The sequence below is a fragment of the Streptomyces atratus genome (genome assembly GCF_014648655.1).
GTDB lineage: Bacteria > Actinomycetota > Actinomycetes > Streptomycetales > Streptomycetaceae > Streptomyces > Streptomyces atratus.
On the sequence record NZ_BMRN01000035.1, the window covers coordinates 1 to 55,692 of the forward strand.

General features: G+C 69.3%; 56 protein-coding genes and 5 pseudogenes (1 of these 61 only partly in view). 28 read left to right on the top strand and 33 right to left on the bottom strand.

Annotated elements, in window-relative coordinates:
* The 10 genes from IEZ15_RS45410 to IEZ15_RS33545 all read right to left on the bottom strand — a co-directional run.
* On the bottom strand, positions 1-219 hold a 219-nt coding region (locus tag IEZ15_RS45410), incomplete at its 3' end, for a hypothetical protein (protein WP_229846277.1).
* Between the two features lie 468 nt (positions 220-687).
* Positions 688-1,341: a DUF4232 domain-containing protein gene (locus tag IEZ15_RS46830; RefSeq protein ID WP_189280715.1), complete on the bottom strand. Its 654-nt coding sequence runs from the start codon at positions 1,339-1,341 to the stop codon at positions 688-690.
* A gap of 16 nt (positions 1,342-1,357) precedes the next feature.
* Positions 1,358-1,867, bottom strand: coding sequence for a MaoC family dehydratase (locus tag IEZ15_RS33510; protein WP_189280716.1), 510 nt, complete (start codon positions 1,865-1,867; stop codon positions 1,358-1,360).
* 139 nt (positions 1,868-2,006) lie between these two features.
* Entirely contained in the window at positions 2,007-2,981 is a 975-nt protein-coding gene (locus IEZ15_RS33515; protein WP_189280717.1) for an SMP-30/gluconolactonase/LRE family protein, read from the bottom strand.
* A gap of 124 nt (positions 2,982-3,105) precedes the next feature.
* On the bottom strand, positions 3,106-3,948 hold the full coding sequence (locus tag IEZ15_RS33520; RefSeq protein ID WP_189280718.1) for a fumarylacetoacetate hydrolase family protein: 843 nt from the start codon (positions 3,946-3,948) through the stop codon (positions 3,106-3,108).
* Between the two features lie 76 nt (positions 3,949-4,024).
* The gene (locus IEZ15_RS33525; protein ID WP_189280719.1) at positions 4,025-6,955 is read right to left on the bottom strand and encodes an FAD-binding and (Fe-S)-binding domain-containing protein; all 2,931 of its coding nucleotides are present in this window, start codon (positions 6,953-6,955) and stop codon (positions 4,025-4,027) included.
* 168 nt (positions 6,956-7,123) lie between these two features.
* Positions 7,124-7,978 (bottom strand): alpha/beta fold hydrolase, encoded by an 855-nt coding sequence (locus IEZ15_RS33530; protein ID WP_189280720.1) that lies wholly within the window; start codon positions 7,976-7,978, stop codon positions 7,124-7,126.
* A 78-nt stretch (positions 7,979-8,056) separates the two neighbouring features.
* Positions 8,057-8,782, bottom strand: a complete 726-nt coding sequence (locus IEZ15_RS33535) for an alpha/beta fold hydrolase (protein ID WP_189280721.1) — start codon at positions 8,780-8,782, stop codon at positions 8,057-8,059.
* A 403-nt stretch (positions 8,783-9,185) separates the two neighbouring features.
* Entirely contained in the window at positions 9,186-10,043 is an 858-nt protein-coding gene (locus IEZ15_RS33540; RefSeq protein ID WP_229846278.1) for an alpha/beta fold hydrolase, read from the bottom strand.
* Between the two features lie 724 nt (positions 10,044-10,767).
* Positions 10,768-12,510 carry a pyruvate dehydrogenase gene (locus IEZ15_RS33545; RefSeq protein WP_189280723.1) on the bottom strand — a complete coding sequence of 581 codons (1,743 nt, stop codon included), beginning with the start codon at positions 12,508-12,510 and terminating at the stop codon, positions 10,768-10,770.
* A 492-nt stretch (positions 12,511-13,002) separates the two neighbouring features.
* Here IEZ15_RS33545 and IEZ15_RS33550 point away from each other — a divergent pair, with 492 nt between their 5' ends.
* The 7 genes from IEZ15_RS33550 (at position 13,003) to IEZ15_RS33580 (ending at position 18,019) form a co-directional block, all read left to right on the top strand.
* Positions 13,003-13,353: an SsgA family sporulation/cell division regulator gene (locus IEZ15_RS33550; protein WP_229846279.1), complete on the top strand. Its 351-nt coding sequence runs from the start codon at positions 13,003-13,005 to the stop codon at positions 13,351-13,353.
* A 93-nt stretch (positions 13,354-13,446) separates the two neighbouring features.
* Positions 13,447-14,562, top strand: coding sequence for an LLM class flavin-dependent oxidoreductase (locus IEZ15_RS33555; protein WP_189280724.1), 1,116 nt, complete (start codon positions 13,447-13,449; stop codon positions 14,560-14,562).
* The gene (locus IEZ15_RS33560; RefSeq protein WP_189280725.1) at positions 14,559-15,155 is read left to right on the top strand and encodes a CE1759 family FMN reductase; all 597 of its coding nucleotides are present in this window, start codon (positions 14,559-14,561) and stop codon (positions 15,153-15,155) included. The genes IEZ15_RS33555 and IEZ15_RS33560 overlap by 4 nt, the downstream gene beginning before the upstream one ends.
* A gap of 80 nt (positions 15,156-15,235) precedes the next feature.
* Complete coding sequence (locus IEZ15_RS33565) at positions 15,236-15,616, top strand: WhiB family transcriptional regulator (protein ID WP_189280726.1); 381 nt, start codon at positions 15,236-15,238, stop codon at positions 15,614-15,616.
* Entirely contained in the window at positions 15,613-16,068 is a 456-nt protein-coding gene (locus IEZ15_RS33570) for an SsgA family sporulation/cell division regulator (RefSeq protein WP_189280727.1), read from the top strand. The genes IEZ15_RS33565 and IEZ15_RS33570 overlap by 4 nt, the downstream gene beginning before the upstream one ends.
* A gap of 212 nt (positions 16,069-16,280) precedes the next feature.
* Complete coding sequence (locus IEZ15_RS33575) at positions 16,281-16,622, top strand: GNAT family N-acetyltransferase (protein ID WP_189280728.1); 342 nt, start codon at positions 16,281-16,283, stop codon at positions 16,620-16,622.
* Between the two features lie 149 nt (positions 16,623-16,771).
* Entirely contained in the window at positions 16,772-18,019 is a 1,248-nt protein-coding gene (locus tag IEZ15_RS33580; protein ID WP_189280729.1) for an MFS transporter, read from the top strand.
* Between the two features lie 200 nt (positions 18,020-18,219).
* Here IEZ15_RS33580 and IEZ15_RS33585 read toward each other — a convergent pair.
* Positions 18,220-18,846 (bottom strand): annotated as a pseudogene (locus tag IEZ15_RS33585) (response regulator).
* A 38-nt stretch (positions 18,847-18,884) separates the two neighbouring features.
* Between IEZ15_RS33585 and IEZ15_RS45425 the strand changes: the two are divergent.
* Entirely contained in the window at positions 18,885-19,130 is a 246-nt protein-coding gene (locus IEZ15_RS45425; protein WP_229846280.1) for a hypothetical protein, read from the top strand.
* A gap of 791 nt (positions 19,131-19,921) precedes the next feature.
* Positions 19,922-20,611, top strand: a pseudogene (locus tag IEZ15_RS47800) (alpha/beta hydrolase); the annotation flags it as partial.
* A 113-nt stretch (positions 20,612-20,724) separates the two neighbouring features.
* Here the strand turns inward: IEZ15_RS47800 and IEZ15_RS33600 are convergent.
* Positions 20,725-21,684 (bottom strand): helix-turn-helix domain-containing protein, encoded by a 960-nt coding sequence (locus tag IEZ15_RS33600; RefSeq protein ID WP_189280730.1) that lies wholly within the window; start codon positions 21,682-21,684, stop codon positions 20,725-20,727.
* 209 nt (positions 21,685-21,893) lie between these two features.
* Entirely contained in the window at positions 21,894-22,445 is a 552-nt protein-coding gene (locus IEZ15_RS47700; RefSeq protein WP_444545164.1) for an alpha/beta hydrolase, read from the bottom strand.
* Positions 22,446-23,098: 653 nt separating this feature from the next.
* On the opposite strand from IEZ15_RS47700, the gene IEZ15_RS33610 reads away from it, so the two are divergent.
* A complete protein-coding gene (locus tag IEZ15_RS33610; RefSeq protein WP_229846281.1) occupies positions 23,099-23,419 on the top strand; it encodes a transposase in 321 nt (106 codons plus the stop codon).
* 257 nt (positions 23,420-23,676) lie between these two features.
* Positions 23,677-23,829, top strand: a pseudogene (locus tag IEZ15_RS33615) (IS110 family transposase); the annotation flags it as partial.
* A 55-nt stretch (positions 23,830-23,884) separates the two neighbouring features.
* Here IEZ15_RS33615 and IEZ15_RS33620 read toward each other — a convergent pair.
* The 5 genes from IEZ15_RS33620 to IEZ15_RS33640 form a co-directional block, all read right to left on the bottom strand.
* The gene (locus IEZ15_RS33620; protein WP_189280732.1) at positions 23,885-25,594 is read right to left on the bottom strand and encodes an MFS transporter; all 1,710 of its coding nucleotides are present in this window, start codon (positions 25,592-25,594) and stop codon (positions 23,885-23,887) included.
* A gap of 181 nt (positions 25,595-25,775) precedes the next feature.
* Positions 25,776-26,513, bottom strand: coding sequence for a YoaK family protein (locus IEZ15_RS33625; protein WP_189280733.1), 738 nt, complete (start codon positions 26,511-26,513; stop codon positions 25,776-25,778).
* A complete protein-coding gene (locus IEZ15_RS33630) occupies positions 26,494-27,018 on the bottom strand; it encodes a DoxX family protein (RefSeq protein ID WP_189280734.1) in 525 nt (174 codons plus the stop codon). Before IEZ15_RS33630 ends, IEZ15_RS33625 begins: the two co-directional genes overlap by 20 nt.
* Before the next feature lie 46 nt (positions 27,019-27,064).
* Positions 27,065-27,727 carry a hydrolase gene (locus tag IEZ15_RS33635; RefSeq protein WP_189280735.1) on the bottom strand — a complete coding sequence of 221 codons (663 nt, stop codon included), beginning with the start codon at positions 27,725-27,727 and terminating at the stop codon, positions 27,065-27,067.
* Positions 27,728-27,859: 132 nt separating this feature from the next.
* On the bottom strand, positions 27,860-29,749 hold the full coding sequence (locus IEZ15_RS33640; protein ID WP_189280736.1) for an amidohydrolase: 1,890 nt from the start codon (positions 29,747-29,749) through the stop codon (positions 27,860-27,862).
* A gap of 416 nt (positions 29,750-30,165) precedes the next feature.
* On the opposite strand from IEZ15_RS33640, the gene IEZ15_RS33645 reads away from it, so the two are divergent.
* Both IEZ15_RS33645 and IEZ15_RS33650 read left to right on the top strand, forming a co-directional pair.
* On the top strand, positions 30,166-31,137 hold the full coding sequence (locus tag IEZ15_RS33645; protein ID WP_189280737.1) for an alpha/beta hydrolase: 972 nt from the start codon (positions 30,166-30,168) through the stop codon (positions 31,135-31,137).
* A gap of 57 nt (positions 31,138-31,194) precedes the next feature.
* Positions 31,195-31,917 carry an alpha/beta fold hydrolase gene (locus IEZ15_RS33650; RefSeq protein ID WP_189280738.1) on the top strand — a complete coding sequence of 241 codons (723 nt, stop codon included), beginning with the start codon at positions 31,195-31,197 and terminating at the stop codon, positions 31,915-31,917.
* A 106-nt stretch (positions 31,918-32,023) separates the two neighbouring features.
* Here the strand turns inward: IEZ15_RS33650 and IEZ15_RS33655 are convergent, their stop codons facing one another.
* Positions 32,024-33,151: a low temperature requirement protein A gene (locus IEZ15_RS33655; protein WP_189280739.1), complete on the bottom strand. Its 1,128-nt coding sequence runs from the start codon at positions 33,149-33,151 to the stop codon at positions 32,024-32,026.
* A gap of 50 nt (positions 33,152-33,201) precedes the next feature.
* Positions 33,202-34,569 carry a dihydrolipoyl dehydrogenase family protein gene (locus IEZ15_RS33660; RefSeq protein WP_189280740.1) on the bottom strand — a complete coding sequence of 456 codons (1,368 nt, stop codon included), beginning with the start codon at positions 34,567-34,569 and terminating at the stop codon, positions 33,202-33,204.
* A 243-nt stretch (positions 34,570-34,812) separates the two neighbouring features.
* On the opposite strand from IEZ15_RS33660, the gene IEZ15_RS33665 reads away from it, so the two are divergent.
* Entirely contained in the window at positions 34,813-35,391 is a 579-nt protein-coding gene (locus tag IEZ15_RS33665; protein WP_189280741.1) for a Dps family protein, read from the top strand.
* A 179-nt stretch (positions 35,392-35,570) separates the two neighbouring features.
* A complete protein-coding gene (locus IEZ15_RS33670) occupies positions 35,571-36,440 on the top strand; it encodes a LysR family transcriptional regulator (protein ID WP_189280742.1) in 870 nt (289 codons plus the stop codon).
* A 381-nt stretch (positions 36,441-36,821) separates the two neighbouring features.
* Here IEZ15_RS33670 and IEZ15_RS33675 read toward each other — a convergent pair whose 3' ends face one another.
* The 3 genes from IEZ15_RS33675 to IEZ15_RS33685 are packed head-to-tail and all read right to left on the bottom strand — an operon-like array spanning position 36,822 to position 38,285.
* Positions 36,822-37,499: a VOC family protein gene (locus tag IEZ15_RS33675; protein WP_189280743.1), complete on the bottom strand. Its 678-nt coding sequence runs from the start codon at positions 37,497-37,499 to the stop codon at positions 36,822-36,824.
* 15 nt (positions 37,500-37,514) lie between these two features.
* Positions 37,515-37,868, bottom strand: coding sequence for an MFS transporter (locus tag IEZ15_RS33680; RefSeq protein WP_229846282.1), 354 nt, complete (start codon positions 37,866-37,868; stop codon positions 37,515-37,517).
* A 39-nt stretch (positions 37,869-37,907) separates the two neighbouring features.
* Entirely contained in the window at positions 37,908-38,285 is a 378-nt protein-coding gene (locus IEZ15_RS33685) for a cytosine permease (protein WP_229846283.1), read from the bottom strand.
* Positions 38,286-38,396: 111 nt separating this feature from the next.
* On the opposite strand from IEZ15_RS33685, the gene IEZ15_RS33690 reads away from it, so the two are divergent.
* From IEZ15_RS33690 to IEZ15_RS33700, 3 genes and pseudogenes are all read left to right on the top strand, one after another.
* Positions 38,397-38,804, top strand: a complete 408-nt coding sequence (locus tag IEZ15_RS33690) for a TetR/AcrR family transcriptional regulator (RefSeq protein ID WP_229846284.1) — start codon at positions 38,397-38,399, stop codon at positions 38,802-38,804.
* A 363-nt stretch (positions 38,805-39,167) separates the two neighbouring features.
* Positions 39,168-39,751 (top strand): annotated as a pseudogene (locus IEZ15_RS33695) (amidohydrolase family protein); the annotation flags it as partial.
* A gap of 207 nt (positions 39,752-39,958) precedes the next feature.
* Positions 39,959-41,017 carry an ankyrin repeat domain-containing protein gene (locus IEZ15_RS33700; RefSeq protein WP_189280775.1) on the top strand — a complete coding sequence of 353 codons (1,059 nt, stop codon included), beginning with the start codon at positions 39,959-39,961 and terminating at the stop codon, positions 41,015-41,017.
* 42 nt (positions 41,018-41,059) lie between these two features.
* Here the strand turns inward: IEZ15_RS33700 and IEZ15_RS33705 are convergent, their stop codons facing one another.
* Positions 41,060-41,440 (bottom strand): YunG family protein, encoded by a 381-nt coding sequence (locus IEZ15_RS33705; RefSeq protein ID WP_189280745.1) that lies wholly within the window; start codon positions 41,438-41,440, stop codon positions 41,060-41,062.
* A gap of 477 nt (positions 41,441-41,917) precedes the next feature.
* Here IEZ15_RS33705 and IEZ15_RS46835 point away from each other — a divergent pair.
* Positions 41,918-42,256, top strand: a pseudogene (locus IEZ15_RS46835) (alpha/beta hydrolase family protein); the annotation flags it as partial.
* 148 nt (positions 42,257-42,404) lie between these two features.
* Complete coding sequence (locus IEZ15_RS33715) at positions 42,405-42,887, top strand: Rieske (2Fe-2S) protein (protein WP_114243379.1); 483 nt, start codon at positions 42,405-42,407, stop codon at positions 42,885-42,887.
* A gap of 24 nt (positions 42,888-42,911) precedes the next feature.
* Here IEZ15_RS33715 and IEZ15_RS33720 read toward each other — a convergent pair whose 3' ends face one another.
* Positions 42,912-43,559, bottom strand: coding sequence for a cysteine hydrolase family protein (locus tag IEZ15_RS33720; RefSeq protein WP_189280746.1), 648 nt, complete (start codon positions 43,557-43,559; stop codon positions 42,912-42,914).
* Positions 43,560-43,671: 112 nt separating this feature from the next.
* On the opposite strand from IEZ15_RS33720, the gene IEZ15_RS33725 reads away from it, so the two are divergent.
* A complete protein-coding gene (locus IEZ15_RS33725; protein ID WP_189280747.1) occupies positions 43,672-44,148 on the top strand; it encodes a pyridoxamine 5'-phosphate oxidase family protein in 477 nt (158 codons plus the stop codon).
* Between the two features lie 17 nt (positions 44,149-44,165).
* Here the strand turns inward: IEZ15_RS33725 and IEZ15_RS33730 are convergent, their stop codons facing one another.
* Positions 44,166-45,080, bottom strand: coding sequence for a LysR family transcriptional regulator (locus IEZ15_RS33730; RefSeq protein ID WP_189280748.1), 915 nt, complete (start codon positions 45,078-45,080; stop codon positions 44,166-44,168).
* A gap of 74 nt (positions 45,081-45,154) precedes the next feature.
* On the opposite strand from IEZ15_RS33730, the gene IEZ15_RS33735 reads away from it, so the two are divergent.
* A complete protein-coding gene (locus tag IEZ15_RS33735; protein ID WP_189280749.1) occupies positions 45,155-46,165 on the top strand; it encodes a DMT family transporter in 1,011 nt (336 codons plus the stop codon).
* On the opposite strand, the gene IEZ15_RS33740 is transcribed toward IEZ15_RS33735, so the two are convergent.
* On the bottom strand, positions 46,156-47,487 hold the full coding sequence (locus IEZ15_RS33740) for an aminotransferase class I/II-fold pyridoxal phosphate-dependent enzyme (RefSeq protein WP_189280750.1): 1,332 nt from the start codon (positions 47,485-47,487) through the stop codon (positions 46,156-46,158). The two genes, IEZ15_RS33735 and IEZ15_RS33740, sit on opposite strands and share 10 nt — an antisense overlap.
* A 35-nt stretch (positions 47,488-47,522) precedes the next feature.
* Between IEZ15_RS33740 and IEZ15_RS33745 the strand changes: the two genes are divergently transcribed.
* Positions 47,523-48,218 (top strand): pyridoxamine 5'-phosphate oxidase family protein, encoded by a 696-nt coding sequence (locus IEZ15_RS33745; protein ID WP_189280751.1) that lies wholly within the window; start codon positions 47,523-47,525, stop codon positions 48,216-48,218.
* A gap of 54 nt (positions 48,219-48,272) precedes the next feature.
* On the opposite strand, the gene IEZ15_RS33750 is transcribed toward IEZ15_RS33745, so the two are convergent.
* From IEZ15_RS33750 to IEZ15_RS33760, 3 genes are all read right to left on the bottom strand, one after another.
* Complete coding sequence (locus tag IEZ15_RS33750) at positions 48,273-49,229, bottom strand: DMT family transporter (RefSeq protein WP_189280752.1); 957 nt, start codon at positions 49,227-49,229, stop codon at positions 48,273-48,275.
* A gap of 157 nt (positions 49,230-49,386) precedes the next feature.
* Positions 49,387-50,415: an EamA family transporter gene (locus tag IEZ15_RS33755; protein ID WP_189280753.1), complete on the bottom strand. Its 1,029-nt coding sequence runs from the start codon at positions 50,413-50,415 to the stop codon at positions 49,387-49,389.
* Between the two features lie 63 nt (positions 50,416-50,478).
* Entirely contained in the window at positions 50,479-50,937 is a 459-nt protein-coding gene (locus IEZ15_RS33760) for a nuclear transport factor 2 family protein (protein ID WP_229846285.1), read from the bottom strand.
* Between the two features lie 103 nt (positions 50,938-51,040).
* On the opposite strand from IEZ15_RS33760, the gene IEZ15_RS33765 reads away from it, so the two are divergent.
* Positions 51,041-51,607: a TetR/AcrR family transcriptional regulator gene (locus IEZ15_RS33765; RefSeq protein WP_189280755.1), complete on the top strand. Its 567-nt coding sequence runs from the start codon at positions 51,041-51,043 to the stop codon at positions 51,605-51,607.
* A 23-nt stretch (positions 51,608-51,630) separates the two neighbouring features.
* Here the strand turns inward: IEZ15_RS33765 and IEZ15_RS33770 are convergent, their stop codons facing one another.
* Complete coding sequence (locus IEZ15_RS33770) at positions 51,631-52,200, bottom strand: Clp protease N-terminal domain-containing protein (RefSeq protein WP_189280756.1); 570 nt, start codon at positions 52,198-52,200, stop codon at positions 51,631-51,633.
* A gap of 246 nt (positions 52,201-52,446) precedes the next feature.
* Here IEZ15_RS33770 and IEZ15_RS33775 point away from each other — a divergent pair, with 246 nt between their 5' ends.
* Complete coding sequence (locus IEZ15_RS33775) at positions 52,447-52,668, top strand: hypothetical protein (RefSeq protein WP_114243389.1); 222 nt, start codon at positions 52,447-52,449, stop codon at positions 52,666-52,668.
* Positions 52,669-52,729: 61 nt separating this feature from the next.
* Positions 52,730-53,161 carry a type II toxin-antitoxin system Rv0910 family toxin gene (locus tag IEZ15_RS33780; protein ID WP_189280757.1) on the top strand — a complete coding sequence of 144 codons (432 nt, stop codon included), beginning with the start codon at positions 52,730-52,732 and terminating at the stop codon, positions 53,159-53,161.
* 68 nt (positions 53,162-53,229) lie between these two features.
* On the opposite strand, the gene IEZ15_RS33785 is transcribed toward IEZ15_RS33780, so the two are convergent.
* On the bottom strand, positions 53,230-53,841 hold the full coding sequence (locus tag IEZ15_RS33785; protein WP_189280758.1) for a PadR family transcriptional regulator: 612 nt from the start codon (positions 53,839-53,841) through the stop codon (positions 53,230-53,232).
* Between the two features lie 285 nt (positions 53,842-54,126).
* Between IEZ15_RS33785 and IEZ15_RS33790 the strand changes: the two genes are divergently transcribed.
* A complete protein-coding gene (locus IEZ15_RS33790) occupies positions 54,127-54,501 on the top strand; it encodes a hypothetical protein (RefSeq protein ID WP_229846286.1) in 375 nt (124 codons plus the stop codon).
* A 387-nt stretch (positions 54,502-54,888) separates the two neighbouring features.
* Positions 54,889-55,317, top strand: a complete 429-nt coding sequence (locus tag IEZ15_RS33795; protein WP_189280760.1) for a DUF3995 domain-containing protein — start codon at positions 54,889-54,891, stop codon at positions 55,315-55,317.
* Positions 55,318-55,486: 169 nt separating this feature from the next.
* On the opposite strand, the gene IEZ15_RS33800 is transcribed toward IEZ15_RS33795, so the two are convergent.
* Positions 55,487-55,692, bottom strand: the final stretch of a protein-coding gene (locus IEZ15_RS33800) for a VOC family protein (protein ID WP_189280761.1). It continues 232 nt past the right edge of the window; the window shows 206 of its 438 coding nt (coding positions 233-438); its start codon lies beyond the right edge, outside the window; it ends in the stop codon at positions 55,487-55,489.

The following is a 55,692-nucleotide window of genomic DNA, read 5'->3' on the forward strand; positions in this document are numbered from 1 at the left end:
TTCGTCGCCCGCGAGGTCTACCGAGCCCTGACCACCACACCCACGGAACGAACCACTCAAACCGACCTCGTTCCAGCGGCTTGACAACCATAGGAGCATCCAGCACATCGGGCACGGCACCGACTCCTCCCGGGTTCGCGCCGATAGGCGGATCGCTTCGCCTTCGTCCGTCACATCCTCGACGACCAGTGCCGACAACCCCGAAAATGCGGTGTTCATACGGGAGTTGACGTTTCGCTGGAATGCCAACGACCCTGGTCACGCTTCGTCACCACCGATTTCGGGACAGAGCCGCTCGTTTGAACAGACTCGGGAAGCGCCGTTGGAGCATGGAGAGGGCGGGTGCCGGCACCAGGGATGTCGGTCACCGGGGCCGTTGGTTGGTATCAGCGGTGGCCTGCGCATCCGCGGTGGACCATGCGGCTGACCGCTCGGCGGGGCAGCCGAGAATCGCCGGCCTTCGCCTGCGTCAGCCCCGATGTGGTCGTCGAGTTACTTGGCGGCCCTGCATGACCGACGCCGCAGACGCTATCCGGTACAGCTACAGCGTCTGCGCACCGATCCCGCCCCTCGGGTGTCAGAGATTCAGCCGGAAGTCTCCGGCGCGGCAATCAGGGCCTGGAGTATGTGTGTCAACCTTGGCAGCCAGCGGCAACTGGCCGCATTTCGCTCCCGCGCTCGGCGGAGTCAGGCGCCATTGCCTGGCCTGAGGGGGCTCACCCAGGGCGCCGACGCCTTCCCCGTGTTGGAGACCTTGCCCCCGGTCCAGCGGACTGAGATCGGAGCAGTCTCGTCGGGCGGGGTGACGAGTAGGGCCGTCGGTGTGACAGTGGTGGCGCCAGTTATCGCTGGATTGGTGTATGTCAGCGTCGACCAAGCGCTGTCTCCCGGGCTGAGCGTCACAGCCTGTTCCTGCTGATCGGTGGCTCGTTCGGGGTCCGGGGTGACGGCCTCACCGGCGCCGTTGACGAACGCCACGCCCGGGAAGCCGTACAGCGTGCAGGTGCGGCGGGATCCGTTGGTCAAAACGATAGCGAAGCTTGACTGCCCGGCGCCGGGACGGTTGGGGCCGAGGGACGCCCTCACTTCGGAGGTATGGCAGCGTCTCACCGTCGGTACGGTCGGCGATGGCGCCGCCGTCCCCGTGCCGCCGGACGCGGTCGGTGTCGGCTCGCTGGAGGGATCGGAGGTGCCGCTGTCGACGGACCCCGGGCCGGTTACGGACGACGTTGGGGACGTGGAGCCAACCTCAGGCGGGCCGTCGTCCGGTGTGTGGCTCGTGCACCCGGTCAGCACGGCACAACAGGCGAGCGCGACAAGGAGGGTTCTACGGTGCGTCACGTTGCTTCCTCAGGATTCACTGACGCCGCAGGAGGTACTTGTGCTGGCCGGACAGCACAAGTTCGCCGCGTTGGTTGTGGATGGTGGCCGCGGTGACTACGACACCGTTGTCGCCCTGCGGCTCCAGGCCGGTGATGGTGAGCGCCGGGTACAGGGTGTCGCCGGAGTGCACTTCGGCCAGGAAGGTGCAGGACAGTTCGAGGAAGCTGATGAACACCTCTCCGATGAAGTGGGGGAACAGGGTGGCGCCCGGCGCAGTGAAGGCGAGTACCTGCAGGCCGTGCACCACCGGTGCTGAGTGGCCGTGCCTGCGTGCCCATTCGGCGTCGTAGTGCACCGGGTGGTTGTCCGCGGAGACTGTCTGGAAGGCCGCGGCGTGGGCGTCTGTCAGGGTGCGGCTGGGGGCTCGGAAGACTTCGCCGATGCGTAGGTCCTCGAAGGTTCTGGCCGGGACGACCAGGAATGCGTCGGGGTCGAACGCGGGCGGTGCGGCGGCTGCCGCCTGCTGCGTGTCCTGCTGGTCCATCAACTCTGTCCTTTCGTCCGGTGTGGGGTGCTGCCGCGTGCGGCGGCCGCTCCGCCCGCTCGTCGTGCGACGGATCTGACGGCCTAGGGGCCCGTGCCGCCGCATCGGGCAGGTGCGGCGGCACGGGCGCGGGGCCGGCTTATTGGGCGGGGTTGATCCGGGCGGCCAGGAGGTTGGGGTCGTTGTTGGTGAAGTAGGCGCCGCTGGCGATGTAGGCCGTGTTGCCGCGTACGGCGAGCGAGGTCGGGTTCTCCAGCCCGTCGGCGCCGGTCAGCACGACGGTGTGGCTGCCGCCCGGCCTGACCAGGGCCACCTCGTTGTCCGCGTTGATCGCGGCCAGGAGGGTGTCGCCGCGGCCGGTGAACGCGAAGTCGTCGATGTCGATCAGGCCGGTGGCCCGGGTCTCGACGGGGCCGGCGGTGCCGTACCGGGTGACCGGGATGCGCAGCACGGTGCCCTTGTCCAGGTTGGACACCCAGACCGCCCCGTTGTGGATTTTGATGCCGTTGGCTCCGAGGAATCCGGCGGCGGCCAGTTCGGGGGCGGCGGCCCACCGGGTGGGCGTGCCCCCGGTGACGGGCACCCGCCAGACCGTGCCGAGGACCGAGTCGGCCACGTACAGCCGGCCTTCGTGCCGGTCGAGGGCCAGGCCGTTGGGCAGGCCGTCGGCCGGGAGCGCGGCGATACGCTGCGGGGCGCCGCCGGGGCGCAGGCGCCACAGGCCGGTCAGGTCGCTGCTGCCGGTGGCGTACAGGAAGTACAGGGTCCCGTCGTGGGCACGGACGATTCCGCCGAGGAAGGGCGAGGAGAGGGCAGGGGTGTCGGCGCCGGCCGGAGGCTGGGGCAGGGTGGCGAGGACGTGTACCCGGCCGTCGGGGTGGATGCGGGCCACTTGACGGCTGTAGGCGAAGGTGACGACGGCGCTGCCGCCAGGCTCCAGGGTGATGTTCTCCGGTCGCTGTCCGTCGGCGATGTCCAGGTGTGCCACGAAGCGCACGTCCGGCTTCGGGGCGGCGGTGGCCGCCGTCGTGGGGCCGGCCGCGGTCGTGGCGAGGGCCGCCGCGACGACCGAGGCCAGGAGGCCGGTGCGCGTCCCTGTCAGGAATCTGGGCATGTGGGATCTCTTCTCTTTCTCTCTGATTGCAGGGGGTGGGGGCAGTGGGCCCTTGCCGCTGGGGCTGCCGGTGCGCCGGGCGCTTGAGACGTCAGCTGCCGCGCGTCGCGGGCCTCGTAGAGGGTCAGCCGACGAACCGCTGTCGCAGTTCGCCGATGCCCTGGACGGAGCTGACGAGCTCGTCTCCGGCGACCAGCCAGCGCTGAGGTGTGCGGCCGAGGCCGACACCGGCTGGAGTGCCGGTGAAGATGACGTCTCCCGGCAGCAGCGGGAGCACCCCGGACAGCTTGGCGATGAGGGCCGGCACGGAGAAGATGAGCTGCCGGGTGCGGCCACGCTGCATCTCCTCACCGTTGACGGCGCAGGTCAGCTCCAGGTCGTCAGGGTCCTCGAACTCGTCCGGGGTCACCAGCCAGGGGCCCGTCGGGGCGAAGCCCGGGTAGGACTTGCCGAGGCTGAACTGGGGGGCCGGGCCGTCCATCTGCAGGACGCGCTCGGAGATGTCCTGGCCGACCGTCAGGCCCGCGACGTAGCTCCAGGCATCGGTTTCGGACACCTGGTGCGCTTCCCTGCCGACAACCGCCACCAGTTCCACCTCCCAGTCGGTGTTGCCGCCCCGTGGCAGCGTCACCTCGGTCACCGGGCCGGTGAGAGCGGTCGCGTACTTGGTGAAGACCGGCGGCATGCCCTCGGGCGTGGTGAATCCGGCCTCGACGACGTGCTCCTGGTAGTTGAGGCCGATGGCGAAGAGTTGGCGGGGGGCCGGCGCGGGCGCACCGAGGTCCGCCGGGTCGAAGGGGACCCCGCCGCCGAGGTCGGCCCGGGCGGCCCAGGCGCGGAACTCGTCCCAGCGGGAGTAGACCGCCTGCGGGTCGGAGGAGAACAGTGCGCCACTGGCTGTGTGGACGTCGGCCGCCCGGCCGTGGGTGATCACGACCAGTCGGCCGGCGAGATTGGCGATGCGCAAGGCTGGCTCCCTGTTGGATGGAGGGTCGAGTTGCGGGCGGCGGTTCCGCGCCGAAGCTGGTGGCCCGCGCCGGTGCTCAGCTGGTGGGCCGAGTGGCACGTTCGAGTGCGAGCAGCACAGATTGGTAGGGGCGGTCCGTGGTGTGTTGCATGCCGATCTCACAGGTGCGGTTGGCCGACAGGTAGGCGTCGAACGCGCCCGACGTGACCTCGGCGGCCTCGTGTGCCGTCGCCGCCTCGGTCAGTTCCTTGTGCAGCAGTCCCCGGTCGCCGGCGAAGCCGCAGCACTCCGCGTAGACGGGCACCTGGACGTCCCGCGCGATGAACTCGGCGACGGCCTGAAGCTGGTCGACGTCCTTGAGGTGTCGCATGGAGCAGGTGGGGTGGAGCACCGCGCTGTCGATCGGGTCGGTCACCTCAAGGTGCGGCAGCAGTTCGGTGGCGGCCCAGACGACGGAGTCCACCACGGTGAGAGCGCGGTGCTTCCGCAGGTTCTCGGCCGTCAGATACGGCGTGACTTCCTGCCCGATGCCGAGTGTGCAGGACGACGCGTCGACGATGAGCGGCAGACGTCCGCCGTCGGTCCACTCCCAGGCTCGCTCGACGATGCGGTTCGCCATGACGGTGTTGCCGTCGTCGTAGCCCTTGGAGTGCCAGATGGTCGCGCAGCACGAACCGGCCATGTCCGACGGTATCCAGACCGGCCGCCCGGCCCGGCGGGAGACCTCGACGATCGCCTCGGGCAGGGACGGCCCGTCGACACCGTCGGGTCCCGCGAAGATCCGGTTGACGCAGGCCACGTAGTAGACGGCAACGGCGGTCCGGCGGTCCGTTCCGGGCAGCCGCGAACGTGCAGGGGACGGAATGGCGGAGATCCATTCGGGCACCAGGTCGGCCGATACCACCTTCCGCACGGCGGAGGTGACGCTCCCCAGGACCCGGTCGCCGACATGGTCCGCGAAGCCGAGGGCGGTCCGGACCGACGACTCCACGAGGGAGAACCGCTCCGCGACCCGTGCCGCGTTCCGCTCCTCTCGCTCGGAGTGCCGCTGATGGCGGAATGCCTTCATCATGGCGCCGGTGTCGATACCGACCGGGCAGGCCGTCTTGCAGGTCGAATCGCCGGCGCAGGTGTCGACCGCGTCGTACCCATAGGACTTCAGGAGGCTCCCCATGGCGGCAGAGCCGCCGGGTTGGCGCATCATCTCGCGCCGCAGCACGATCCGCTGACGCGGTGTGGTGGTGAGGTCGCGGCTCGGGCAGACTGGCTCGCAGAAACCGCACTCGATGCACGGATCGGCGACCGCCTCGATGGTGGGTATGGTCTTGAGCCCCTGCAGATGGGCTTCGGGATCACGGTTGAGGACCACCCCGGGGGCGAGTACCCCCGCGGGGTCGAGGGTCTGCTTGACCCGCCACATCAGCTCGGTTGCGCGGGCGCCCCATTCGGCTTCGAGGAACGGCGTCATATTACGACCGGTGGCATGCTCCGCCTTGAGCGAGCCGTCGAACCGGCGCACCACCATGGTGCAGAACTCGTCCATGAAGTCGGCGTAGCGCTCGACCTCCTTCGGACGGGCGGCGTCGAAGGCGAGCAGGAAGTGCAGGTTGCCGTGCGCCGCGTGGCCGGCGACCGCGGCGTCGAAGCCGTGTAGGCGCTGAAGCTCGGCCAGGGCCTCGCACGCCTCGGCCAGGCGGGCGGGCGGTACCGCGAAGTCCTCGGTGATCAGTGTAGATCCGGCCGGCCGTGCCTTGCCGACCGCCGTCATGAACGCCTCGCGGGCGTGCCAGTACGTGCGGATCGTGGCCGGGTCCTCGACGAAGCGGTTGGTGACGGACGCCACCGGGGCCACCAGCGCCAGTTTCGCCAGGACAGCGGCGGCGGCTTGCCTGTGGGCCTGGTGGGCTGCCTCGTCCGGGGCGCGGAACTCCACCAGCAGGGCCGCGGTATCCCGGGGAATCTCGGCCCAGTCGGCGGGGACTCCGTCGACGCTCGCACAGGCGCGGAGAGTGTTGCCGTCCATCACCTCCACCGCGCGGGCTCCGGCGTCGTTGAACAGCGGTACCGCCGCCGCGGCGGCGGTGAGGTCGGGGAAGAACAACAGTGCCGTGTGGGTGAGCCGGTCCAGGGAGACTGTCTTGAACACCGTCTCGGCGATGAAACCGAGGGTGCCCTGGGAGCCGACCATCAGCCCGCGCAGGATCTCCACGGGGGTGGAGTTGTCCAGGAAGGCATCGAGGCGGTAGCCGTTGGTGTTCTTCAACGCGTACTTCGCGCGGATCCGGGCGACTAGCTCGGTGTCGCCCTCGATCTCGCTCTTCAGCGTCAGCAGCCCCGCGCACAACTCGGGCTCGGCCTCCCGGAGGCGCGCGTCGGCGTCCGGAGCCGCGGTGTCGACAATCGTGCCGGACGGGAGGACCAGGGTGAGGGACGAGAGCAGGCGGTAGGAGTTGCGGGTGACTCCGGCGGTCATGCCCGAGGCGTTGTTGGCGACCACCCCGCCGACGGTGCAGGCGCTGGAACTCGCCGGGTCGGGGCCCATCAGCCGACCGTACCGGGACAGTGTGATGTTGGCGCGCCCCACGGTCGTACCGGGCCTGATCCTCGCCTCGTTCCCGCCGTCGAGCACCTCGACGCCGGTCCAGTGGCGGCGCACGTCGACCAGGATGTCCTTGCCCTGGGCCTGACCGTTCAGGGAGGTCCCGGCCGCCCGGAAGACGATCTCACGTCGCTGCTCGTGGGCGTACCGCAGCACCGCGGCCACGTCCTCGACGTTCTCGGCGATCACGACCACTTGGGGCACGAAGCGGTAGGGGCTGGCGTCCGAGGCGTACTTCACCAGGTCCGACAGGGTGTGCAGCACTTTTCGGGAGCCCAGCAGGCGGACCAGGTCCTCCCGCAGGGCATCGGGAGTACCCGACGCCCGTTCGTCGGGCACCCGGTCGATAGCTGGGCCCTGGGTCTGCCGCGGGCGCAGCTTTCCCGGTTCCGGATCGAGCAGTGCCATACGGCTCTCCGTTCCATTGCGAGGTGTTCGGTCGGCAGCGCGTGCGGCGCTTCGCCGGGTGAGGGCGGCCATGAGGAAGCGAGGAGGGGGACCGCGGCCGGACGGCCACGGTCCCGGCACCATGTCCTCTTGCGGAATGTCGCCGACGTGGGCGAGGAATGCGTCTGGTCAGTGGTCGGAGCGGACGGAACGGACCGCCCGCAGGATCAGGCCGGTGACAGGGCCGGGATCGCTCACGGCGGCTGCGTGCGGGGCGCGGACAGTGACCGTGTGGGCGCGGGCGCGCTCGGCCATCCAGCGCTCGGCGGCCGGCGGGATGTTGCGGTCCTCGGTGGCCACGAGGTACCAGCTGGGGATCCTCTTCCACGCGGTCGCGGTGGCCGGCTCCTGGAGAGCTGCCAGGGTGATCGGACGCTGTCCCGCGGCCATGACCTGGGCGGTCGGTCGGGGGACACCAGCCGCGAACTGCTTGCGGAACAGGTCCTTCTTGATGACCAGTTCCTCCCCCTGTCCGCCGTCGGGCAACGGGTAGTACTGGGTGGCGGTGGCCTGTCCCAGGGTGCTGCCGGGGAACTTGTCGGTGAGCTGGAGCGCGCTCTCCCCGATGTCGGGAACGAAGGCGGCTATGTAGACCAGTGCCTTGACCTGCGGGGCGTCGGCCGCGGCATGGCTGATGACCGCTCCGCCGTAGGAGTGCCCCACCAGCACGATCGGTCCGGTGACGCTGTCCAGAACGCTGCGAATGTAGGCGGAGTCGCTTGCCAGTCCGCGCAGTGGCAGGGCCGGTGCCAGTACACGGTGGCCCTGTCGCTGCAGGCGTTCGACGACCGCGCTCCAGCTGGAGGAGTCGGCGAACGCGCCATGGATCAGGACGATGGTGGGTGCGGCAGGGCGCCCGTGCCGTTCGGCCGGACGGTCGGCCGTCGCCGACTGCGCGGCCTGCGCGACACCGGCGGTCCCCAGGGCGGCTGCGCCGGCCAGGAGGGACACGGTGACGGTGCGGCGTGAGATCGGTGGGTTCATCGTTCGCTCTCTGCGAAGGGGTGGAGGCGGTCGTGGTGTGACGGCCGGTCGGACGGGCGCGAGCTGGTGCGCGTGGGGTCAGTCGGAGGTGGCCCGTACGGCTTCCTCGATCAGGTCGACGACGCGCTCGGGGTGGGCGAGCATCACCAGGTGGGAGGAGTCGACCTCGACGGTGGTCATGCCGGCCCGCTGGTAGCCGTAGCGCTCCACGTCCGGGTTGATGGTGTGGTCGGACGAGGCGACCAGGCCCCAGGACGGCTTGGTCTTCCAGGCCGCGGCCGGGGCCGCGTCGGCGAAGGCCTGCGCGGCCAGCGGGCGCTGGGATACGGCGAGGACGGCAGCGAGCCGCGGGTCGACGTCGGCGGCGAAGATGGCCGGGAATTTGTCGGTCCGGACCGACACGTCGGTGCCGGGCGTGGCCGAGCCCTCGATCGGGAAGGGGGTGTAGACGAGTGCGGCGGCGAGGTCGCTGTCCGGGAAGCGGCCCTGCAGTTCGCCGAGGCTCTCGCCCTTCTCCAAGGCGTAACCGGCCAGGTAGACCAGTGCCTTGACGTTGTCCTCGGTGCCGGCAACCGTGATGACCGCGCCACCGTAGGAGTGGCCCACCAGGACGACCGGACCGGGTATCTGCCGGACGATGGAGGCGACGTAGGCGGCGTCCCCTATCAGGCTGCGGTTGGGCACGGCCGGGGCGACCACGTCCAGGCCGCGGGCGATCAGCCGGGGGATGACCTGGGCGTAGCTGGAGGCGTCGGCGAAGGCGCCGTGCACGAGGACGACGGTCGGCTTGTCGGAACTGGGCATGGGGAAACTCCCTCATCAATGGGGTGGTGGCTGTCGCACGGCCTGTCGGCCGAGTCGGGGCTGCCGTAGTGGCCCCTTTGCCGTGAGATGTCGCGGGCCGGCCTCGGGATCGGTTGGTGTGCGGTGTGCACTGACCGGGCGGCCGTGGACTCTGCCGGAGGGTTCCCGTCGGACTCCGCGCGGGGGTCTTGTCGAGCGGGAAATCGCCGACACGTGAGCAACTTTAGGGACTGCCGAGCGGCGTGTTTGTCTGTCCGCGCCCTGGCTGTGGCCTGTGCGTGCCCACGTTGTCGGGCGGCACCGGCGGGGTGGCGTTGCCCTGGCACGGAAGTGGGCCGGGGCCGCAATCGGCCCCGGCCCACGTTCCGCTGGTGTTCCCCGAGTTCGGGATGCGGCGCCCCGTTCAGCCGTTCCAGTCCGCGAGGAAGTCGAGGAGTTCCCGGTTGACGACGTCGGGGCGTTCCTCCTGGCAGAGGTGCCCGCACTGGGCGATGGGCACGCCCCGGACATCGCGGGCGATCCCCTTCCATACGTCCAGGACGTCGTATGCCTGTCCGACGGCGCTGAAGTCCTCGCCCCACAGGGTCAGCACCGGGCAGTCGATGAGCTGGTCGGCGTCCTCCCGGTCCTGGGCGACGTCCTGGGGCGCCGCACGGTAGTCCATACAGGATCCCCGCACCGCCCCCGGCTGTTGGTAGGCGCGTACATAGACGGCGATCTCCTCTGGAGTGAGCATGCCGGGGTTGTACGACCAGCTCCGGTAGAAGTGCGTGAGCCAGATCTCCTCACGGCCGGCGATCAGCGCCTCGGGAAGGTCGGGCACGCCGAGAAAGGTGAAGAACCAGTACCCCTGCCGGGCGAGGTTCACGTCATAGGTATCGGCGATGACCCGGGTGGGGATGTTGTCCATGGCCACGAAACGGTCGATGCGTTCTGGGTGGTCCTTGGCGAACCGGGTGCCGACGCGTGCCCCGCGGTCGTGGCCGACGAGGGCGATCCGCTCGTGCCCGAGATGGTCCATCAGCGCGACGATGTCGTTGGCCATGGTCCGCTTGTCGTAGCCGGAGGCGGGCTTTTCCGTGTCTCCGTAGCCGCGAAGGTCCGGCGCGATCACGGTGAACCGCTCGGCCAGTACGGGTATTTGCTTACGCCAGCCGTACCAGGTCTCGGGAAAGCCGTGCAGCAGGTAGACCGGCGGGCCTTGTCCCGCGGTCACCCAGTGCTGCTTGATCCCGTTGAGTACGGCGGTGTGATGTGTCATGCCTGTCAGGTCTTCCATGAGTGTCCACTCGGGTCGGGGGATGGGTATGCCGGGCGGGGCCCGGCCTCTCACTCGGTGGGCCGCAACGTGGCGAGGTGGTGGCCCAGAGAGGCGTTTTGAGGTGGCCCTTGGCGCAGCCGGGAAGGCGGTTCGGCCGTCGACGGTTCACTCATGCGGGCCGGTTTTCCGGCCTTCTGCTCGATCCGGCCTGCCTGGACGTCCGCCGGCCGGCGCCTGCGCACAGGCTGGCCTGGGCCGGCCGGTCGGCAAGCAGCCGTGTAGATGACTGGGCACGCAGTCCGTCAGGAACAGTGGCGCTGGCTGTCCCCCACGTGCTCGTGGAACGGCAACGTCTTCTCGACCACCTGTACCGGCTGCGCCCGGGCCCCGCCGATCGTCTGCTCGGGTATGCCGTGACCGTAGCGGCATGGGGGAACCGCTACAACTCGACCATTCAATTGGTGTGGTCGGCCGACCAGAAAATGGCGGAAGAAGCCGTCGCTGTAGTACGCGGCCTGCTTGGCAATCTCCGGTAAGTGGATGGAGCCGCGCCAGGCGAACGGTGATACGCCGTCCAGCGGGCGAGGCGTGCGGTGAACTCCTGCAGAGCGTAAGGTACTTGCCTTGCCTTGCCTTGCCTTGCCTCGACGATCTCCCTCAAGCGGCTTGACGCGATGTGGCAGCCTCGGGGACGTAGCCGATGGTGCGCTGGGTTCTCAGGGTCTTATGGACGCGGAACGTTTCGGACGTTTGCCCGGGCGAGCTGGATCATGCGCCCGACACCTCCGGTGAGGACGGTGCGGCTCGCCGACAGGGCGAAGCCGGTGAGCTGCTCGGAGGTGATCTTCGGCGGGATCGCGAGTGCGTTGGGATCGGTCACCACGTCGACCAGCGCCGGCCCGTCGTGGGCGAAGGCCGCACGCAGGGCGTCACGCACCTCCGTGGGCTTCTCGACCCGGATACCCCGCGCACCGGCGGCCGTGGCGATGGCCGCGAAGTCTGTGTGCGGGTACCCGGTGCCGTACGGCGGCAGCCCGTCCACCATCATCTCCAAGTCGACCATGCCCAACGAGGAGTTGTTGAAGACGACCACCTTCACAGGCAGCCCGTACTGCACCAGCGTCAGGAAGTCGCCCATGAGCATGGAGAAGCCGCCGTCGCCCGAGAGCGACACCACCTGACGCGTCCGGTCGAGGAACTGCGCACCGATGGCCTGCGGCAGGGCGTTGGCCATCGAACCGTGCACAAAGGAGCCCAGGATGCGGCGGCGGCCGTTCGGCGTCAGGTAGCGGGCGGCCCACACGCAGCACATCCCGGTGTCCACGGTGAACACCGCGTCGTCGGCAGCCTCCTCGTCGAGTACCGCCGCCACGTACTCGGGGTGTATGGGAGTGTGCTTGTCGACGTTGCGGGTGTAGGCGCCGACGGCACCCTCCAAAGCATGGACGTGCCGGTCCAGCATCCGGTCGAGGAACCGGCGGGACGGCTTCTCCTGCACGGCCGGGGTCAGGCACCGCAGCGTCTCACGGACGTCTCCCCAGACGGCGAAGTCCAACTGGGTGCGACGGCCCAGCCGTTCGGGCTGAACATCGATCTGGACCGTTCTGACGTGCCGTGGCAGGAATTCCGTGTACGGAAAGTCGGTGCCGAGGAGCAGCAGCAGGTCGCATTCGTGCATTGCCTCGTACGCGGCGCCGTATCCCAGCAGTCCGGACATGCCGACGTCGTACGGGTTGTCGTACTGGATGTGTTCCTTGCCTCGGAGCGCGTGGCCGACCGGGGCCTTGACCTTCTCGGCGAACGCCATCACCTCGGCGTGGGCACCGGCGACACCCCGGCCGCAGAACACCGTCACCGTCTCGGCGGCGTCCACCAGCTCCGTCAGCCGGGTAAGTTCCTGATCGGCCGGACGGACTGCGGGCCGGTCCAGCGGCATCGCGAGTTCGGCCCCGCCGACCGGAGAGTTCTCGGCGGCGATGTCTCCTGGCAGCGCTACGACGGACACTCCGCGCCGGCCGACCGCATGCTGAATCGCCGTCTGTACCACCCGCGGCATCTGCCGGGGCGAGGAAATCAGTTCCGAGTAGTGACTGCACTCCTCGAACAGCCGGTCAGGATGCGTCTCCTGGAAGTACCCGGTTCCGATCTCGCCGCTGGGGATCTGCGCAGCCAGCGCGAGGACGGGAGCCATCGACCGGTGGGCATCGAACAGGCCGTTGATCAGGTGCAGGTTTCCTGGCCCACAGGACCCCGCGCACGCCGCCAGCCTGCCCGTGAGCTGCGCTTCGGCGCCGGCAGCGAAGGCCGCGACCTCCTCGTGTCGGACCTGGACCCACTCCAGGGCGTCGTGCCGTCTGATCGCGTCGACGACGGGGTTCAGGCTGTCGCCCACCACCCCGTACATGCGGCGCACTCCGGCGCGGGCCAGGAGGTCGACGTACTGCTCGGCAACGGTCTGCTTGGGCATGGGTGCTCCTCGAATGGTCGCTCACGGGGCGGTGGCCAGGGTAATGAGGCGCCGAGCAGACCAGTTGTCCCTCCGTGCACGCTGAGGAGTCCGGCAGTGCACCACGGCCGCGCTCGGCTTCCAGCACATGGACGCCGGACAACCGCCGGTTGAATCGGGCTTGGTGCGACGCCGGTCGACGGCTCACCCCGACCACAGGCGGCCTGTGCGGCAAGCCCCGGCCCGATGTCCACCGACAAGGCACCGCGTCGTTGCCGGAACGGCTGCCGTTGGGGCGGCGGCATTCATGGAGACGCTCGCCGGCACATAGTTCTTTCACGGGCAATGCTCCGTGCGTTCCTCGACAACCTGTGCCGGCCACCGGAATTTAGGGTCGGGCGTAGAAAACCGCTTCTGCAATCATTCTTTGGGGCAACCATGGATCAGCGTCTCAGCACGGTCACGTGCACAGTGACGGCGCACGTCAGCGTCCCGAAGGGCATGCCCGCTCCGTTGTCCGCAGAGCTGCACTACGACATGGCGGACCCCTACGCCATCCGCCTTTCCCTCGGCGCACCGATGAAGAGCCCCGTCGACTGGGTGTTCGCTCGCAAGCTGGTGACTGAGGGGCTGTGCCGGCCGACCGGTTCCGGTGACGTGCTGGTCATTCCTCGGCACCGCTGCCACCCGCACTCCCTACGTGTCGTCTTGAGGAATCTCTCCGGCACAGCATTGGTCGAAATGGCGGTTTCGGAGGTGACTGCATTCCTTCGGCGGACCTTCGCACTGGTGCCCGAAGGAGCGGAAAGCCTCCACATGGACCTCGACCGCGCCATCAGCGAGCTCACAGGCAGAAGAGGCTGACGGACCGCCCCGGTCACACCCTGACGGACGCCCAGGCCGGGCACTGCACTACAGCCGTCCACTCAGCTCGTATTCACCCGAGAGGAATTCCGAGTGCCCCAGAAGAGCGAAACGACTTCCACACAGTTCGGCATCTTCACCGTCGGTGATGTCACCCCTGACCCGGCCACAGGCCGTACGCCGACCGAGCGTGAGCGCATCAAGGCCATGGTCGCCATCGCGCTGAAGGCCGAGGAGGTCGGGCTCGACGTCTTCGCGACGGGCGAGCACCACAACCCGCCGTTCGTGCCCTCGTCGCCGACCACGATGCTCGGCTACATCGCGGCGCGGACGGAGCGGCTGATCCTGTCCACCTCCACCACCCTCATCACCACGAACGACCCGGTGAAGATCGCCGAGGACTTCGCGATGCTCCAGCACCTGGCCGACGGCCGGATGGACCTGATGATGGGGCGCGGCAACACGGGCCCGGTGTATCCGTGGTTCGGCAAGGATATCCGGGAGGGCATCAACCTGGCCATCGAGAACTACGCCCTGCTGCACCGCCTGTGGCGTGAGGACGTCGTCACCTGGGAGGGCAAGTTCCGTACCCCGTTGCAGGGGTTCACCTCCACGCCGCGGCCGCTGGACGGGGTGCCGCCGTTCGTGTGGCATGGTTCGATCCGTTCGCCGGAGATCGCGGAGCAGGCCGCGTACTACGGTGATGGCTTCTTCCACAACAACATCTTCTGGCCGGCCGACCACACCAAGCAGATGGTCGAGCTGTACCGGGAGCGGTACGCCCACTACGGGCACGGCACGCCGGAGCAGGCGATCGTGGGTCTGGGCGGGCAGGTGTTCATGCGGAAGAACTCGCAGGACGCGGTGCGTGAGTTCCGGCCGTACTTCGATGTGGCGCCGGTCTACGGGCACGGCCCGTCGCTGGAGGAGTTCACCGAGCAGACGCCGCTGACGGTGGGCTCGCCGCAGCAGGTGATCGAGAAGACGCTGTCGTTCCGCGAGTACGCCGGTGACTACCAGCGCCAGCTGTTCCTGATGGACCACGCGGGGCTGCCGCTGAAGACCGTGCTGGAGCAGCTGGACCTGCTCGGCGAGGAGGTCGTGCCGGTGCTGCGCAAGGAGTTCGCCAAGGACCGTCCGGCCGATGTGCCGGACGCGCCGACCCACACGTCGCTGCTGGCCACCGCGAAAGAAGGAGTCCGCGCATGAAGCTCGTCGTCGTCTCGGCAGGGCTGAGCGTTCCGTCCTCCACCCGGCTGCTCGGCGACCGGCTGGCCGCCCGGGCCGCCGGGCGGACCTCGGCGGACGTGACCGTGGTCGAGCTGCGCGACCTCGCCGTGGAGATCGCGCACAACTTCACCAACGGGTTCCCGGGGCGGGCGCTGGGCGCCGCGTTCGACGCGGTGGCGGCGGCCGACGGCCTGATCGTCGTCACGCCGGTGTTCTCCGCGTCGTACAGCGGGCTGTTCAAGTCTTTCTTCGACGCGCTGAGCGTGCACGACGAGGGCGCCCTGGCCGGGAAGCCGGTGCTGATCGCCGCGACCGGCGGCACCGCTCGGCACTCCCTGGTCCTGGACCACGCGCTGCGCCCGCTCTTCGCGTACCTGAGGGCCGTCGTCGTTCCGACCGGGGTGTACGCCGCCTCCGAGGACTGGGGCGCTGAAGGGCTCGACGGCCGGATCGAACGGGCCGCGGGCGAACTGGCGGCACTGATGACCGGATTGTCCACGGTCAGGAAGTCGGCCGGCGAGAGCCCCGCCGTGGTGCCCTTCGAGGCGCAGCTCGCCGCGCTGAAGCCATAGTCCCGGCCAGCGCATTCCCCGTCAGGTCATGGAACTGTTCCTCCCCCAACAGCTCCGCAGCTATATGGAAGGAGAATTCGATGAAGCCACAGACCAAGCCACAGACCAAGCCGCTCCTGCGGGTATGGGAATGGCAGGCCGGCGCCGCATGCCGCGGTATGGACAGCTCAGTCTTCTTCTCGCCGACCGGCGAGCGGGGCCATACACGCCGTCGACGCGAGGAGGCGGCACGCGCCATCTGCCGTAGGTGCCCCGTAAGTGATCCCTGCGGCCTCTTCGCCATGACATCCGATCAGAACTTCGGCGTCTGGGGCGGACGAACCGAGGCCGAGCGCCGCTCCGGGACTGACGTCATTCGCAGGCCCGGCACCCAGCCTAAAGGGAAGGGGCAGGGGTTCATTGACAGCCCTGATGGGCTGCTTCCAGCGTCCGTTGAACGTCGAAAGGCAGAATCGTCATGAGCACACAACCGCTTCGCGACGAAGGGGGACGACCACCGAACGGCGTCATCACCGTGGATCTCGCGGTCGACTTGGTGATTACTTCCACCGAGGCGGTGCCGTTGTCGGCACGCCTCGTCTACGACCCGCAAAGTCCCTTCACCGCGCTCCTTGAAGTGTCCAGCCATGGCGACTGGGAGAACGCCCAGTGGACCTTTGCGCGAGACCTTCTTCAGACGGGCCTGAACAAGCCATCCGGCGACGGCGACGTCCGCATCTGGCCACCGTGTCGCTGCAGCAACAGACCCGAAGTGCGGATGCTCCTGCGAGGAACCAGCGGCTCAGCCCTCCTGGACGTACCCAGCGAGCCCCTGCGTGAATGGCTGGTGCGCACGTGGGAAGCCGTCCCTCCGGGCGAGGAAAATGCGCGGATCGACTGGGACGCCATCCTGAGCGCGCTGCTCAGCAGCTGACGATGCTCGCCATGGGGCGACGTGACCCGGTAACGGCCACCTCGCGCGGCGTTTCCAGCAGTACTTCGAGGCAGCCCATTGAGGCCCGCCTCCACTCGGTCAGGACTCCTTCACAGGTGGAGACAGTCGGCCGCCGCCATGACAGCGTCGCACGCTCTGCCCCACGCAACCCTCACTCCACGCACAATCCCGACACGCCTGAGAGGCACGCAATGACACGACCCACCGACGCTCCGACCGTTCAGCGAGTGGCCGACAAGCACCGTTACGAGATCCTGGTGGACGGCAAGGTCGCCGGCTTCACCGCCTACCGCGACAGCGCCGACCAGCGCGTCTTCTACCACACCGAAATCGACGACTCCTACGCCGGGCTGGGCCTGGCCTCACAGCTCGTGCAGCAGGCGCTGACCGACGTCCGCGCCTCGGGGCAGCGCATCGTGCCTGTCTGCCCCTACGTCGCGAAGTTCCTCAAAAAGCATGACGAGTTCGACGACATCACCGACCCCGTGACCCCTGAGATCCGGCAGTGGCTGGCAGCCGTGCTGTCACGTTGATCGTTTCCGCTATTGCATGCCCAACAGGTACCGGGCGACGCTGCTGGTCATCTCTGCATGAGATGACTGATATCCCCGATCATCGCTCCTGGTGAGGAAGGGAAAGCTGCGTTCCCGTGGTTGTGCCTGCGTGACGAAAGAAGGTGCACATGTCCACAAGGTCTAACCTCAGCACTTCGCCCCGGTCCATGGGGGCCTCACAAGGCGTGCCAGGCTGGCTGGTCGCGCTCCTGGCCGTCGCGTCCGGGACGACGGTCGCCAACCTCTACTACGCCCAGCCTCTGTTGTCCTCGCTGAGCGGTGTCTTCCACATCAGCACAGCCACGGCCGGGATACTGATCACGCTCACCCAGGTCGGCTACGTCTTCGGCATGATCTTCCTGGTTCCGCTCGGCGACCGGCTGGAGAAGCGCAATCTGGTCACCGTCCTCCTGATGATCACGGCCCTCGCCCTCGTGGCAGCCGGCCTCGCCACGAGCTTCCCCATGCTGCTGATCGCGTCGATGATCAGCGGTGCCACCTCCGTCGTGGCTCAGATCCTGGTGCCCTTCGCGGCGAACCTGGCCCCGGACCATGCCAGGGGCCGCATCGTCGGACGGGTCATGAGCGGTCTACTTGCCGGCATTCTGCTCTCCCGAACCCTGAGCAGCCTGGTCTCCGACATCGCAGGCTGGCGCGTCGTCTTCCTCGGCTCCGCCGCTCTGATGGCCGTGCTCACGGTGGCCCTGCGTGCGGCCCTGCCACAGCACGCACCCACCACATCCATTCCGTACCACCACGTGCTGCGCTCCACCGTCCAGCTGGTGCGCACGCATCCCGCGCTGCTGCGTCGAGGGCTGTACCAGGCGGCGATGTTCGGCGCGTTCAGCGCGTTCTGGACCACTGTCTCGTTTGTTCTGACCGGTCCCCGCTTCCACTACTCACCGGTCGGAGTCGGCGTCTTCGCCCTCGTGGGCGCGGCCGGAGCAGCCATCGCACCGTTCGCTGGGCACTGGGCCGACCGAGGACTCGTACGTCCCATGACCGGGGCTGCGTTCCTTGTGACCGCGCTGGCCTTTGCTGTCGCGGGTCTGGGCGGGCACAGTATCGTCCTGATCGCCCTGGCTGCGATCCTGATCGACATGGCTGTGCAGACAACACTGATCCTGGGACAGCACACCGTTTACCAGCTCGACCCGACCGCCCGCGCCCGCCTCAACAGCGCCTTCATCGCCATGTTCTTCGTCGGCGGTGCGATCGGCTCCCAGCTCGGGGCGACCGTCTACCACGCTGCCGGCTGGGCCGGCCTGACCGGCTTGGGCGCCGCTCTCCCGCTGGCCGCTCTTGCCTACTGGGCCGTTGAACGCCAACCGCAGCCGGCCTCGACAGAGAGCACCTCGCCAGACTCGTCCGCCTGACGCAGACCAGTCGGGCCTGATTAAGTCCAACCGGCAATAGAGATCGGATAGGGAACATACGCGACTCCACGTGACCATGGAGTCCCTTACGGTCAGTGGGATTTGCTCAACGTCGGTCCCCATCGGGTTCCGTTGAGGGCAAGGGCGTGGCCGAAGGCGGCGTCTTCGCGCGACCGCTTCGCTGGGAAAAATCCAGCCGGTCAGGAGGTGAGTCCGGCATCGCGGGCGAGGAGGGCGGCCTGGACGCGGTTGTTGACGTCAAAGGTGGTGAGGATGCGGCTGACGTGGGCCTTCACCGAACTCTCGCGCATGGCGAGGCGGGCGGCGATGTCGGCGTTGGTGTCGCCCTGCGCGAGGAGGGCCAACGCGTCGCGTACGCGCCGGGTGAGCTGGCCCAGGAGGGCCTGCGCCGCAGTGGCCCGAGGCTGGTTGGCGACGTGGTATCGGCCAATAAGGCGGCGGGCCGCGGACGGGTGGAGCATGGCGGAACCGGCGGCCACGAGGTGGCTCGCAGGATTTCGGCGGGATCGGTGTCCTTGAGGAGGAATCCGTCGGTTCCGGCGGCAGGGAGCTGTAGACGTGCTCGTCGAGGTCGAAGGTGGTGAGAGTGATCACCTTCGGGGGTGGGGGAGAGCGTGGAGCCGGGTGGTGGCGGTAATGCGTCCATGCGGACGTCGACGAGGGCGACATCGATGCGGTGGCCTGTTCGATGACCTGGAGACTGTAGGCGGCCTGGGCGACCACTTCGAGCTGTCGTCGGCGTTGAGAAAGTCGGCCAGGCCGAGGCAGACCAGGGCGTGGTCGTCGACGATCATGGCGCGGATCACAGGGGAGACCCTTCTGTTCGGTGCCGACGGGGTGGGGGATGCGGGCGGCAAGCCGCCAGGCGCCGGCGCCTGGCGGGGCCCGCGGCGAGACGGCCTCCGAGGGGGGTGACGCGTTCGCGCAGGCCGGCCGGACGCCCGGGCCTGCCGACGGGCCGGACGCCGCCCCGAGGCGCCGCTTCGAGGTGGACCTCCGGTCGATGACCCGGATCAACCTGCGCCCCATCGCCTCACCGGTGTCGCTGGGCTTCTTCACGGTGGCGATCGCCTCCGTGATGACGGGATGAATGCAGCTCGGGTTCTTCGAGGACGCAGCTCGTGGCACCGTCGCCCTGTGCGTACTGCCCGCCTTCGCCGACAGCTGGCCGGCCTACACACTCGTCATGTTCAGCGGCGCGGCCGACGGCCTGTGCGTCTTCCATCTGGCGCTCCTCTGCTTCGGGGCGCTGATGACCGCCGTGACCCGGCCCAAGCGCGCGCTGTGGGTCGTCCTGGCGGTTTCCCTGCACCGCTGGGCCGCCACTGGTCTGTTAGGTCTCACCCATCGGCCGCAGCGGCCCCGCCCATGCTGCCGTGGAGAGCGATCTCGCGGTCCGGCTCCGCAACCCGGAACGCCAGGCGGGCGTGCGCCGCACGCTCTGAACACCACCGACACCCTGTACACCGCGACCGCGCAGGAGCACCCATGGAACCGCACGTGGTGGACCGCCCCCCAGACCGGTACTAGATCCTCGTCGGCGACGACGGCACCGAGACCGCCGGCTTCGTCGAATACCGCCTCTCGCAGAACGAGATCGCCTTCATCCAACACCGGGACCGATGCCCGGTTCGCCGGCCGTGGCCTGGCGGGCTGCTCGCCCGGGAAGCCCTCGACGACGCCCGGGCATGCCGGCTGCGCGTCCTGCCGTACTGCCCCTTCATCCGGGGTGGATCGGCAAGCACCCCGAGTACGCCGACCGGGTGCCCGAGGTGCACCCCGCACGGTTTCGGCCTGCGAACCACGCCGAGCCCCAACCTTCCAGGCCACAGCCGCACACCGAGGAGTCTCATGTCCTGACCCGTAGATCCCACCGTCGTCCTGGTCCACGGCGCCGTCGCCGACGCCTCCCGCTCTCCCGCGTCACTCCCGGACTGACGGCAGCCAGCCTGGAGGTGGTGGCCCCGGCCGTACCCGACCGCAGCCTCGTCAACGACGCCGCCTACATCGCCTCGATGGTACGTGCGATCCCAGGCGCCCCGTGGTCCTGGTCGGGCACTCCTACGGCGGCGCCGTCATCACCGTCGCCGGCACAGAGGACAACGTCCAGGCGCTGGTCTACCTGGCCGGATGCGCGTTGGAGGAGGGCGAGAGCCTCGGCTAGCTGCAAGGGCGCCCCCGGCACGGGCCTCGCCGACGCGCTCGTCTGCACGCCCCTCCCCGTGGCGGGCTCTGACGAGACCGCCACCGACGTCTCGGTGCCGGTCGAGCACTTCCCCGACCCTCTTTGCCGCGGATGTGGACCCCGAGTTCGCTGCGGTGCTCGCCGTTTCCCGGCACCCGCTGTCCGCACGGGCCTTCACGGAGACCGCGCCGGTCGCGGCATGGAAGACCAAGCCCTCGTGGGCCCTGATCGCCACCTCCGGCCGGACCCTCAACCCCGATATGGAGCGCTACGGCTACGAGCGTGCCAGCATGACCACCACCGAGGTCGACTCCTCACACATGGTCATGCTCACCCAGCCCAAGCGCTTGGCCGAGCTCATCCAGGACGCGGTCCGATCCACCGCTCACTGGCCCGCTCCCCGGGCCGCGTCCGTGAGATCCCGCCCCCGCCAAGGCGGGATCGGCACGCTCGCACGGGCCCGTCCGTGCGGTGCGGCCCAGCGGAGCGTCGCCTCGGTTCACACGTGGCGCGTGCTGGACTGCCAGTCCCTGGGTGACATCCCGTACGCGGTGCGAAAGGCCCGGCTGAAGTGCGACGGGTTCACGAAGCCCCAGCGCTGAGCCACCGCCGAGACGGTAGGTGCGGACCTCGACTGCCTGGACAGCTCCCGTCGGCACCTCTCCAGGCGCTCGCGATGGATCCAACGGCTCACCGTGGTCCCCTCCGCCTGGAAGATCTTGTGCAGATACCGGACAGACATATGGTGCGCGCACGCGATCATCTCCGGAGAGAGACCTGGATCGGCCAGGTGTCGCAGGATGTACTCCTTGATACGGGCCAGCATCCCGCGGGCCACCTCCGACGCGTGGGGGTTCAGTAGCCCCTGCCGCTCGCGCACCAGCACCGTCAGCAGATCGACGGCAGTCATCGCGAGTTGCCGGCCTGTGTACGGGTCGAACCCGGCCGCCCGGTCCGCCAGACGTTCCAGATGGCCTGCGACGACTCCGGACGTGCCGCAGTGGCTGTCGAAGACGGTCCCCGTGATCGCCCGCAGTTCGGTGTCCGTCACGGCCAGCACATCCTTCGGCACCCGGATCGATGTGAACCGGTAGTTGTCCGGCTGTTCCCTGCCGTAGGGCCGGCCGGCGTCGGAGCAGGTAAAAGTACCGGGGCGGACCAGGGCCTGGCGCCCGTCCTGAGTGAGCCGCCCGGTTCCCTGGTGCTGGAGCGTGATGGTCATGTACTCCGCTCCGCCCCTGGAGATCAGGGAGGCGTGGCGCGACACGCTCGCCGGGCCTGCCTCGACCACCGAGATCTGGAGAGGGCCGAGCGTATCGACGGTTATCGTCCCCATCGCGGGCTCGCGCTCGTGCAGCGTGACGTCCATCGGAACCAAGGTGTCGGAGACGATGCTCTGCCAGTAGTCGGCCCGCTCGGACGGAGGCAGCGGCTGGACGGAGAGTACGACGGACATCATGACCTCTCGTCATGGTCGTGCAGACGCTCCCTGGGGAGCGTCGGAACAGTAGGAATTCCAGTCTCGAACCATCAGCTGTCGTCGCCATCAGTCACCCGACTGGTGCTCTGTCCAATATCCCGTACCCCGGCTCATGCTCCTGCGACGGCGGGCAGGTGGCGTCCCCGCCGCGCGCCGGCCGGGGACCCGCCATGCGTCCTCGGCCGCTCTCACCGCAGGCGAGCGTGGAGGAACCTGCCGCCGAGCCGTACGGCCGCCCGCATCGACGGGCTGGCGCGCAGCGCGGTCAGTGACACGAAGTCGTGGACCGTGCCCTGGAATCGTGCCGCGGGCGCGGCGACACCAGCCCGAGGCAGCCGGTCTGCGTACGCCTCCGCCTCGTCCCTGGTGGCGTCGGCCTCCGCCGTGACGACCAGTGCCGGTGCGGCAGTCCCGCGAGCGCGGTCATACTCGCACGCAGCGGGGCCGCAGTCGGCTCGTCCCGCTGCCGGGGATCTATCGCGTACTGCCGCTAGTATGACCGTACGGCCTCCCCGGCGCCCTCTTCGGCCAACGCCACCCGGACGGCACCCTGCAGTACGTCGCAGCGTCGGCACCGGATGGAGCGACACCGAACGCACCACCCTCGCCGCAGCCTCCGTCGACACCTGCACCTTCACCGAGACCCACCGGTCACCGGAGCCCAATGGGTACTGCCGCGTCTCATCGCCGAAGTCCGCTACACGACCCGCACCCGCGCCGGACGCCTGCGCCAGCTCCACGTATCGCCATGGCGGCGAGCGTAGCCATACAATCCGGCCGGGACAGCGGCGTTCACGAAGTCGAACCAGCCCGCGCAGCAACGGAGTGTGTCGCTGCCCGGCTCAGGTGATGTTGTCGGTGGCGAGGTCGGGGCGCATCCCACGCGGCCTGCACCGCGCCGACCTCAACAAGACAAGTCCGCTGACCGAATCGTCTGATGAGGCGGACCGGGGCCGTCGACGCCCCCTTGACTGGCAACAGACAACGGGGTGCTGCGGGCGGCGTTCGGCGTCACGGAAGAACCCTTCGGGCTGATGGCCCCAATCAGCCCGCGCGGCCTGGCGTCGATGCAGTACTGGCGAATTCCCCAAGACTTCATGAGAGGTGACCGCTGTGACCCCGTCTCGGAGGCCCCGGCTCACCGGCCCCGGGCAGTGGACTGCGAGCGGCGAGCGGCGGGCAGCCCCGGAGCCGGTGCTGCGGAGGCCGTGGGTGCCGCTCGGAGGCCGGGGGCGGGGGTCTTGTGGCCGAGCCCTTCGGCGAGCTCGAACGAGACCTGCTGCAAGACCTCGGGCGGGGTGTGGGGGGAGAAGCGGAGGGGCCCTGACCCCGGGTTTTGGACACCGGAGAGACTTGGATCTTGATGGTCCAGGAGAACGGAGTCCCTGTGGGGATGAAGCACTACCCCGCCGAGTTCAAGGCGGACGCGGTCGCGCTGTACCGGTCGCGTCCGGGAGCGACGATCAAGTCGGTCGCCACCGACCTCGGGGTGGACACCGAGACGCTGCGGAACTGGATCAGGGCCGCTGACGGACGTCGGTCCGGTGCTCACTCCACGCCCGCGGCGGCGCCGCGGCCGGGTGGTGACGCGGTTCAGGCGGAGCTGGCGGCCGCGCGGAAGAGGATCCGCGAGCTGGAGGAGGAGCGGGACATCCTCCGCAAGGCGGCCCGGTATTTCGCAGGGGATTGTGTCCTGAACACGAAGGGGAGTTGACAGTAGGACAGCTTCCGAGAGTGGTGCTGTGCGGAAGATGAAGGTTTTGTGGCCCTTCGAAGCCGCCCTGCGGGGGGGGGGAGGCTTCAAACCCCCTCATGCCGCGTTGGTTGAAGACCGTCGTGGTGAGCGATGAGGAAAAGGCGCCGTAAGAGGCGTCAGGTGGGGACCTGGAAGACGAACGCAAGTGAATCGCTGCTGACGTTTCGAAACGAAATCAGACGACATCGAAACCGGGCATCCGCCGCTGCGACGAGTCCCGTCGCTTCTACGACCGCAAGCGCGCCGAAGGCAAAAGACACAGCCAGGCCGTCATGGCCCTCGCACGCCGACGAGTCAACGTCCTGTGGGCCCTTCTGCGCGACGGACGGTGCTACCAACCAATATCGCCCGTCGCCTTGGCTGCTTGACAACTCCATTAGGAATCGGTGCGCAGACGGGCATGTCGCCCATTCAGCCGCAGGCTTAGGCGTGGGCTGACTCGGACGTGCCCGTTCCTGGCCGTTCTCCCGGTGGGCATCGAGGCCCCGGGGCCGTCATCGCGTCGCCCGTCTCGGGCACCACGGGTCCCGCGGCAGCGTCGAAGGCATGGGTCACCTCCGGCGCGGTGCCCTCGACAAGCAGTCGGCGGGCCCTCTCCTCGTGACGACGGTCGGTGGCCGTGAGCCGGCTGTGGTGCTGGGCGAGATGCTCCGACCAGGACGCGACCAGGTAGTTCTCGACGAACCGGCCCGGATCGTTGCCGTCCTGGTAGAGGCCCCAGCTGAGGGCTCCCGTGCGCCGGCGTGAACGGGCCACATGGTCCATGCAGTCGATAAAGGCGGCCCTGTTCGCGGCCGCGATCCGGTACGCGACGGAGACCAGCACGGGGCCGTCGGCCGGTCCGGGCTCGAACACCAGGGGCGGAACGGGCCAATGGTCGGACGGGGACGGGTCGATGCCGTCCGTGCCGTGCAGCGGCCAGCGGCGCACGCTCACCGCGCCGAGCAGCAGCAGACCGCTGCCGGCCAGAAGGGAGACGGCCAGCCCCGGCCCGTCGGCCAGCGCACCCCACAGTGGTGCCGCCAACGCCTGCCCGCCCTGGAAGACCAGGAGATAGACGGCGAGTCCCCGGGCCCTGACCCAGCCGGGCAGCCGCGCCTGGACGGCCGCGTTGAGGGTGGACAGCACGCCGATCCAGGCCACACCGGCGGGCAGCAGCACGACCGCCGCGAGCCATGGGACCCGGACCGTGGCCAGTACCGCCAGGACTCCGGCGAAGACGAGGGCCCCTGCGGCCAGAGTGCCGTTGACGCCCAGAGCGCGGCGGATCGCGGGCAGTGCGAAGGCCCCGCTCACAGCACCGGCTCCGACCGCACCGAGCAGCACCCCGTACCCACCCGAGCCCAGGCCGAGGGAGCGGCTCGCGACCAGTGGAAGCAGCGACCACAGCGCGGCGCCGCCGGGGATGAACAGCACCGTGCGCAGCAGGACTCGGCGGACGCCGGGCGCGTTCCACACGTAGCGGCGGCCGGCGTGCAGAGCCGTCAGGAGCTTCTCGCCCTGCGCAGTCGGCGGTTCCGCCCCGGGCCGTCTCCACAATGCGAGAACGGCCGCGGTGCCGAGGTAGGAGGCGGCGTTGAAGGCGAAGACCCAACCCGCGCCTGCTGCCGCGACCACTGCTCCCCCGAGTGCCGGGCCGAGGGCGCGAGCGAGGTTCATGTTCACAGCGCCGAGCGCGGCCGCCTGTCCCAACTGGCGGCGTTCCACGAGTTCCGGCTGGATGGCCTGCCAGGCCGGGCCCATCAGAGCGGTGCCGCATCCCAGCAGGAAGGTGAGACCGAGCAGCAAGGCCGGAGTGAGCGCGTCCGCGAACGCCAGCACCGACAGCGTGGTGGAGGCGGCGAGCATGGCGAACTGAGCGGTCAGCAGCACCGTGCGACGGTCGAAACGGTCGGCCAGCACGCCAGAAGGCAGAGCCAGCAGCACGACGGGGAGACTGGACGCGGTCTGCACGAGCGTCACCAGGGCGGCGTCGTGGCCGATCAGTAGCCACTGGGCGCCCACGGTCTGCATCCAACTGCCGATGTTGGAAACCAGTTGTGCGATCCACAGCGCCCGGAAGACACGCGCCGCGAGCGGGGCCCAGGCTGAATCGGACTCCGGGAAGTCTTTCGGTGGCAGTGCGGTGTTCACGTCGGTCCCTACCGGTATGGGGCACGGACACCTTGCTTCCGGCGGTGTCCCGGGTGCCGTGCGGGCATGGCCGAGGGTGGCCGCAGACGGTCGCGGGTGCCGTCGACTAGGAGTGCAACGTCTGTGGTCCCGCGGGTCACTGACGAGAGCGCCGGCCCCTCCTGCGGGGCCGGCGCCGAGTTCACGCCTGCGGCTTGACCCAGGGGGCGTCGGAGGCCGAGAGGCGGTGGGCAGCCACGGACGTCACCACGAGCAGCACCAACGTCAGGACCAGGACCAGGACGAGTCCGGTGTGTGCCAGAAGCACGGCGCCGGCGAGGGCTCCGAGGAATATGGCCAGTACGGACAGGATCCGCCGGCCGGGCCGGGGTGCGGCCCCGCCCGCCGGGGTGGAGTCCGCGGCCAGTCCGGTCAGGGTCAGGGTCAACACGGTCGTGGTCAGGTCCGGGACCCCGAGGCGTCTGGCGACCGCGTTCTGCAGCCCCATGGCGAGGCCGAGGAGCACGATCAGGGCGTAACGGACCTCGGTGGTCACGCTGCCGTGCGAGACCACGGCCGTGATGACCGCCCCGGCGACGAGCAACGCCTGAAGCGCCGTGGCGAAGGTCAGCAGCCGCCCGCGGTGCTCCGCGAACCGGGTGCCGAACCGGCCTCCCGCCAGCGCGCCGACGAGGAACGCGGCCATCGACACGACGGAGGCGAGCACGGACAGGCCGTCGGCGCCTGCCAGGGCGAACCCGAGGAAGACCACGTTGCCGGTCATGTTGGCGACGAAGACGTGCCCGAGCCCCAGATAGCTGACGGCGTCGACCAGGCCGGTCGCCACCGTCAGCATCAGCATGAGCGGCGGCAACGGGCCGTGCCTGTCCCCCTTGGGCGGAGCCAGCGTGCGGGCCGCGTCAATCAGCAGCTTGCGCATACTGAGTTGTTCCTTCCTTGACTGAGGGACGATGCAGCAGCACACGGGTGAGCAGTCCGCTCACCGGTCCGACCACGATGGCCACGACCGAGACCCACAGGGGCCAGGGGGTCAGTCCGAGGGCGTGGTCGGCCGACCAGCGGCCGGGTCCGGTGAGGGCCAGGACCGCGGAGGCCACGACGAGGACCATGGGGTACTCGTAGCCGTCGTTCTGGACCCAGAGCCCGTTGTGCCATTTGACGGTGCCGGCCACCGTCATCACTCCCATGGCGGCCATCGCCGCCCCGGGAGTGAGCAGACCGGCCGCCAGGAACAGGCCGGCGCCGATCTGGCTGCCGCCCGCGGCAAGCGCGGTGAGCCTGCCGCCGCGGAAGCCGTCATGGCGGAACTCCTCGGTTCCGCCCGCCAAGCCGTTGCCGCCGAGGCGGAAACTGACTTTCTGCACTCCGTGCCCGGCGATGAGGAGCCCCGCCACGAGTCGGAGGACCAACAGTCCGGTGTCCATTCGTTCCTGCCTGTTCCTGACGTTCCGTCGATGCTCAGGTGAAGAGTCAGCCGGCCGCGTGGGCGCCGATGACGGCCTGCGCGTAGACCAGGCCCAGGCCGTAGGCCCCGCCGTGCTCCTTCACCACCTCCGTGACGGGGACGTACGTCTCCGTCCGCGCCCAGTCGCGCTGGAGCTCAAGGAGCACCTGCACCCAGGTCACCGGAATCGCGCCGCCCTGGACCATGCGCTGGATGGCGTGCTCGTGCGCCTGCGGGCTGACGCCGCCGGACGCGTCCGTGACGACGTAGACCTCGTAGCCCTGGGAGATGGCGGACAGCGCGGGCAGTACGACGCAGACCTCGGTCCACAGCCCGGCGATGACGAGCTTCTTGCGGCCCGTCGCCTTGACGGCTTCGACGAAGTTGCTGTCCTCCCAGGCGTTCATCGTGGTGCGGTCGATGATCTTCTGGTCGGGGAAGACAGCGGCCAACTGAGGCATGATCGGACCCGAGAAGGACTCGGCGGCCACGGTGCTCAGGACCACCGGAACGTCGAATACCTTGGCCGCCTTGGCCAGGCCCAAGGTCGAGTTGATGATGGCGGTGCGGTCGCCGCTGCCGGTGCCGAAGAACATCTGCGGCTGGTGGTCCACAAACAGCACGGCGCAGTTGTCGGGGGTCAGCAGGTCGGGACCGGGGGCGGCGGTGACTTCGGAGATGTTGACCATGAGAGGGCCTTTCCATGAGTGATGTGATCGCGGACGGGCGTCCGCTGCTGAGCAAAGCCGTCTGTTCGACGGCGAGAGGTGGGGGGTGGTGCCCCGGGAGAGGCGGCTCGTGACCGGGCCTCTCCCGGGAGATCAGAGCGAGAAGCAGGGGTCGAAGACCGTGCTCTCGGTATCCGGGGCCAGACCTCGTCGGGCGCGCCACTGTCGGTGCTGCTCCGACTCCGCGACGGCCAGGCCAAGCGACTCGGCCTGGCGGGCGCCCGACGAGCCGGTACCGGGCGTGGCCTGGTAGCCGCCGAAGTGTGCGACCGGGCTCCACTCGGGGCGGACCGGCGGCAGTTCCTCGTCGAGGCCCTCGTACTCGGCGGCGGCGTAGACGATGCGGCCGCCGACGACCGTCAGCAGGGACTCGATGTGCACGATGTCCGGCTCGGGCACGGCAAAGTAGTCCTCGGACAGGACCGCGAGGTCGCCGAGGAAGCCCGGGCGCAGGACGCCCTTGACGTCCTCCTCGCCGGTCAGCCGGGCCCCTGCTTCGGTGAACATCGACAGCGCAGTCTGCCGGTCGACGCGGTTGTGCGGCGGGCGCATGACCAGGTCGCCGACGGTGCGGCCGGTGATCAGCCAGTGCAAGGCGATCCACGGGTTGTAGGTCGAGACCCGGGTGGCATCGGTGCCGGCGCCGACGGTCAGACCGCGCTCCAGCATGGCCCGGATCGGAGGGGCGTCCGCTGCGGCGCCGGGGCCGTAGCGGCGTACGAACGCCTCGCCCTGGAAGGACAGGCGATTCTGCACGGACATGGCGCCGCCGAGGGCGGCGATGCGGTCGAGGCTGTCCGCGGAGACTGTCTCCGCATGGTCGAACAGCCACCGGTTTCCGGCCGGGAAGAGTCCTTCCGCGGCCAACTTTTCGAATATCGCGAGATCGCGTCGGATGGTGTCGTCGTAGGTGGCGTGCAGCCGGAATCCCCAGCCGTTCTCCATGAGCAGACGTACGGCCTTCTCGAATTCTGTCTCATAGCCGGGAGCGAGTTCCGGGCGCGGCTGGGCAAAGTTCTCGAAATCTGCTGCCGCCCAGGTGAGATTCTCTCCCGCACCGTTGAGGCGGAGCCATTCGTCCCCGTCCTCGGGGCGGGCCATTTCGATCCAGCGGGCGAGGTCGTCGATTTCCTGACCGGCGGTCTGCGGGAAAAGATGGTAGGCGATGCGCAGCGAAAGTTGACCGGCCTTGGCCAGTTCGACGACCGTGCTGTAGTTGTCGGGGAAATTCTGGAATCCCCCCGCTGCGTCGATCGCCGACGTGAGCCCGAACCTGTTCAGTTCCCGCAGGAAGTGACGGGTGGAGGTCTTCTTGTCCTCGCCCTCCAGCACCGGGGCCTTGGCCAGAGTCGAGTAGAGAATCAGAGCACTCGGGGCGGCCAGCAGCATACCCGTGGGCTCACCGTCCCGGCCCCGTACGATCTGACCGCCCTTCGGATCGGGGGTGTCCCTGGTGTATCCGGCGGCCTTGAGCGCAGCCCGGTTGAGCACCGCCGACTGGTACAGGTGCAGAACGAACACCGGCGTGTCCGGCGCGGCGGCATTCAACTCGGCGACGGTCGGCAGCCGCCGTTCGGCGAACTGCTCGGCCGACCATCCCCCCACCACCCGAACCCACTGGCCCTTCGGCGTGCGGGCCGCCTGTTCACGCAGCATCGCCAGGCCCTGGCGCAGCGTGCGAACGCCGTCCCAACGCAGCTCCAGCACGTAGTTGAGCCCACCCCGGATGACGTGCAGGTGGGAGTCGTTGAGGCCGGGGATCATCCGGCGGCCGAGAGCGTCGACCACCTTCGTGGCCGGGCCGACACGGCCGGCCACGTCCTTGTCGTCGCCGACGACCGTGATGACGCCGTCCCGTATGGCGATCGCCTCGGCCTGCGGGCGCCCCGGGTCTCCGGTGTGGATCTTCGCGTTGCGGACAATGAGGTCCGCTGCGTCGTCGGTGGCGCTGGGAACCAGCCCACCGACCGGCATCGTGGACACCTTTAGACAACCTCCTGCGGCATGAACAGTGTCGATTTCCATCTGCATCGACTTCCAACTGCGGCGACAGCGGCGGGCAGAGAGAATCGGGAGAACACGCAATCAATGCGTCTACGCTCAACCGAAATGAATTCCAGGTGGGCCTTCTGTGCGATGCACAACACCAACTCCGGCAGCCCGCAGCTGCTTCGCCACCAGGCTATTTCGAGCCGAAGCATCCGTGTGTCCCGACAGTGCACAGCATTCGTCCCGACAGTGCACTGCGCCCCGTTTCTATGCGTTGTGAGGTCAAATCTGGTGCACTGACGGTCAATCTCCGCCGCCTTCAGGGTTTTAGCGTAAGGATCGACGGCCCCGCAGATCTCCATGTCTGGCCCGGAGGGGCCGGCACATCACATGAAACTCAGGAGACTCACATGTCCGACGTTGTAGAGCCGGTGCAGCCCGTGCTGGAGCCGGCGGCAGTTGCTTTCGCCGAAGCGACCGCCAATCCGCCCTATCTGTTCGACCTGCCGCCCGCCGAGGGCCGGAAGGCGGTCGACGAGGTGCAGTCCGGCGAGACCGACAAGCCGCAGATCGACGAGGAATGGATCACCGTCTCGGGCGGTCCGACGGGCAGCGTCCGCGCACGCATCGTGCGCCCCGCCGGCGTGGAAGGGACCCTGCCGGTGATCCTCTACATCCACGGCGCGGGCTGGGTGTTCGGCAACGCCCACACCCACGACCGCCTCGTACGCGAACTCGCCGTCGGCTCGAACGCCGCCGTGGTCTTCCCCGAATACGACCTCTCCCCCGAGGCCCGCTACCCGGTCGCCATCGAGCAGAACTACGCGGTCGCGAAGTGGGTCGTCCAGCAGGGCGCGTCCAAGAACCTGGACGGCTCGCGGCTGGCCGTCGCCGGCGACTCCGTCGGCGGCAACATGACCGCCGCACTGACCCTGATGGCCAAGGAACGCGGCGACATCCCGCTCGTGCAGCAGGTGCTGTTCTACCCGGTCACCGACGCGAACTTCGACACCGGCTCCTACCACCAGTTCGCGGAGGGCTACTTCCTGCGCCGCGACGGCATGCAGTGGTTCTGGGACCAGTACACGACCGACGAGGCCGACCGCGCCCAGATCACCGCCTCCCCGCTACGGGCCACCACCGAACAGCTCACCGGCCTGCCGCCGGCCCTGGTCATCACCGGCGAGGCCGACGTGCTGCGCGACGAAGGCGAGGCCTACGCCAACAAGCTGCGCGAAGCCGGCGTCCCCGTCACCGCCGTCCGCTTCCAGGGCATCATCCACGACTTCGTCATGCTCAACGCCCTGCGCGAGACCCACGCCGCCCAGGCCGCCATCACGCTGGCCGCCGACACCCTGCGCACCGCGCTCCACACCGGCTGATACCGCGCTCCACGCCGACCTCCGAAAGCCCCCGACAACAGGGAGAACAACCCGAACATGACCACGAACCCCACCCCCACAGCTGTTCTCGTGCACGGAGCCTTCGCGGACGCCGCCAGCTGGACCGGGGTCATCGCGGAACTGCAGAACCACGGCATCCCCGTGGTCGCGCCACCGAACCCGCTGCGCGGCCTGGCGTCCGACGCCGCGTACATCGCGTCCGTGGCTGCTCAGATCGACGGTCCGGTGGTGCTCGTCGGCCACTCCTACGGCGGTGCGATCATCTCCGTGGCAGGCGCTGCGGAGAACGTCGTCGGGCTGGTCTACGTAGCGGCCTACGTCACCGAAGAGGGCGAGAGCCTGGGCGAGTTGCAGGGCCGCTTCCCCCTCTCGCCGCTCGTCAGCAACCTGAAGGAGGCGACGTACCCCGCGGAGGGATCGGAGCCTGCCGTCGAAGTCACCATCAAGGCCGAGGCGTTCCCGGACATTTTCGCCGCCGACGTCCCGGCCGCCGCCACCAAGGTCCTTGCGGTGGCGCAGCGTCCACTGGCCGCCTCGGCATTCACGGAGACGGCCTCGGCCGCCGCGTGGAAGACCAAGCCTTCCTGGGCGCTCGTGGCCGGCGCGGACCAGGCGATCAACCCCGAGGTCGAGCGCTTCGGAGCCAAGCGGGCCGGGGCGACGATCGTCGAGATCGAGGGCGCCTCGCACGCCGTGGCCGTGTCCCGGCCCAAGGAGGTCGCCGAACTGATCCGCGATGCGGTACGCGCGACGAGCTGACGAGGCGCGGGCGGTAGGGCGGCCGCGCGGCGGCACTCACCACACGGTGAGTGCCGCCGCGCGGCCTTCGGTCCCGGCACAGGGTGAGATCTCGCCGCGGGCTTCTTCACCGGCGCTGCACCGTGACCACCACGGCCAGGACCGCCAGCAGCGCACCGGCGGCGAAGGCAGGTGCCGGGAAAAAAGCGGCCAGCAGGACGCCGACAGCCGCGACGGGATACGGAATCCACTCGTCCACGGTTCTTTGATGGGGCCGGAGGTGTACGGCCCAGACAGTGATCAGGAAGACGGCCGCGGGGACGGTGACCGCCGCGCCCGCGGCCAACGGCGAGGCGTCCGTGCGACGCGTGACGTGATCGGCGTACGCGGCCAGGCCGGCTCCCTCGGCGGTCGCCGAAGCGAAGATCAGGTAGTGGCCGTAGGCCCAGGTGAATCTCCTGCGGTGGGCCTGGTGCGTCGTGGCAAGCAGGGTGTGCGCGGATCTGGCGAAGTACAGCCACCACATGGCGTAGGCCATGAACAGGCCACCGGCCGCCACCGCGTACAGCGAGCCGGTGCCGTGGTGCCGGTCGAAGGCTCCCCGGACGGCGACGGTGGCCGCCGCGACGGACTCTCCGAGGACGATGAGGGTGAAGAGTTCGTAGCGCTCGGCGATGTGGCGCGGATGCCATGTGGTCATCCCGGCGGACTGTGCCCACACCGGGACGGAGACCTCGGCGATGATCAGCACCACAATGCCCGGCAGCCGCGCCGAGGCCGGGAGACCGAGCAGCCCGACCCAGCCGATCTGACACACCGTCACCCCAGCGGCGAAGCGCAGGGTGGTCGGCCGCCGAGCGGGGTCGGACCACGCGGCGCGCAGCCACAGGGCGGCCAGCGCCGTGCGCAGCACGACGTATCCGATGGTGATGACCAGCAGGTCACCCTCCTCGAACGCGCGGGGAACGCCTGCGGCAAGCACGAGCGACCCCGTGATCTGGACCAACACCGTCAACCGGTACAGGACGTCGTCCGGGTCGTAGGCGGAAGCGAACCAGGTGAAATTCATCCACGCCCACCAGATGGTGAAGAAGACCAGCGCGAAGCGCAGGACACCAGTGGCGTACTCCCCGTCGGTCAGCGCCTCGTGCAGACTCCCGGACGCCTGCGCCACCGCGATCACGAAACACAGGTCGAAGAGAAGCTCCAGCGAGGTGGCGGCCCTGTGCGGCTCGCCGGGGTCGCGGCCCGGCATGCTACGCCATCGCCTGGGCGCGGGGGCCGCGTGGGCGATCGGGGGGCGGCTCAGCGGAGGGCTCCGAGCGCGGCCTCGACCGTCCGGTGGAAGGTGGGATACGTGTAAATCATGTGCTGGAGCCGGTCGACGGGTATTTCGGCGTGGACGGCCACGTTCAGTCCGTAGAGCACCTCGCCTCCCGCCGGCCCCGCCGACGTCGCGCCGATCAACACGCCCCGGTCCGCGTCCTCCACAAGCTTGATGAGCCCCTCGTTGCCCGGCCCATGGATCCAGCCTCGCGTGGAGAAGGCGATGGGCAGCACACTGGTGCGTACCCGCAGCCCCCGCTCACGCGCCTGCCGCTCCGTCAACCCGACGGCCCCGATCTCCGGATCGGTGAAGGTGACGCGGGGAAGCGCCCGGTAGTCGGCGTCGAGACCGGGCTGTCCGAGGATGTCCCGGACGGCGATCTGCGCCTGGTACATCGACACATGGGTGAAGGCACCTCGGCCGGTGATGTCGCCGACCGCCCACAGCCCCTCCCCCGCCCGCATCTGCCCGTCCGTGTTCACGGCTCCCGCCGTTGGATCCAGCCCCACCGTGTCGACCGCCAGCGCGGCCAGGTCGGCGTAGCGCCCGGTGGCGACCAGAAGCCGTTCGGCACGAAGCGACTCCCCGTCACCCTCAAGGCGGATGGTGAACTCGGTGCCGTCATGGCTGACCTGCCGTGCCCGAGCACCCGTGAGTACGGTGACTCCGTCCGCCCGCAGCACCTCCGCGGCCAGCTCCCCGGCTTCCGGTTCCTCCTGCGACAGCAGCCGGTCCTGCCCCTCGATCACCGTGACCGCGCACTTGAAGCGGGCGAAGACCTGGGCGAGTTCGACACCGATGGCACCCCCGCCGAGCACGACCATCGACTCCGGCAGCTCCTTGGCCGCCATGGCATCCCGGTTGGTCCAGTACGGCGTTCCCTCGAGGCCCGGCACCGGGGGGATCCGGGGCCGCGTGCCGGTGGCCAGCACGACACCACGCCGGGCTTCGAACGTGCGGTCGCCGACCACCACCCGGCGCGGCCCGGAGAGACGGCCCGTCCCCCTGACGAGCCGGCCGCCCTTGTCCGCGAGACGGCCGGCGGCGGCCTGGTCGTTCCAGTCGTCAGTGGCCTCGCCGCGGATACGCCCGGCGACCCTGCCCCAATCCGGCGTCACGACCGCTTCGCCGGCGAGGGCGGGCACCCGGCCCGCCTCGGCGAGCAGATTCCCGGCCCGGATCATCATCTTGCTGGGCACGCACCCCCAGTACGGACACTCACCCCCGACGAGTTCCGCCTCGACCCCCACCACGTCCAGCCCAGCTTCGGCCAGCGTGCCCGCGACGTACTCACCGCCCGGCCCCAGCCCGACGACCACCACATCCGCCTGCTCGTTCGCGCTCATGCCTGCCTCTCCTCGTGCCTCGGGCTCCACGGACGTGGGCCGTCCTGCCGACGCTAGATCGGCCGGCCGAAGGCCCGTGCCCGACAGCGCACGGGGGCTTGCCCGAAAGCGAACGCTTGGCACGGCACACCGCGCACTGTGCACTGGCGGACACCACCGCATGCGCTCCCGGTCAATGCGCCCTGCGTCTGGGCACCTAGCGTCACTCGGGAACGCACAGCACGGCACCACAGGAGGCGAACCATGACCACCATTACCAAGCCCGTGAGCAGCAGCCAGCCGTGGCTGCACCAGAGGGGCGAGGTGATCCAGGAGTTCGGCACCGTCAAGCAGTTCCCGATCGGCCTGTCCTACGAGGCGCGGATGTACTCTTGCCAGCGCCTGAACAAGGTCCTGGCGGACACTCAGATCCTCTACGGCCTCTACAAGAAGCATCACTGGCTGATGCGCGGCGCGACCTTCTACCAACTGCACCTGGTCCTCGACAAGCACGCGGGGGAGCAGCTGGAAATCGTCGATACCATCGCCGAACGCGTCCAGTCCCTGGGCGGCGTCGCGGTGGGCGACCCCAGGCACGTCGCGGAGATCACATCGATCCCGCGGCCTCCGGACGGAGTGGAGGAAGTGCCGGCGATGCTGTCACGGCTGCTGGAAGCCCACGAGACCATCCTCGTCGAGGCCCACGACGCCGCCGCCCGGACCGGTGAGCTGGGTGACGACGGCACCAACGATCTCCTGGTCTCACAGGTGATCAGGACCGGGGAACTGCAGGCCTGGTTCCTGGCCGAGCATCTGGTCGACACCCCGCTCGTCCGCGCCTGAAGGATCCCGCCGGTCCGCGTCTGAAGGATCCCGCCGGTCCGCGTCCGAAGGTGCCGGAGCGCGTGCCTGAAGGAGCATGAGCCGGCCCCGGACGACGACGTCGTCCGCATACGATGCAGCAAGGATCGAAGATCGTCGTCTCTGTATTGGACGGAGCGCTGTTTGATCGGGAGCGGATGATGGATCTGCGGCAGATGGAGGTCGTCGTCGCGGTGGCGGATGCGGGCGGGTTCACGGCGGCGGCAAGGCGGCTGCACGTGGTCCAGTCCGCCGTATCCAGCACGGTCCGGGGCCTCGAACGTGAGCTGGGCACGCCGTTGTTCGACCGCACGACGCACCGCGTCGCCCTGACACCGGCCGGCGAGGCGTTCGTCCCCGCCGCACGCGCGGCGCTCCGCGCCGCCGAACTGGCACGGGAGGCGGTCGACGCCGTACAGGGACAGCTGCGCGGGCGGGTGACGGTCGGCACAATGCAGGGGGTCTGGGCGGGTCTCCACCACGCCCTGGCCGCGCTGCGGGCGGAGCACCCAGGTGTGGTGGTCCAACTGAGGCAGGCGGCGGTGGCCGACATCCGGCAGGCGCTGCGCGAGGGCACGGTGGATCTGGCCGTGGTGGCGCTCGACCGCCAACAGCAGCGAGGACTGACGACCCGGCTGCTGTCCCGCGAGGAGATGGTGCTGGTTGTGTCGTCCCGGCGGGTCATCGCCGGGACGACACCGAACGGCGAGGTCCGACTCGCCGACGTCGCCCGGTTGCCGATAGTGGACTTCACACCCGGCTGGGCCATCCGCTACGCGGTCGATCGGGCCTTCCGTGCCGCAGGCGTCGACCGCAGCACGACATTCGAGGTGAACGACATCGTCGCGGCAGCCGAACTGGTCCGCAACGACTTGGGTATCTGCATCATGCCCAAGTCGATCGCAGCCCGCTTCCCCGATCTGCCCCAGTACCGGTTCGACCGGCACGCGCCGAACTGGAAGATCATGGTGGTGAGACCTCCCGGCGAGGCACCCCCGGCAGTCGCCGCGCTGCTGCGGCACATCACCTGACGGCGAGGCGACTCACGACCCGAGCCTCGCGGCTTCTCCTCACACCCAGCCTCGCTGCTGGCCGATCCCACCGCGAATTTCGCCCAAGAAACCGGCACCCACCGGCCCACCGTCGCTGCCTGTCGACGCAGGACGCCCCTTGGCACCGCGTCGGCGGCCATCCCACCAACAGCCGGGCCGAGGTCAGCCGTGCCCACTGGGCGCCGGCACCGTCCCACGGTCGCGGCTCACGGCGTATCACCGCTGCAGCCCCGGACAAGCTGGTTTCCCGGGCGCGGGACGTAGGCAGGCCGTCCGCCCGGCTCCGAATTGGCCGAGTGAGTCGGAAGCGCGGTCCCCGTGGCGACGACCTGCGGGTGCGCGGTGCGGGACCAAGTGGGCTCACGCACATTGCCGAGGCTCGGTGACCGCCGTGCGGCGGATCACCACCTCGCCCTCGTCCGTGGCGACGGCGACCGCGTACAGACCGGGACGTCCGCCGTTGTACTTCAAGGGAAGGTCGGCGGCGCCGTCGCCCAGCCACGCACGCATGTCCGCCGCGGTGCCACCGACCTCCATCCAGGTGATGCCCTGGGGCGTGTTCCGCTGCCCGTTGCGCGGTTGGGCGGCCGGGTGTTCGGCGAGGTCTTCGATCAGGAACACGTTGGGCACTCCCCGCTGCCAGCAGGGAATGGTCTCGGGAACGCGGATCGCGTTGCGTTGCACGCCGTCCGTCCGCTTGCGCAGCGGTTTGTCTATGATGTCGGTGCCGAAGTGCTCGGCCAGCTTCTCCAGCTCGTCGCGCGAGTCGACCCGCAGGCACCAGCCGATGAACACGTCGCCGCCCTCGATCTGGTCGTAGAACCAGCGGGCGTTGGGGTTGGTCTGCGGTGCGTAGGCGTCGATGACGCTCTCTACCTCGATGTACTGGTCCGGTCCCAGCGGGACGATGCGGTTGGCGATGCCGAGGTGGGGGAACCAGCCCCCCTCGTACTGTCCGAACCCCGTTTCCTTGCAGAGCTGTTCGGTGCCCGCGTAAATGTTGCGGGATCCCAGCGAGATGTGGTCGATCGTGAGCAAGGTGTTCGTCCTTCGTCAGTGAGCGGTGACTTCTTCGATGTCACCGCGGTGTGAGATGGGGGTGGGAGAGGTGGCGCCGCTCGTCCGTATCCGGTTGCCGGCCACGGTGACGACGGCACAGCCGATGAGCGAGGCGGCGATGAAGTACAGGCCGCTGTTGTAGTTTCCGGTCGCGTCGCGCAGCCACCCCACGATGTAGGGGGCCAGGAAGCTGCCGATGTTGCCGAGCATGGTGGTGAGGGCGATGCCGACGGACATGGCGACGGGCCCGCGCAGGTGTCCGACCGGGATCTGCCACATGAGGAAGAGGGCCGCATAGATACCGGACGTGAGCAGGACCGTAACTGCCGCGGTGATCAGCACAATCACGGTCTGGACTCCGGCCCCTTGACCGATGCCGGCCTTCTGTTACGCGGGAGAGGGCGGCGAGTCCGGCAGCCACCGGGTTGAGATGGCCCAGCCGGCGACGGTGATGTTCGCCCTGTTGCCGCGGATGCCGAACATCGTGCGCGTGATCACTTCACTGGGGGTGCCGGAAGCCGGGCCGGAGACGGCCGGCAGGCCGACCGGAGCCCAGAGCAGGTTGCCCACGACCGTCACGGCGGCCGGCCAGAGGCTGAGACCCATCAGTATCAGTGCGCCGCCGACCGCCAGGCTCAGGCAGTCGACGTTTGCCGCCGCCCGGACGGCGAACAATCCCCGCGCACGGCCGCGCCGTTCACGCTCGGGAATATGGCCGATGCCGTGGGCCTCGAGGCGTCCGGCCTGATCGGAGACCGGCCCCATGCCGGACGCGTCTGTGTGCGGGCCGGGAATCGCGGAAGTCATGGAGCCCTCCGGGCGCTGGGCGCACCCACTCGCTCACTTATTGGTCACACACTCAATAGTTTCGCCGGTATGTCGTCCAGCACCCAGCGGCAGCGGACTCGAAGAACACCATCGGACCGACGTGCGGAAATCGTCGACGCGACTGCCACCGTCGCCCCGACCGAGGGTCTGGAGTGCATCACTCTGCGCCGGATCGGCGAGCAGCTCGATGTCCGCCCGGATCTCATCAGCCACCACTTCCTCGCGGTGGAGGACCTCGCGGCCGAGGCGTTCGACACCGCCGCCGGCGCCGAACTGGACACCTTCGTACCTACGGACAGGGCGGCGGGAACACCCACGGAGCACCTCGCGTACTTATTCGCACTCGCGACGGGTGCCGCATACGACGACATCAGTCGGCTCCGGATCAACGCCCGGCGCCTCAGTCGCTACCGTCCCGTGTCGCATGACAGGGGCGGCCACCAGGAGGCCCTGTGAAGCAGCCACTTGGAGGGCCTCATCCGTGACGGCGTGGACCGAGGGGAGTTCCGCTCCCGCATGTGACGACCAATCAGATTCTGGTCGTCATCGACGGTCCCGGCGCGCACGCCGACACCGACGCCGGAGACCGCCCCGAAGCCGGGACGCGGATGGCCGTCAGCGCGGCCGAACACGAACTCGGCCCGGAGAGCGGCACGCTCATGGACCACGCCGGTGCGCTCGGGGTCAGCCGGACTGTTGTACGTCCGGCGCCCGGGACCGACGAACCACCGCCGCCGGTCCCGGCGACTGAGCAGTCGTCGGCCGCGCCATGGGCCGGCCTGCGCACCGGACCGAGCGGCCCGGCCGCAATGAGCCGACCTCGACTCCGCCGAGAAGGCGCGCACAACCGGGGACACGGGTGTCCGGCACCGGATCGAACATTTCGAGACGGTCCCCGACGACACGTTGCGCCGATTCGCGGAACTGGGCGTCATCGCTTCCATGCAGCCCACTCACTGCTGCGACTTCACTCGCGCCGACCACACCGACAGCTGGTCCCGGCGCCTCGGCGAGGAGCGCGCCTCGCGTGCCTGGCGCTGCCGGGACCTGTGGGCCACGGGCGCCACCGTCGTCCTCGGCTCCGACTGGCCGATCGCACCCTGTCCGCCGCTGGCCGTCATGGCCGGTGGCCCCACCACCGCCCCGGCCGTGACCTGACCCAGCCCCCGCACGGCCCGAACAGGCGCTGACACCACTGGAGGCGCTCCAGGGGATGACTCTCAACGCCGCCTACGCGGCGGGTGGAGAACAACATGCAGGTCGCCTCGCCGTCGGCCACCGCGCCGACCTCACCGTCTTCGCGGACGCCCCTCTCCGTGCCCCAGCCACGGACCTGCCCCCAACTCCCCGTGCTGCTCACCGTCCTCGACGGACGGCCCACCCATCGCGACCCGAGCCTCTGACCCGCTCCCCGCCACCGATCCGCCAAGGGTTACGGTCCGGGCGCGGAATCCTGTCGACGGGACGGGTTGTCAGTGGCGGTTCATAGAGTCCTGCCATGAGCGCCTCGGTGAACAGAGCCCTTTTTGCTGCCGTCAGCCCTGCCCATGACGTCGACGCCTCCGAACGGGCCGCCGAGGTGCGCGCCTTGATCGCCAAAAGGGGCGGACATATCGGCCCGCGACGAGGACGGAGCCACCCCTCTTCACCGAGCGGTCACGACTCCGTGGAACAGCGAGGTTCCGCTGCCGTGCCCGGAGATGGCACGGACGCTTCTGGAGCGCGGCGCGGACGTGCGCGCCGTCGACAGCCGCGGCGAGACCCCGCTGGGGTTCGCACTGCGTCTGCCGCAGTTCAGCCGGATACAACGGGAGACGCGAACGGAGATCGTGGCCATGCTGAAGGCGGCGGGCGCACCGGCACATGGCGATGATTCCGCAGTGGACGACAGGCCGTTGCCCATAGACATGGCGGTTGCCCGCCGGGTCGCCGAGGCAAAGCGGATCGCTGCATCCGAAGCCTGTCGGGCCGCCGGGATTCCGGACGGGAGTGGCTGGCTGACGGAGCTCGTGCGGCCGAAGTTCGACAGCTACCAGGAATTCATCGCCGAGCTGCGCAACGACGCCGATCCCGATCACGTGCGGCTGATACCGGAGTTGTGCGCAGAGATGCTCGGCGACGACGCCCGTACGGACCGTACCTTGATCGGTGACCAGCGGACGGGCGCGCCGTTCTTCCGCCACGGGGATCTCGTGGTGAAGGGGCATCTGGACGTGGTGGCCCCGTTCGTGGTCACCGGCTCGTTGACCGTCGAAGGCTGTCTGGCCGACTGCGGCCCCGAATCCGTCGTCGCCGTCGGCGGTGATGTGACAGCCCACGCGGTGCACACCGACGGCGAGATGTCCGTCGGCGGCGACATCGAGGCCGAGGTCGTCTACGGCTACTACAACGACCGGACTCTCCAGACAGGCACCATCCGCGCCCGGCTGGTCATCGAGGACGAGCACTGCACGATCGCCACGGTGGAGGCGGACACCCACTTCGATCTGGACGACTACCAGCAGGGATACGGCGACGGCGTACAGGAGCACCTGCGCGAACTGTTGGTGGACCAGGTGTTCAGCAACGAGGAGGACGAGGACGATGAGCAGCTGGACCGGACCCTCCTCTTCGCCCGGTTGCGCGGGGGAGAAGCGGTCTTCCGCGCGAACGACGCGACAGCTCGCTGACCCCGCATCGTCACCGCACGGGAAATCCCGGAGTCGTATCGCCTACGAACACAGCTCCGCCACGACTCGGCTGCGGAGAAGCTCATACTCCTCACGGAGCCGCACGATCTCCGCAGGCCGTTCGATCACCACTCCGCCGACGACTGTCTCATCGGGGGCGAACTGCTCGCGCGTGAGATCGACTTCGATCCCCATGCCCAGACGGTTCCACCAGTGGTAGTCCACTCGCTCACCACTGACATGAACCTCACCGCGGATCAGCTCACCGCCCAACAGGTCGTGCACCACCAGGGCTGTCACACCGCACTGGTCGCGCGCCGGATTGTCCGGGGTCCAGTGCGGACGGTGTTCCGGCGTCGTGGTGTCCGCGCCCCAACCGCCGCGAATGGCCCGCTCGAGGTCGTTGAAGTTCCTCAGTGTCATACCGCTCAGCCTCGCAGACGCCTCTGACAATCACACGCGATGCGTGGCCTCCCCACAGCCCGGCCCGTACCTGGGCAGGGGCCGGTCGGTCCGGATTCCGCCTGTCACGGTGTGTCCGTCACTCCCCCGTTCGACTCCACGGCTGACGACGCGCTCGACACCCCTCGTCGATTCCCCCGGCAGTTCGCCCACGCCCTCCGCTTCTCGCTCGAAGTCCCCCGGCAGTTCGCCGTCTCACCGGACGGCGCCCGGGTGCTCCTCGTACGGACCATGTCCGGTACGGGTCAGGTCAGCCGGCTCCGGCTGTACGAGGACGGTGACGTGAGCTGCGCAGCAGGCCGTATCCGCCGTCGTGGCACCGGCCGGGGGACGCCCTGCTGCCCGTCCTGGTCATCCCGTACGCGGGCCACTCCATACAGGGACACGCTGCACGCGGCTGCCGCGCAGTATCCCGAGCTGGACCCGGCGCGGGTCGCCATGCGCGGCCGGCCGTTCAGCGGGTATCTCGCGGCTGCCGCTGTGCTGCGTCGCCCGGAGGTCTTCCGCGCGGCGGTCGCCGGTGGCGCGCCGACCGGCCCACGGCTCTGCGACACCCATTGGGAGGAACGGTTTCTCGGCCACCCGGGTGTACTTTCGGGGAACCACTACCGCAGTTCACTGCTCTCGGAGGCGGCCGGGCTGGCACGCCCGCTCATGCTGGTGCACGGACCTGCCGATGACAATGTGGCCGTCGCCCACATGCTGCGGTTCTCCGCCGCGCTGCCGGCCACGGGCCGGTCGCACACGGTTCTGCCGTTGTCCGGGTCCGGCCATCTGGTCACCCGGGAGGAGACGGTCAGCAATCTGTTGCTGCTGGAGCGGGACTTCCTCAAGAAGTCCCCGGGGGCATTGAACGCGGGCGTTCCGCTGCGCGTACCCCTGGTCGGACACCGAAGTCATGAACATCGTGGAAGGGAAAGCCAGCATGAGCGCATCGCAGGACCACGAGGTCCGTCCCGGGCGTCGGGCCGTTGTCGCAGCGGTCGGGGCCGTCTCGGTGGGTGTCGTACTCACCGCGTGCGGCAACCAGAAGGACTCGGGCGGTTCGGATGCGGTCGAGCCGACCCGTGGCGGTTCGGATGCGGTCGAGCCGGCCCGTGGCGGATCGGACGACGGCGGAGCCGCTCTGGCAAAGACCGCCGACATTCCGGAGGGCGGCGGAGTGATCTTCGCCGACCAGGACGTCGTGGTGACACAGCCTAAGGCCGGCGAGTTCAAGGCGTTCTCGTCGAAGTGCACCCACCAGGGATGCGCGGTGTCGAGCGTGTCGGACGGAACCATCAACTGCCCCTGTCACGGCAGCAAGTTCGATGTGGCGACGGGCAGTGTGGAGGCAGGTCCGGCCACCCGGCCGCTTCCCGCCCGGCCGATCACGGTCAAGGGCGACTCGATCACGCTCGTGCCCTAGGGCCGGTCCGGCCTGATCCGCCGGTCAGGCCCTGGCCCGCACTCGGCTCCGCCAGCAGCCGAGTACGTCATCGGTGGTCGTGATGGTGGCGACGAGGGCGAGTGTGTTGCGGATCACCGCGGGGGTGTAGTCGGCCGGCACCCCCGCGATGGCGTCGGACGGCACCACCGCCGTGTATCCGAGATTCACCGCGTCGAACACGGCGTTGGGGATGGCGACATTGGCCGAGACCCCGGTGACGACGAGCGTCCGGCAGCCGAGGTTGCGGAGAATTGCGTCCACATCCGTGCCGGCGATGGGCGAAAGGCCGTGCAGTCTGCGCACGACGAGGTCTTCGTCCGCCACCTCGATGGGCTCGGCGATCCGTACCGCCGTAGTCCCCGAGTGCTGTTGTACGGGCAACCGGCCGGCGGCCCGGAAGAGGCGGGCGTTGTTGTTGGCACCCCGCCCGTCGGGCCGCCGTTCGGCCACCGCGTGCAGTACCTGGGCTCCGGCCTCGTGAGCGGCTGCGACCAGTCGGGCGACGCGGTGGAGGGCGCCGGAGGACCTGACCTCCTCGGCCAGTTCGGGCAGCGCGCTCCCGGGGCCCACGACGCCCTGCTGGCATTCGACCGTCAGAAGCACGGTGGTGGCCGGATCGAGCTGCTCGGCAAGTTGTTCCTTCGACGGCACGGCTGCCCCTTTCGGTGGCGGATCGGGCGCGCGAGGTTAACCGCCATTGCGTGATGAGGGAAGAGGCCCCATGATTTCTGACACAGAGTCAGCTATCGGGAGGGGGCGTCCCATGGCCGCCATTCAGCGACGGGGCCGTCGGATCACGATGACGGACGCGGAACGCGACACCTATCTCGCCGAGCAACGCACCTGCCGGGTCGCCACCGTGTCCGCGGACGGCCGCCCGCACGTCGGCGCCCTCTGGTTCACCTGGGACGGCACCTCGATCTGGCTGTACTCGATCACCCGCAGCCTGCGCTGGTCCCAGCTGCGCAAGGACCCGAGGATCGCGGTGATCGTGGACGACGGGGTGGAGTACGCGGATCTGCGCGGCATCGAACTCGCCGGCGCGGCCGCCCCTGTGGGCGAGGCACCCCGCACCGGCGAACCGTACCCCGAACTCGACGTGCCGGAACGGCTGTTCGCGGCGAAGTACTTCGGGATGGACACCATGCCGCACGACGGCCGGCACGCCTGGCTACGGCTCACCCCTCAGTCCATCACCTCCTGGGACTTCCGGAAGCTCGCAGGACCGCCCGCGCCCTGAGGACACCCTTCCCCGTCCTACGACGACGGCGCATCCAGCTCCCGACCGGCCGTCCGCAGCGCCGTCACCGCCGCCCTGATCGACGGACGCCGGTCCGCGCCGGTACGCCACACGGCATGGACGTGCCGTCGCATCTTCTGCCGTACAGGCACGAGCCGCACCCCGTCGGGTACCGGCCCTCGGCCCAGTCGCGGCGCCACACAGACCCCCATACCCGCGGCGATCAAGGCGAGTTGGGTGTGGTGCTCGCCCGCCAGATGCGCGATGCGCGGTTCGATGCCCTTCGAGCGCAGAGTGAACATCAGCCAGTCGTAGCAGAATTCGCCCTCCGGCCATGACACCCATTCGTCGTCGGCGAACTCCTCCAGGTCCACCTCCGCCCGGTCCGCGAGCCGATGACCGGCCGGCATCGCGATGTCCGGTGCGTCGTCGAGGAGTTCGGCCTTGGCCAGGCCACCGGGCACCGGCAGCCGCTTGTTGCTCCAGTCCAGTACCACCGCGAGGTCGACGTCACCCCTGATCACCGCACGAATTCCGTCCTCTGGCTCCAATTCCCGTGTGTGCACGCGCAGTTCGGGATGATCGGCGCGCAGCGCGAGGAGCACCGCGGGAAAGAGTCCGCGCGCCGCGGTCGGAAATGCGGAGAGCCGGATCTCGCCCACCACCTCACCGCGCTGCGCCTCGATGTCGGACTGGGCCAGCTCAACCTGGGACAGGATCCGGGCCGCGTGGTCGGCCAGCAGCTGACCGGCGTCGGTGAGCCGGACCCCACGGCCGTTCTTGGCGAGGAGCTGCTGCCCCACCTCCCGCTCCAGCTTCGACATCTGCTGGGAGACCGCCGATGTGGTGATGTGCAGCCCCTCGGCGGCGCCGCTGACCGAACCGTGCCGGGCGAGGGCATCCAGGGTGCGCAGGCGCTCCAGGTTCAACATGTAAGCAATGCTACGCGAATTCCCGCACAAAATCTCACTTGTCCTACGCGATTGTTTTCGTCATGGTTGACCGCATGAGCGCCCCTGCCACGCCGAGAACCACTCCTCCCGTCAAGCCCCCCGCCCCTGCCGTACCGGCAGGGACGACCACTCCGGCTCCGATCTCAGCACCTGCCGCGCGCCGGGCCCTGGACTGGCGGATCCGGTTCGGGGCGCTCTCGCTCATCTGGGGATTCAGCTTCCTTCTGATCAAGGTCGGTACCGAGGGGTATGCCCCGTTCCAGGTCACTCTCGGCCGCCTGCTGTCGGGCACGGCGGTGCTGGCCGTCGCGATGGTGGTACGGCGTGAGCGGCTGCCGCACGGCGCCCGCACCTGGGGGCACCTGGCCGTCGCCGCGTTCTTCCTGAACGCACTGCCGTTCTCGCTCTTCGCATATGCCGAGCTGAGCATCCCGTCGACGCTGGCCGGAATCTGCAATGCGACCTCGCCCCTGTGGGGCATGGCGCTTTCGCTCGTCGCACTCTCCGAGGACCGGCCGACCCGTCGCCGCGTCGCCGGACTCGGGCTCGGATTCCTCGGTGTACTCACCGTGCTGGGCGCCTGGCAGGGCTTCTCCGGGCTGGACTTCAGCGGTACGGCCATGGCCCTGCTCGCTTCCCTCAGCTATCCGGTCGGCTGGATCTATGTCCGCAGGACGCTGGCGGGCAGCAGTTCCTCCACGCTCGCCCTGACCGGCAGCCAGCTCTTTCTCGGCACGGTACAGATCGCCCTGGTGACCCCGCTGTTCACATCGGCCCCCGATGGATTCCCGCTGCTCCCGACACTTGCCGTGGTCGCTCTGGGGGCGCTCGGCACGGGCCTCGCAGTGCTGATGCAGTACGGCCTGGTGGAGGAGGTCGGACCGACGACCGCGCAGATGGTCACCTACTTCATTCCGGTGATCGCCACCGCGGCCGGAGTCGTCGTGCTCGGCGAGCAGCTGAGCTGGAACACTCCGGTCGGCGCGCTCGTGGTCCTGGCAGGCGCCGCTCTCACCCAGAGCAGGGCGCGCGGCAGCAAGGCCAGGGCCGAGGCTCAGCCGTAGTTAAGCGGTTTCGCCGGGCCCGCCGCTGCCGCCACCGCATCGGCCAGCGGCCCGATGTCGGCCCCGTTCAGCGGTGAGACGGTGAGCCGGATCCCCTGGGGCGCGGTCATCCGGAACCGCGCCCCGGGCGCCACCGCCCAGCCTGCGTGCAGCAGCCGCGCCACCGCACCGGTCTCGTCACTGACCGGCACCCACACATTCATGCCACTGCGTCCGTGCGCCTCCACGCCCCGCTCCTCCAACGCCTTCACGAGTGCGTCCCGCCGCTCCGCGTACGCCTCCGCCACCGCGCCCGAATCGACCGCGCCCGAGGACCACAGGTGCACCACGGCCCGTTGCAGCAGTCTGCTGACCCAGCCGGGGCCCAGGCGCTGCCGGCCCGACACTCTGTCGACCGTGACCAAGTCGCCGGTCAGCGCGGCGACCCGCAGATCCGGCCCGTACGCCTTGGCCACGGACCGCACGAATGCCCACCGGTCCGTGGCGCCCGCCAGCGGGTACAGCGGCAGATCGACGATGGCGTGCCCATGGTCGTCCTCGATCAGGAGGACGCCGCGGTGTCCGGCAAGAACGCCCCTCAGCTCGAAGGCGCGCCCGGCGCTGATCGCGGCCCCGGTCGGATTCTGCGCGCGGTCGGTGACCACGAGGGCGCGGGCACCGGCGTTCAGCGCGTGCTCGACGGCATCGGGCAGCGGTCCCTCGTCGTCGAGCGCGACGGGCACTGGGCGCAGCCCCAGCGCCGGTACGAGATCCAGCAAGCTGCCCCACCCCGGGTCCTCGATGGCCACCGCGTCACCGGGCTTGAGATGCGCGACCAGTACGCGCTCGATCGCATCCAGCGATCCGGAGGTCGCGACCACGGATCCGGCCGGCACTCCGTCGGCATCCAGCGCGGCGCGGGCGAGCGCGGCGAACTCCGGGTCCACCGGCGCCTGTCCGTACATCCCGGGCCGCCGCGCATACTCACCCGCGGCCGCCGCGAACGCCTCCCCCAGCGCGGGCAGCAGTGCCGGATCGGGGTTCCCCTCCCCCAGGTCCCGCACCCCGGGCGGCGCCTCGACCCGGAGCGAACCGCGCGCCGTACTCGCGGGTCGCGGCCGCACCCTGCTGCCCCGGCGCCCGGCCGTCTCGATCACCCCGCGCTCGCGGAGCGTGCGGTAGGCGGCCGCCACCGTATTGGGATTCACTCCCAACAGGTCCGCCAACTCCCGCATGGGCGGGAGAACTTGTCCGGGCGCGAGCTCCCCCGAACCGACCCCGCACTCCACACTGGCGGCAATTTCCGCTGCACGCCGCCCTACGATCCGATACTCTCCTAGCACAAACAAGATTATGCACTAGTGCAATGGAGTACGCAATGCCGGACACCGCATCTCCGCAGACCACGGGCCCGGACTCCGCGGCCGGATACCAGCCGACCGAGCGCACCGTCCCGACCCGTTCCCGCGATCGCGCGGCGTACGACCGGGAACTGGTCCACTCGATACTCGACGAGGCGTACGTCTGCCATCTCGGCTTCGTCCGTGACGGCTCACCGGTCGTCCTGCCTACGCTCTTCGGCCGCGTCGGCGAGCGGCTCTACGTACACGGCTCGACGGGCTCCCGGCCGCTGCGGGAGGCCGGCCGGACCGACCCCGGCCTGCCCGTCTGCCTGACGGTGACGCATGTCGACGGGCTGGTGCTCGCTCGTTCCGCCTTCCACCACTCGATCAACTACCGCTCCGTGGTGGTCCACGGCGTCGCGCGCACGGTCACCGACCCGAAGGAGCGGCGGACCGCCCTCGACGCGATCGTCGACCACGTGGTGCCGGGCCGGTCCGCGGACTCGCGACCCGCCGACGAGAAGGAGCTGGCCGCGACAGCGGTCATACGCCTGGACCTCCAGGAGGTCTCCGCCAAGATCCGCACCGGCGGCCCCAACGACGAGCCCCGCGACCTCGAGCTGCCCCACTGGGCGGGCGTCGTCCCGCTCGCCCACGGCTATGCGACGCCGCTCCCCTCGAACGACCTCGATCCCGCCATCGGGGTGCCGGACTACATCGCCGCGCTCTGACTCCTCCCGGGGTGACCGAGCCCACCGCCGGGTACGGCCCGGCCACCCCGGTGGTCAGGCCGGTACTGCTGCCCGGCGGCGGGCGTGCGCGGCGCTGCGCGCCTCGGCGAACGCCAGCCCCGCCACGGCCGCGAGGAGCAGCAGCGTCCCGACAACGGTGGCCGCGGTGAGCTGTTCGCGGAGCACCACCACGGCGATGACCGCCGCGCTGACCGGTTCGAGCAGCATGATCACGGACACCGTCGCGGCACGCACCGCCGCGGCGCCCGCGAAGTAGAGCGCATAGGCGAGCGCGGTCGGTACCGCCGCCACGTACACCAGCAGCGTCAGGACCTGCGCGGCCTGAGCGGTATGCGGTACGAGCCCCTCGGCCGCAGCCATCGGCAGCAGTCCGACGGCTCCGATCCCGAATGCCCATGCGCTGGTGGCCAGCGAGTCGGTGGCACCGCCGTCGCGGCCGAGCCACCTGGTCAGCAGGGTGATCGTCGCGTAGCCGGCTGCGGAGAGCAGCGCCAGGGCGACCCCGGCGGGGCGGACGGTGGCCCCGTCGCCGCCGAGCACGAGCACGGCGAGCCCGGCCAGCGCACCCACCACCGCGGTGAGTCCGCCGCGTCCCAGCCGCTCCCCCATGGTCAGCCGTGCACCGACCGCGATGAACACGGGGCCCGCTCCAAGGGTGACGACGGTCCCGACCGCGAGGCCGGTCGCCTCGACAGCCGCGAAGTACGCGCTCTGGAAGACGGTGAGACCGACGCCGGTCCCCAGGACGCGCAGCAGCCGGCGGCGGCGCGGCTCGGCGAGGACGGCCGCGCGTCGGGACCGTAGCGCCAGCGCGGCGAGCAGCAGTACGAGGCCGCCCAGGCAGCGCCAGAACGACAGGGCGAGCGGGCCCAGATCGCTGACCTCGAAGATCAGCGAAGCGGCGGCCCCTGCAGTGCCCCAGGCGACACCGGCGACGATCAGATAGAAGAGGCTCCGCCCGACGGGCAGTCCGGCAGCAGGGTTCGACACGTGACTTCTCCGGATGAAGACAGGACGGTGGTCGCTCGGCTCCGTACACGGGCAGCGTCGAACCGTTCGGGACTGCCCGAGCCCGGTCTTCGTCAGGAATGACCGCCCGCGCTAGGCGGCAGGCGGCGGAAGTACGGTCGAATGCCTGATCGGCACATTACGTCGCAGCACGACCTGCGGACAACTTCCCCTCGACAGCGGCATGGCCTCGGTCCGATCCCGCGGTATGCCCCTCACCCCGTCCGGATGCGACGGGGCCGGAGGGCGTCTTCGGTGTCGCCGACTGGGCGATGAAGGCACCGATCAGCACCATGGAGCCGCCGATGAGCTGCGGCGCCGACAGGTGCTCGCCGAGCATCACCCAGGCGAGCACGGTGGCGATGACCGCCTCGAGACAGGCGACGACACCCGCCACCGCCGGTGAGAGCAGCCGCACCGAGATCACCCCGGTGACATAGGCGATCACCGTCGATATCAGCACGATCCAGACGAGCAGCAGCCAGGCAGGTACATCCGTGCCGTCCATGCCCGCGCTGCCGCCCAGAACCGACCAGTCCATGCCCCAGGGCCGCGCGACCACGGTGAGGACGACCGTGCCGATCAACAGCCCGTACGCGATGACACCGACCGGATGCGGAGGTTCGACTCCTTTCGCGCTGTCCGCGCTGCCCTGGTCCGACAGGACGAAGTAGCCGACCTGGCAGCAGGCGGCGCCGAGCGCGAGCAGCAGCCCGACCACGTCGAAGCTCAGCCCCGACCAGATCTCGACCACGCAGGTGAGTCCCGCGACGGCGAGCACCACACCGACCGCGGCGCCCCGGCTGACCGGCCGGCGCTGGACGAAGCGGACCCAGCCCAGGACGAGCGCGGGCGCCAGGTACTCGACGAGAAGAGCGACACCGACGGGGACACGGGAAATCGCAGCGAAGTAGAAGGCTTGCACACCGGCCACGGCAAGCAGCCCGAACCCCAGCAGCAGGATCGGCCGGCTGCGCACGAGAACCCGGTGGCGCCAGGCGACGGGCAGCATGACAAGGGCGGCGCCCGCCACCCGTAGCCACACCACATGGAGCGGATCGAGTCCTGCCTCGATCAGCGGCTTGGCCGCCACCCCTGAACCACCGAATGCGAACGCCGAGGCCAGGGCAAGTCCCAAGCTGGCGCTTCTCCCCTGAGACGCGTGCATCGGCACATCATGACAGCTGTGGTCAGTAGCGTCACCCCTGTGACCCCTGACGCACGCTCCCCGTCAGACGCTCGGCTCCACCGCGGCTTTCGACATCAGTTCGCCCAGCCCGACGACAGCCAGTCCGTCCATGTAGTCACGGACTCGCGTGATCAGTCCGTCATGGACTCGGACGATCAGCACACCGGGCACGGTGAAGGTGCCGCTCCCGGTCGGCAGTGAGCCGACCACGACGTGCTCGCCAATGATCACTTCCGGATCGGCGGTCTCGTGGATCTCCATGCCCTCGACGGCCTCCACCCGGACGGGGCTCGCGCCCCAGGCCGCCCGGTAGCCGGCACGCACCTCCTCGCGCCCCTCGTAGCGGGAAGGGAACCCGGGGGAGGAGAACGGGAACTCATGCACCGCGTCCGCCGTGTACAGGTCGGCGAGGTCGTCCGCGGACTTGTCGAGCATGGCCTGGTGATAGCGGCCCAGCACCTCGCGGGGCGTACGGGCCGAGGGCTTCTGCAGACCCGACACGGAGCTCACTCCATCCACTGCCCACTCCATTCACTCAACGAATGTTGACCCAATGAACGTACGACCCCGCCATGGCTCCGGTCAACGGTTGTAGAGTGAAATCGTGACCGTCCCTCACATCTCCCGCGCCGACCGCCGCCGAGCCACCGAGGCACGCATCCTCGACAGCGCCCGTGAGCTGTTCGCCGAGCGGGGTTTCGATCGCACCACCATCCGTGCCGTGGCAGCCGTGGCAGGCGTCGATCCGGCTCTGGTCATGCAGTACTTCAGGTCGAAACGCGAGTTGTTCACCCAGGCCGTGCAGGTGTCCCCCGCACTGCCGGCCGACACCGACGGCGATGCGCTGGTGGATCAACTGATCGCCACACTCGGCCTCAATCTCGGTGGCCTTCCCGACGGCATGCTGGCGATGATGCGCTCCATGCTCACCGATCCGGCCGCGGCCGATCACGCCCGCACCACCCTCGACCGGCAGATCGGCAGCATCGGCGCGGCACTGCCGGAGGTCGAGGACCCCGAGCTGCGCGCCGCACTGGTCATCACCACCATGGTCGGCGTCACCATCGGCCACCAGCTACTCGGCCTCGAAGCCCTCCGCGACGCTCCCGCCGACCGCATCGCCACCCTGCTCCGCCCGGCCTTCAAGGCCCTGACCGAACCGCCACACTGAATCGGTGTTTGCGCGTCAGGCCGTCAGCCTCCGGCCCCCCGCCACCCCTGGCCGGACGTCCCCACGATCCGGGCCGCAAGCTGCTCCGCGTGGATACCGGCCCGCTGCAGCACCTCGACGGCCCGGCACTCGTGGTCCGAGGCCAGCGCCACCAGCAGATCGAGCCCTCCGGCCCGCGCGTCGCCGCGCAGCTCCGCCCGCTCACGGGCTTCGGCCATCGCCGAAGCGGCCGAGGGCGACCAGCCCTCCACCCCCGTGTCCCGCACCGCGGAATCCGGGTCCTCGACGACCGGGACAGCACCGGAATCCTCCACCGCACCCTGCCAGCGGAGCCCGTATCCGATACTGCGCTGGACGAGATATCCGAGCACCTTGGCAAGTTGGGGTCCGCCCTCGAAGGCCGCCCGCACCTCGGGGTCCGATTCGATGAGGGAGTGCAGCAGATGCGCGGTGTCGATCTGCCGGTCGCCGTCGCGCAGTGCGCGCCTTCGGGCACCCGTCACCACGGCGGCCAGCTCCACAGTGAGTCTGGCGTCGAACTCAGCACGGTTCGGTGCGGGCTGCTGAGGGATCCGCGGCGTCCGGTTTTGCACACCTCTTACCCCATCAGCCCCACCGCGCCGGAGCATCGCCGGAGGGGCCCATTTAGGCATCCCACGCAAGTTGGGCACACCAGAGCGCTTCCTCCTCCTTACGGATGAGATCTCGCCATTCCCGGATCCGATCCGGGAAAACGGCGCGCGCCGCCTTGCACAGCGCCCCCGGAGCAACCCCGAGCCACCCTCGTACGTCCCACAGGCCACACCACCCATACGGCAGCCGGAAGGGAGTCCACGGAGGTGTCCTGGCTGGTCGCCCTGTCGGCGCTCGACGGACGGGAGTACGTATACCGGATCCACGCACCGGTGCACGCCCTGCGCGCCGATCTCTTCTGGGCCGCGTTCCACTGCCATGACGACGGCCCGCACCCGCGCGCCTCCGACCGATTCGATGCCGCACTGATCTGGCGGGCCGGAGCGGAGGGAACGGACCACGCAGATCTGACAGTTCATCAGTATTGAATGTTCACGTCACTACGACTACGTTCCGCGACACCGTAACCCGCCGAGAAGGGGTGGTCGCATGGCCGAAGTCAGCGCAGAAGCACGCATCGAAGCACCGGCCGAGAAGGTCTGGGCCCAGCTGACGGACTTCACCGAGTACGGCCAGTGGAACGCCACCCACACCAGTTTCCCCAATGGCGGCCCGACAACACTCGTAATCGCGGCCACCTTCGAGGAGAACATGAAGCTCATGGGCTTCCCCGCCGAGGTGACCTGGACGGTGGCGGAGCTGGAGACCGCGCGCCTGCTGACCACCAAGGGCAAGGGGCCGATGGGCGTCAACCTGGCCATGCGCTACTCACTGACCCCCGACGGGGACGCGACCACGGTACGCATCGACGGGGAGTTCACCGGCGCCGCAGTCTCCCTGATGGCCGGAAAGCTCAAGGACTCGGCAACCGCCGCGCTCGTCGAGTCGCTGCGCAAACTGGGCGGGCTCGTCGCCGCCTGACCGCCACCGGAGCGACGGGAAGGGCCTCGCGGCTCGACCGCGAGGCCCTCGGCTCCCTGCCCGCAGACTCAGTGCTCGTCGGCGAGGATCAGATAGAGCTTCTTACGCGCGTCATTGATGACCGTGAGCGCCTTCTGACGCTGATCGGCCGAGCCGGTCTTCCAGACCTGACCGAACGCCTCCATCAGACCGAAACCGGCCTGCCGGATCTCGTTGACGCTCTCCCAGTCGACACCGCGCCCGGCTTCCTCCCAGGGCGCGTCGGGACCCGACTCCGCCTCGGTGCGACCGGTGTCGGTGAGCGTGAAAAGCTTCTTGCCGCCCTCGCTCGCGCTGACGATCAGGCCCTCGTCCTCCAGTAGTTGGAGGGTTGGATAGACCGAGCCCGGACTGGGCCGCCAGGCCCCGCCGCTGCGCTCGCCGATCTCCTGGATCATCTCGTACCCGTGCATCGGCCGGTCCTTCAGCAGCGCCAGGATCGACGCACGTACGTCACCGCGGCGCGCCCTCCCCCGGCCACCGCCCCGGCCGCGTCCGCCACCGAAGGGGCCGCCACCGAACGGCGGACCGAACTGCCCGAAGGCCGCCCGCCGCCCCTCGAAGTCGCCCCGACCTTGATGACCGGGCCCGCAGTGCCCATGTCCGTGCCCGTGCTCATGCTCGTGTCCATGCGAACGCATCGCTACGCTCCTTCCATCGTTGATCTGTCGCGATGCGTCAACGATATATCGGAACCGGTCGCTTGACAAACACCCTGGTGGGCCTGCTGACCTGTCTCAGCGATTCCTCATGCCGTTTGTCACGCCACAAGAGCCGTCAGCGACATGAGCTCGTCGCGCCGTCCGTCGCACAGGAGGGCCTGGAGGACGTTGCCGCGACGGCGGGCTGATGCGCGGCGCCGGCTCGGCAAGGCGGCCGCGGAATCCGCCGCCCACCGGCTTCCACTGCGTGAGATGGTCGTGCCCGTGATCGAGAAGTGGGCCTTCAGCGAGGGTGCTCCGCCGGTGTCGGCCGAGGAGGCCGTTGATGAGCTCGGCCGGAGGATCGCCGACGGCGAACTGGAGTCGTGGCTGACCAGCTCATTGGGACGGAGCCTTGCTGTCGTAACGAACACCGAGCGAGCGATGGTGATGTTGCTCGACGGCGAGGACGACCCCGGTGAACACGCGTCAGACCCAGGGGCCGAAGACTGGAGCGACGGCTTCATTCTTGAGAACGGGCAGAGCGACGAGTACCCCGACGAAGACACAGTGCTCCTCGGCGAGGCGTTCAGGATCGTCCGCCACATCCTCACTCATGGCATCCCGCCCACGGATGCGGCATGGACGGCCGACCGTTGAGCCACGTGCTGGCAGACCACCTGTCACAACGGTGGGTCAGTGGTCACGGCATACTGGATGGCGGCGTCTGATCAGGGAATGCCGCCTTCAGCGCAAACCTGGAGTCAGGCTCAAGAGGTGCCACGATCCGCGCTCTGCCTGTCAGTGACGCCCTCACCCAGGCCGGCACAGCCGTCCTGGACGGCCCCACCATCACACCTCCGCCGCTTGACGACACCGCCCCGTGCCAACCTGGCGATTCCTTGACGATCGCGGCACACCGGGAGCAGCACCGTACGGCCCCCACGGCCCGGGCATGCCTCGGTCACAACTGTTGGACGAGGCGGTACAGGGAAGGCACATGCCCTGGTCGACTGGTCGCTCGGCGTGGTACGTACCATGAGCGTCATGAAGATCGAGCGTGCTGCCGGCCGGATTTCTGTCACGGCGTTGACCGCTCTTTCCGGTGTGCACATCGCGTGGGGTCTGGGTTCGCCATGGCCGCTCCGCGACCGGCAAACCTTCTCGGACGTGGTGACCGGCCGCCCGGACCCGCCCGGCCCCATGGCGTGCTTCGCGGTGGCAGGCGCGTTGGGGACCGCGGCGCTGCTGGTCGCGGGGCGGCCCCGGCGGAGCCCGGCGCTGTCCCGGATCGGCACGGCCGGCGTCGCGGCCGTGCTCGGCGTGCGCGGCGTGGCCGGGCTCTCGGGGCGGACCGACCTGCTGTCCCCGGGATCGGTCTCGGCCCGCTTCCGGCGCCTTGACCGGCTCGCCTATTCGCCGCTGTGCGTCGCACTCGCGGCCTCGACCGCGATCGCCGCCCGGCGCAGCCGGTAGGCGGCTCACCCCGGGGGCGAAGTAGCGGGGGCAGCGGTCAAGAGCGGGGGCCGGTACGCAAGATCTGCGGCCGGAACCACTGCGGTGCCTTCCACGACACCCCCGCAAGCTCCGACCGGCCTTCTGCACCCCAGCGTGTTCAGCATCCGCAACGGAGCGCAGGCCGCTGTCAGACCAGGCAGAACTCGTTGCCTTCCGGGTCGGCCATCACCACATGATCGGGCCTGCCCTGCAGTTCGTGGGTACGGATCACGGTCGCACCCGCGGCAGTCAGCTGCTCCACCGCCTTGGCCACACGCGGCCATCGCTCCTCCCACGGCCTGTCACGACCGCCACCGACCTGCACGTCCAGATGCAGTCGGTTCTTCACCACCT

Excerpts from the sequence above, each read along its gene's own strand:
- IEZ15_RS33645 (WP_189280737.1), top strand. The coding sequence starts at position 30,166 with ATGTCCGACGTTGTAGAGCCGGTGCAGCCCGTGCTGGAGCCGGCGGCA.
- IEZ15_RS33525 (WP_189280719.1), bottom strand. The coding sequence starts at position 6,955 with ATGGCACTGCTCGATCCGGAACCGGGAAAGCTGCGCCCGCGGCAGACC.
- IEZ15_RS33625 (WP_189280733.1), bottom strand. The coding sequence starts at position 26,513 with ATGCGCAAGCTGCTGATTGACGCGGCCCGCACGCTGGCTCCGCCCAAG.
- IEZ15_RS33690 (WP_229846284.1), top strand. The coding sequence starts at position 38,397 with ATGTCGTCCAGCACCCAGCGGCAGCGGACTCGAAGAACACCATCGGAC.
- IEZ15_RS33685 (WP_229846283.1), bottom strand. The coding sequence starts at position 38,285 with ATGGGGCCGGTCTCCGATCAGGCCGGACGCCTCGAGGCCCACGGCATC.
- IEZ15_RS33780 (WP_189280757.1), top strand. The coding sequence starts at position 52,730 with ATGGCCGAAGTCAGCGCAGAAGCACGCATCGAAGCACCGGCCGAGAAG.
- IEZ15_RS33735 (WP_189280749.1), top strand. The coding sequence starts at position 45,155 with ATGAGCGCCCCTGCCACGCCGAGAACCACTCCTCCCGTCAAGCCCCCC.
- IEZ15_RS45425 (WP_229846280.1), top strand. The coding sequence starts at position 18,885 with ATGCGGGCGGCAAGCCGCCAGGCGCCGGCGCCTGGCGGGGCCCGCGGC.
- IEZ15_RS33655 (WP_189280739.1), bottom strand. The coding sequence starts at position 33,151 with ATGCCGGGCCGCGACCCCGGCGAGCCGCACAGGGCCGCCACCTCGCTG.
- IEZ15_RS33570 (WP_189280727.1), top strand. The coding sequence starts at position 15,613 with ATGAGCACACAACCGCTTCGCGACGAAGGGGGACGACCACCGAACGGC.
- IEZ15_RS33660 (WP_189280740.1), bottom strand. The coding sequence starts at position 34,569 with ATGAGCGCGAACGAGCAGGCGGATGTGGTGGTCGTCGGGCTGGGGCCG.
- IEZ15_RS33665 (WP_189280741.1), top strand. The coding sequence starts at position 34,813 with ATGACCACCATTACCAAGCCCGTGAGCAGCAGCCAGCCGTGGCTGCAC.
- IEZ15_RS33745 (WP_189280751.1), top strand. The coding sequence starts at position 47,523 with ATGCCGGACACCGCATCTCCGCAGACCACGGGCCCGGACTCCGCGGCC.
- IEZ15_RS33725 (WP_189280747.1), top strand. The coding sequence starts at position 43,672 with ATGGCCGCCATTCAGCGACGGGGCCGTCGGATCACGATGACGGACGCG.
- IEZ15_RS33540 (WP_229846278.1), bottom strand. The coding sequence starts at position 10,043 with ATGACACATCACACCGCCGTACTCAACGGGATCAAGCAGCACTGGGTG.
- IEZ15_RS33610 (WP_229846281.1), top strand. The coding sequence starts at position 23,099 with ATGAAGCACTACCCCGCCGAGTTCAAGGCGGACGCGGTCGCGCTGTAC.
- IEZ15_RS33600 (WP_189280730.1), bottom strand. The coding sequence starts at position 21,684 with ATGATGTCCGTCGTACTCTCCGTCCAGCCGCTGCCTCCGTCCGAGCGG.
- IEZ15_RS33730 (WP_189280748.1), bottom strand. The coding sequence starts at position 45,080 with ATGTTGAACCTGGAGCGCCTGCGCACCCTGGATGCCCTCGCCCGGCAC.
- IEZ15_RS33580 (WP_189280729.1), top strand. The coding sequence starts at position 16,772 with ATGTCCACAAGGTCTAACCTCAGCACTTCGCCCCGGTCCATGGGGGCC.
- IEZ15_RS33715 (WP_114243379.1), top strand. The coding sequence starts at position 42,405 with ATGAGCGCATCGCAGGACCACGAGGTCCGTCCCGGGCGTCGGGCCGTT.
- IEZ15_RS33510 (WP_189280716.1), bottom strand. The coding sequence starts at position 1,867 with ATGGACCAGCAGGACACGCAGCAGGCGGCAGCCGCCGCACCGCCCGCG.
- IEZ15_RS33535 (WP_189280721.1), bottom strand. The coding sequence starts at position 8,782 with ATGCCCAGTTCCGACAAGCCGACCGTCGTCCTCGTGCACGGCGCCTTC.
- IEZ15_RS33515 (WP_189280717.1), bottom strand. The coding sequence starts at position 2,981 with ATGCCCAGATTCCTGACAGGGACGCGCACCGGCCTCCTGGCCTCGGTC.
- IEZ15_RS33530 (WP_189280720.1), bottom strand. The coding sequence starts at position 7,978 with ATGAACCCACCGATCTCACGCCGCACCGTCACCGTGTCCCTCCTGGCC.
- IEZ15_RS33630 (WP_189280734.1), bottom strand. The coding sequence starts at position 27,018 with ATGGACACCGGACTGTTGGTCCTCCGACTCGTGGCGGGGCTCCTCATC.
- IEZ15_RS33635 (WP_189280735.1), bottom strand. The coding sequence starts at position 27,727 with ATGGTCAACATCTCCGAAGTCACCGCCGCCCCCGGTCCCGACCTGCTG.
- IEZ15_RS33705 (WP_189280745.1), bottom strand. The coding sequence starts at position 41,440 with ATGACACTGAGGAACTTCAACGACCTCGAGCGGGCCATTCGCGGCGGT.
- IEZ15_RS33565 (WP_189280726.1), top strand. The coding sequence starts at position 15,236 with ATGAAGCCACAGACCAAGCCACAGACCAAGCCGCTCCTGCGGGTATGG.
- IEZ15_RS33650 (WP_189280738.1), top strand. The coding sequence starts at position 31,195 with ATGACCACGAACCCCACCCCCACAGCTGTTCTCGTGCACGGAGCCTTC.
- IEZ15_RS33560 (WP_189280725.1), top strand. The coding sequence starts at position 14,559 with ATGAAGCTCGTCGTCGTCTCGGCAGGGCTGAGCGTTCCGTCCTCCACC.
- IEZ15_RS33670 (WP_189280742.1), top strand. The coding sequence starts at position 35,571 with ATGGATCTGCGGCAGATGGAGGTCGTCGTCGCGGTGGCGGATGCGGGC.
- IEZ15_RS33785 (WP_189280758.1), bottom strand. The coding sequence starts at position 53,841 with ATGCGTTCGCATGGACACGAGCATGAGCACGGGCACGGACATGGGCAC.
- IEZ15_RS33795 (WP_189280760.1), top strand. The coding sequence starts at position 54,889 with ATGAAGATCGAGCGTGCTGCCGGCCGGATTTCTGTCACGGCGTTGACC.
- IEZ15_RS33755 (WP_189280753.1), bottom strand. The coding sequence starts at position 50,415 with ATGCACGCGTCTCAGGGGAGAAGCGCCAGCTTGGGACTTGCCCTGGCC.
- IEZ15_RS33545 (WP_189280723.1), bottom strand. The coding sequence starts at position 12,510 with ATGCCCAAGCAGACCGTTGCCGAGCAGTACGTCGACCTCCTGGCCCGC.
- IEZ15_RS33575 (WP_189280728.1), top strand. The coding sequence starts at position 16,281 with ATGACACGACCCACCGACGCTCCGACCGTTCAGCGAGTGGCCGACAAG.